Raw genomic sequence first — 55,896 nt, 5'->3', positions numbered from 1 at the left:
AGAGGGTGGCCGTCATACGCCGTTCTTCACGAACTACCGTCCGCAGTTCTATTTCCGCACGACGGACGTGACGGGCATCGTGACGCTTCCGGCAGGCACTGAAATGGTGATGCCCGGCGACAATGTGACGGTCGATGTTGAACTGATCGTGCCGGTCGCCATGGAAGAGAAGCTGCGCTTCGCCATCCGCGAAGGCGGCCGCACCGTCGGCGCAGGCGTCGTCGCTTCCATCATCGAGTAACGCTCGAAGCCAATATGATTTGAGAAAGGCGGCTCAAGGGCCGCCTTTCTTTTTGCCTGAATTTCGCAGAAGCGCTCTATCGCTTGTGGCTCGAAAGCTCTCCGAGCAGCTTTGCCATTTCTTCGTCGAGCGTGGATTTCGGCTTTGCCGGCTGCGGAGCCGGCTCGGTGATGTCGAGCGCGGTTTCGAGTTCCTTCAACAGGTCGGTGTCGAGTTCGTCCTTGGACCGTGCGGGCGGCGGAACCGCCACCGGCCTCTGAGGCTGCGCGGGGTGAGGCTGGCGAACGGGCCGCACGGCTGGCGCCTGCTGCGGGCGCGGAGCGGACGGCGGAGGCGGCAGGTGCTGGTGGGCAGATTGGGGCAGTGGCGCGTTTTCGGTGCGTGCAAGCTGCACCTTGTGCGGAACGGGCTGGGCCTCGATGGACTGCGGTGCATCGTTGACGATCAATTGGCGCTTCGGATGGCCATGCACGCTGATATCGCTCTCGACAACGATGTCGCTGTGGCCGCCAATCAGCAGCAGGTGCTCGACGTCATCGCGTCGAACCAGAACCAGCCTGCGGTGAGTGTCGATCGCCGTCGCGTCCATGATTGCCAGCCGCGCCTTGCGATTGCGGCCGCCGGCGACATAGGTGCCGGACCGCGCGCGTCTGTAGAGAAGATAGAGAAGGCAAAGAACGACAAAAACGCCGCACGCGACAGCCACGTAGAGTGCAGGCTGGGCATATTCGGCGCCGAAGATTTTCTCGAGCCACAGATTCATTTGCAAACCCCAACACAGAAACCCGCACGCCTTGAATTTGACACTAGAGCAAAGACGCCACGCCCCGCAAGTTAAGATGAGCGGTGGCGCACAGGCGAAAACCGGTAGAGAAGCGGAGAGAAAGAAAGGGCGAGATTTATTCGCCGAAGTTTTTCATATAGGCATGGAACGCCCACAACAATTTGTGATTCAATCCGATTTCAATGTGCCGCAGAGCCGAATGACGAGCGACAACCGCACCGATATCTATACCGCGCCGCTGATCGACAGGAGCGGGCGACCGAGCGCCATCACGCGGCTGATCATATTGATGATCGTGCTGACTGCGGCGGCGGTGTTTTTCTCGATGTATAGGCACCAGCTCGGCGATCCGTTCCTGCTCGGACTGCTCGGCGTTCTCGCGATGATCGGCGTGGGCTTCCTTTTCGCGGCGGCAATTGGCTTCGTTCATTTCCTGCCGCGCACGGCCAGCGACGACCTGTCCAAGGCTTTTCTTGATTCAATGGATCAGGGCATCGTTGTCACCGACCAGAAGGGTCGCATCATCTACGTGAACGGCGCCTATGCGGAGATGACCGGCGCGGCGTCTGCGTCCGAGGCCAAGACCATCGAAGGTTTGCTGATGGACATGCCGGAGGCATCCGCCACGATCATCCGGCTGGCAAACGGCTTGAGCGACGGCAAGCCCGGCGAGGGCGAAGTGCGCTTGTCGCAATCCGTACGGCCCGGAGCGGAGCAGGGCGCTCGCTGGTACAAGATTGGCGCGCGCAATCTCAAGGTTCCAGGCCAGCGTGCGCCGCTGGCGATCTGGGAGCTTGCGGATATTTCGCGCGAGCGCGAGGAGCAGGAGCGCTTTTTCCTCGACCTCCAGAAAGCCATCGACCATCTCGACCAGGCCCCGGCAGGCTTTTTCGCGACGGATCAGTCGGGCCGAATTTCCTATTTGAACGCGACGCTTGCGGGCTGGCTCGGAATTGACCTTGCAGGCTTCACGCCGGGGTCGATCCGCTTGCAGGACATCGTGGCGGGCGACGGCATGGCGCTCGTTCGCTCGGTGAAGGCCGATCCGGGCTCCACGCGCAATGCGGTGTTCGATCTCGACCTGCTTACGTCGAGCGGCAAGGCTCTGCCCGTGCGGTTCATGCACCGCATTTCCGCAAGCAAGGGCGGCGTCGGCGGTCCGTCCCGCACGATCGTGCTCAACCGTACGCAGGGCGAGGATGCGTCCGCCGAACTGCGCGCCGCCGAGGTGCGCTTCACGAGGTTCTTCAATTCCACGCCGATGGCGATTGCCGGGGTGGACCGCGAAGGAAGGATCCTGCGCACCAACGCGCCGTTCCTTTCCCTGTTTTCCTCGATCGTCGACAATGATGCGCTGGAGCGCCGCGTGCGCCTTGAAACCATCGTCCACGAGCGGGACCGGCCCGCGCTCGCCGACGCCCTGCGCAAGGCGCGGGAGCGTCAGGCGAAAATCGCGCCCATCGACACTGTTCTGCCGAACGACGAGGAAAGGCATATCCGCGTCTATGTAAACGCGATTGCCGACGAGGGATCGGGCGATGGCGCGGAAGAGGCGGCCATCGTCTATGCGGTAGATACGACCGAGCAGAAGGCGCTCGAAAACCAGATGGCCCAGACCCAGAAGATGCAGGCCGTCGGTCGGTTCGCGGGCGGCATCGCGCATGATTTCAACAATGTACTGACGGTCATCATGATGGCTTCGGACCAGCTTCTGATGAACCACAAGCCGTCCGATCCTTCTTTCCCCGACATCATGCAGATCAAGCAGAACGCCAACCGGGCCGCCTCGCTGGTGCGCCAGCTTCTTGCCTATTCGCGCAAGCAGACGCTGCGCGCCGAAGTGCTCAACCTGACGGACGTCCTTGCCGACCTGCGCATGTTGCTGACCCGCCTTGTGGGCAGCGAAGTGAAACTGTCGATGGATCACGGACGCGACCTTTGGCAGATCAACGCCGATATCGGCCAGCTTGAGCAGGTGATCGTCAATCTTTCCGCCAATGCGCGCGATGCCATGCCGGAGGGCGGAGAAATCCTTATCCGCACGCGCAACGTGCCGGCGGAGGAAGTTCCGGCCTTCGGCTATAGGGAGCTGCATCCGTCCGACTATGTGCTGATCGAATTTGAGGATACGGGGTCGGGTATCCCCGCCGATGTAAGGGAAAAGATTTTCGAGCCGTTCTTCACGACCAAGGACGTCGGGAAAGGCACGGGGCTGGGTCTTTCGACCGTGTACGGGATCATCAAGCAGTCGGGTGGATCGATCCACTGCGAATCCGAGGTGGGGAAAGGCACGATCTTCCGCATCTTCCTGCCGCGCCATGTGCCCAAGGCCGAACCGGCCATCGAGCAGGCAGCATCGTCCGAACCCGCGCAGCTTTCCCAGAAGGTGCCGGAGGCGCTGCAGGACCTTTCCGGTTCGGAAACCGTGCTGCTGGTCGAGGACGAGGATGGCGTGCGCATGAGCGGCGTGCGCCTGCTGACCTCGCGCGGCTACACCGTGCATGAAGCGTCGTCGGGCATCGAAGCGCTCGAAATATTCAAGGAATTGGGTAGTTCCGTCGACATTATCGTATCGGACGTTGTGATGCCCGAGATGGACGGCCCGACTCTTCTGGGCGAGGTGCGCAAGATCAGGCCCGACGTGAAGTTCATATTCGTGTCGGGCTATGCCGAGGACGCGTTTGCCAAGAACCTGCCCGAGGATGCGCAATTCGGCTTCCTGCCGAAGCCCTTTACGTTGAAGCAGCTTGCCACTGTGGTCAGGGAAACGCTGGACGGCGCACGCTGACTCGAGACTGCGCGTCAAGACGTCACAAATAAATTACCACAATCTAATTTAGACTGGCTTGCAATTAAACGCGACTCGTACAATCCTATTTTAGGATCAACTGATATGAATAGTGACGTTCTGGATGTTCGCAGACCCGGACCAGCCAAAGCCGCGATTGATTTCCAGGGTTGCGATTGCACAGGAAATCCTGAGGCTCACTGACGATGGCGTGCCGGTCGATGAATGGCTGGATGCGCTGACGCGCAGCTTCTATGTCGATCTCGACACATACAATGAGGTGATCGGCGTATATCCGCGCCGAGCCCGCCGCAGACGTTGAGCCCGCGCGGCGGGCCGGCGCGTTAAACCCGACCCCTTAGAGCGGAATGTTGTCGTGCTTCTTCCAGGGATTGCTCAGGTCCTTGTTGCGAAGCATACGGAGCGCGCGCGCGATGCGGCGGCGCGTCGAGTGAGGCATGATGACTTCATCGATATAGCCGCGCTCTGCGGCAACGAACGGCGAGAGGAACCGGTCCTCATACGCCTTCGTATGCGCCGCGATCTTGTCCGCATCGCCGATGTCCTTGCGATAGATAATCTCCACCGCCCCCTTCGCGCCCATCACGGCAATCTGCGCGGTAGGCCATGCATAGTTCACGTCGCCGCGCAGGTGCTTTGACGCCATGACGTCATATGCGCCGCCATAGGCCTTGCGGGTGATGACCGTGACTTTCGGCACCGTGGCCTCCGCATATGCGAACAGAAGCTTAGCCCCGTGCTTGATGAGCCCGCCATATTCCTGCGCGGTTCCGGGGAGGAAGCCGGGAACGTCGACAAATGTGACGACCGGGATGTTGAAGCAGTCGCAGAAGCGCACGAAGCGCGCCGCCTTGCGCGAGGCATCCGAATCCAGCACGCCCGCCAGCACCATGGGCTGGTTGGCCACAAACCCGACGGTGCGCCCCTCGATCCTGCCGAATCCGGTCACGATGTTCTTCGCGAAAGACTCCTGAATTTCGAAGAAGTCGCCTTCATCAATGGTTTTCTGAATGAGTTCCTTGATGTCGTAGGGCTTGTTGGCGTTGTCCGGCACCAGCCGGTCGAGCGACAGGTCGTTGTCGGTGACGGACTGGAAGCACTCCACCTCCGGCAGGTCGGCGGTATTGGACGCGGGCAGCAGGTCGATAAGCCGCCGCATCTGGAGCAGGGCCTCGACATCATTGTCATACGCTCCGTCTGCAATCGACGACTTGGTGGTGTGCACCTTGGCGCCGCCGAGTTCTTCGGCGGTCACGGTTTCGTTGGTCACGGTCTTGACGACATCGGGGCCGGTCACGAACATGTATGACGTATCGCGCACCATGAAGATGAAGTCCGTCATGGCGGGTGAATAGACGTCGCCGCCCGCGCAGGGACCCATGATGACGGAAATCTGCGGGATCACGCCCGAGGCAAGCACATTGCGCTGGAAGATTTCGGCATAGCCGCCAAGAGCGGCGACGCCTTCCTGTATGCGCGCGCCGCCCGCGTCGTAAATGCCGATGATGGGCGCGCGATTGCGCAACGCCATCTCCTGGATCTTCACGACCTTTTCCGCATGCGCCTCGGAAAGCGATCCGCCGAACACCGTGAAATCCTTGGCAAAAACAAAGACCGGCCTGCCGTTGACGGTGCCCCAGCCGGTCACCACGCCGTCGCCCGGCACCTTGGTGTTTTCCATGCCGAAGTCGGTGGAGCGATGCTCGACATACATGTCGAACTCTTCGAACGAATTCTCGTCGAGGAATATCTCGATGCGTTCGCGGGCGGTGAGCTTGCCTCGCTTGTGCTGCGCGTCGATGCGCTGCTGCCCACCGCCTGCCCATGCCTCGGCGCGGCGGCGTTCGAGTTCCTTGAGCACGTCCCTCATCGCATGTCTCCAGCGGCGTCAGATACTTGACCGGTCAGCGCTGAGCCCTATTCGGTGGCTGGCGGCTTGGCAATAATACCTTTCTACCAATTACCAGCTTCCGGTGTTCGCCATCGATGACCAGGGCTCTTCCGGCGAAAGCGCCGCGCCCTTTTGGAGCAATTCGATCGAAATGCCGTCCGGCGAACGGATGAACGCCATATAGCCGTCGCGCGGCGGCCTGTTGATCGTCACGCCCGCATCCATCAGCATGCGGCAGGTCGCGTAGATATTGTCGACCTCATACGCCAGATGCCCGAAATTGCGCCCACCCTTATATTCTTCAGGGTCCCAGTTGTAGGTGAGTTCGACAAGCGGGGCCTTCGACTGGCGTCCGCTGTCCTCATCTCCCGGCGCGGCCAGAAAAATGAGCGTATAGCGCCCTTTCTCGCTCTCGGTCCTGCGCACTTCCTTCAGCCCGAGCTTGCCGCAGTAAAAATCGAGGGATTGATCGATGTCGCTGACGCGAACCATGGTGTGCAGATAGCGCATAAGTACTCCTGTATATGTAGCCGGGCGAGTGGAACTGTTGCCGCAACGTCACGTTCGTTCGCCGCGTTAACCATGAGACCCCTGTCCGGTGTGTAAAACGACATGAACACACACCCCGGTACTTGCGCAAGCGGGGGTACGCTGCGTTAAATCGATGTTAAGAATCAGTCGCGCGTTTCGGAAAGGTGCTGCGAGATGGGGGACAAATCCTCGCCGCCGGGGCATGGTGAGTATGCACAAGATAGTGAATGGAAGAACGACGGCACCGACGTTGACCTCCAGGAGGTCTCCGGTGTCATAAAGTGGTTCGATGTCGCAAAGGGATATGGGTTCATCCTGCCGGATGAACGTATTCTGGGCGACATTCTTCTTCACGTGACCTGCCTGCGGCGTGACGGATTCCAGACAGCCCTTGAGGGTGCACGTGTTGTCTGCCTCGTAAAGCGCGGCGACCGCGGATTGCAGGCATTTCGCGTCGTTTCGATGGATAACTCCACAGCTTTGCACCCTGCGGAGCTGAGCGAGCCGCGAACGCATGTCTCGGTCACGCCGGAAAGCGGGCTGGAGCGCGCGCTGGTGAAATGGTTCAATCGAACGAAGGGCTTCGGCTTCCTGACGCGGGGCGAGGGCACCGAGGATATATTCGTTCATATGGAAACGCTCCGCCGCTATGGCGTTGCGGAGTTGCGGCCGGGGCAGGTGGTTCTGGTTCGCTACGGGCGCGGCGACAAGGGCCTTATGGCCGCCGAGATTCACCCCGATATAGGCACCTTGCCGGTTTCACATTGACCGGCAGGAGATTGCCGATGCAAGCCATGACGCTCTTCGCGCGCGTGTTCGCCATCCTCGCGGTGATTGCAGGCTGGGCGATTGCCCCTGCGGGCGCAGACGAGGCGATGATGCTGCCCGTCGATCCGACGCCGCTGGTGATAGATGCGGGCAGCGAGCAGGCCAGCTTCAAGGTCGAGGTCGCCGACGACAGTTCGGAGCGGTCGCGCGGCCTGATGTTCCGTCGGGAAATGGCGGCGGACCACGGAATGCTGTTCGTTTTCCAGAAGCAGCAACCGCTCGCCTTCTGGATGAAGAACACGATCCTTCCCCTTGATCTTGTTTTCATCGATCAAGAAGGCGTGGTGCAGGCTGTGCTTCCCGGCACGCCGTTTTCGGAAGCTCCCATCTCGCCGGGCGTACCCTCCAAATTCGTGCTGGAACTCAATCAGGGCACGGCTGCGCGGTTGGGCATAGGTCCGGGCGACGAGGTGGTCCATCCGTTCATTGCCGGGAAATCCGGCGGGCAGTGACGATGAAGCATTTCAGGCACGACGGTTTCGAACTGGCCTTCGTGGACCGGCATCCGGAGCGCGGACACGCCAAACCCGTGCTGTTGATTCACGGATTTGCGTCCAATCACTTCACCAACTGGGTTTCGCCGGGCTGGATGAAGACATTGGCGGATGCGGGATACCGTCCCATCGCCTTCGACAATCGCGGGCACGGCGAAAGCTCGAAAAGCTATGACCCGGCTGCCTACACGCCTGAAAAGATGGCGGGCGATGCGGTCGCGCTGCTCGACCATCTCGGCATCGAAACCGCGCATGTCATGGGCTATTCGATGGGCGCGCGCATTTCGGCGTTCGTGGCGCTTGCCGAGCCTCACCGCGTGTCGACGCTGGTGTTCGGGGGGCTTGGGATCGGCATGGTGGATGGCGTGGGCGACTGGGACCCGATTGCAGCGGCACTGCTGGAGGATGACCCGTCGCGGACCACGCATGCGCGCGGTCGCGCTTTCCGCTCCTTTGCCGATCAGACGAAGAGCGACCGGCGCGCTCTGGCGGCCTGCATCATGACCTCACGCGAATTGTTGAGCGAAAGCCAGATGGCGCGCATCACGCAGCCTACGCTGATCGCTGTTGGCACGAAGGATGACATCGGCGGCTCGCCGTCCGAACTGGCAGCAATCATGCCGAATGCCGTCGCTTTCGACATTGAGGGCAGGGACCATATGCTCGCGGTCGGGGACAAGTCCTTCAAGGCCAGGGTTCTGGATTTCCTCTCCGAACACCCTATTCTCCCGTGAAATTCGGCGTGCGCTTTTCCTTGAAGGCGCGCCGACCTTCCAGATAGTCCAAACTGAGGAAAGTCTTATCGCCGGCCTGCTGGGCACGCTGGTGCAGCGCCGCATCGCCGCGCAAGGCGGCGCGGATGGCGAGCCGCGACGCCCGGATCGAAAGCGGCGCGTTGGACGCGATCCGTTCCGCGATCTGGGCAACGCGCGTCTCCAGCGCGTCATTTTCGACGACATCGAGCAGGAGGCCGCAGCGAAACGCCTGCGCAGAATCCATGGTCGCGCCGGACATCGTGAGATACCGCGCCATCTGGGGGCCGCAACTGTCGACGATGTCGGTCATTGCCTCGACCGGATAGGCAAGCCCAAGCCGCGCGGCGGGAACTGCGAAGCGCGCATCGCGTGTCGCCACGCGCAGGTCCGCCGCTGCTGCCAGCCCGAAGCCGCCGCCGAAGCAGATGCCCCGTATGGCCGCAATGACGGGGACTTCCGCCTCCCTGACCGCCGCGAATGCGCGCGCATTGGCGTCCTCATAGTTGCGTGCACGCGTCGGGTCGCCGCGTTCTGTATCGAACTCGCCGATGTCGGCCCCGGCGGAAAAATCGTCGCCCGCCCCGGTCAGGACGATGACGCGCGCCGACGCGCTCAGTTCGCGAACGAGTTCCGGCAGGCTGCGCCACATGGCAAGCGTGATCGCGTTCTTGCGCGCGGGGCGGTCGAAGCGGATCGTCCCGACCGCTCCTTGAAGCGTTGCGCTCAAGCCATCGGCGTTCTGCATTTTTCTGATCCCGACAAGTTGCATTCGCTTAAGGCTGGATTCAGAAGAATTGTGTTCTATGTCCAGCGCGTCCGGCATATTGTGCGGCGGTGCGCGGAGCAATATATGTTGCGGGCCAAGCAGACAAACAGGATACGAAAATGACCAAACCTGCGGTCAGGGCGAGCAAGCTCCAACCTGTCGATCCCATCTGGCAGGCAATCCGGGACGAGGCGACCATCGCCGTTGACCGCGATCCCTTGCTCGCGGCATTCCTCTATTCGACGATTCTTAATCAGGATAGCCTGGAACAGGCTGTGGTTCATCGCGTCGCTCAGCGGCTCGACCACTCGGACCTCAGCGCCGATCTCATCTCGCAGGCCTACAACGAGATGATCCGCGCATGGCCGGAATGGAGCGAAATCGTTCGCGTGGACATTCAGGCCTATTACGACCGCGATCCGGCCTGCGACCGCTTCATCATGCCGGTGCTCTATTTCAAGGGGTTTCATGCGATCCAGACGCACCGTTTGGCGCATTGGCTCTGGACGGAAGGGCGTAGGGATTTCGCGCTTTATCTGCAAAGCCGGTCGTCATCGGTGTTCCAGACCGATATCAACCCGGCGGCGCGCGTCGGCAAGGGCATTTTCGTGGATCATGCGACCGGCCTGGTTGTCGGCGAGACGGCGGTGATCGAGGACAATGTGTCGATCCTGCACGGCGTGACGCTCGGCGGCACCGGAAAGGCCGGCGGCGACCGCCATCCGAAGATTCGCAACGGCGTTTTGATCGGGGCGGGCGCGAAGATCCTTGGTAATATCGAAGTGGGTCATTGCTCGAAGATCGCCGCCGGTTCTGTCGTGCTCGCCCCCGTGCCGCACAACAAGACGGTTGCAGGTGTTCCGGCGCGCATCGTCGGCGAATCCGGCTGCGAACAACCGTCGCGGCAGATGGACCAGACACTCCCGGCGCAGGTATTGGACTATCTGGTCACCTACGACATCTGACGGTTGCGTTTCAGGGCGCAGCGCCTCACATACGGCAAGTTTGGCCTTGCGCCTTTACTCGGGCGGAAACGCGTGCCAGAAGCAGCGTCCCGACACGAATCCGATCGGAGGATATCCTTGAAACCGGAAGAAATCAGGAAACTGGAAGCCTATTTCAAGCGCGTATTCCAGAATCCTCATTTGCAGGTCAAAGCGCGCCCACGCAAGGACGACTCCGCCGAAGTGTATGTCGGCGAGGAATTTCTCGGCCTCGTCTACAAGGACGAGGAAGAGGGGGACTACAATTTCTCGATGGCAATTCTGGACATAGACCTGAACTGAGCTATTGCCGCCCGCCGGTTCGCAACATCTGGCGGACCCGCTCGGTTATTGCGTCGTCCAGTGCGCGCCAGTTCGAAAGCAGCGATATCGGAAAACGGTAGGTCAGGCTCAAATCCTCGGAGAGGATGACGTCGCGCTGGCATTGCGCCAGCAATTGACGGGCCTGTTCGCCCTTGAGGCAACGCGCGACGAACGGCGTGTCGCCCTGCCTGCTTGCGACCGCCAGCTCCTCTTCCACATAGCCGGAATCGGATTTGAAGCGATAGAAGGTCACATCGCCCGGACCAGGCTTGCCGGGCTGTTCGATCAGCGTGCGATAGATCGGTTCGAAGCGGGCGCTCATGTCGCGCGACATCATGCGCGGCTCGAAGGTGAGGAATATGATGCTTCCATTCGCTTCGAGATTGTTGAACGCGGCGCTGGTTTCGGCCGAATAGCCGCCGAGGTCCGGCCAGTTCATGTAGAGTTCCAGCCGCTCGGCGATTCCGCTGCGGCGGTCCCTGGCATAGCGGATCATGTTCGCCGGCGCGGCGACCACATTGTTTCCGATAACGATTTCGTGGACCGTCTGGTCGTCCGTGTGACCGCCAAGCGCAATCGTGTGGCCGAGCCATCGGCCCGCGAGGCTGATGGCGATGGTCAGAGCAATCACGGCAATGCTGAACAGGATCGGCAAACTGAGCGGTGCCCAGGAGCGCCGCCTGCGTCGACCCAATGCGATTGCAAATGTCATTTGCTTCTCCGCGACCCGGTTGTCTCAAGACGAAACAGCTTGAACTGGCATGCCGCTTGCGATGTATCGCGCAAACAGTTGCGCTTTCATGGTAAATGGTTCGTAAAGATGCAGTCGCAGTCCGCATCCCCGGTCGCAAATCACGAGTCGCGTCCCGCGTCGCATCTGGGCAGGCTGCCTCTCGGGCGCGCCGTCGCCGCTGCCCGACGCCGTGTTCGCGGCTGCGACATGCGGGCGATTCCCGTCGGCGGCATGGTTGCCGGCCCATGTTCGCTTGCGCCCGAGGCGATGAAGGCCTGGGCGGATCGCAATATTTCGACTCGCTTCCTGATCGCCTGTGTGTTCACGGCATTGGTGTGGACATGCTCGCTTGCGATTGCCATGGTTCATATCGCGGCGCTTGCCGCGCGCCCTTGAAAGCGGAGGCAATATGACAGCGTATGTTTTGGGTGGCCGTGCGCCGGGTTTCGGCGATTCCGTCTGGATTGCGCCCGGCGCGAGCGTGATCGGCAGCGTTTCGCTGGGCGAAAATGTCGGCATATGGTTCGGCGCGGTGCTGCGCGGCGACAATGAACCCATCACCATCGGCGACGATTCAAATCTTCAGGAACACACCATGGTGCACACCGATCCGGGGTTTCCGGCTACGGTCGGGAAGGGCTGCACGATTGGCCATCGCGCCCTGCTTCACGGGTGCACGATCGGCAACAACACGCTGATCGGCATGGGCGCGATTGTGCTGAACGGTGCGCGCATCGGCAACAATTGCCTTGTGGGAGCGGGTGCGCTCGTCACCGAGGGGAAGAGCTTTCCCGACGGAACGCTGATCGTCGGCTCGCCTGCGAAAGTCGTGCGGGAGCTTGATGAAAAGACGATTGCGGGCCTTCGCTCGTCCGCCGCGAACTATGTCGCCAATGCGCGCCGCTTCCGAACCGAACTGAAAGCCGTCTGACGCGCTCCAGACAGGCCCGAAACGAGCGGAGCCGGCCCTGGGACATGGGCCGGCTCCTGTAGCCCGGTCGTTTGGGGGACGGGGAGGGTGGGGTTTCGACCGGGTTTCCTGTTGCGGCGTCAGCGAACGCTGGCGACCGCGTCCGCGCGACCATCCGTGATGGACAGCCACTGGCCTGAATTCTTTTCCGACTGCCGCTTGAGATAGGTGTATGCCGTCTCGTCCCAGCGATGGATGCCCGGTTCGAGATTGTCGAGGATGTAGTCCCCGGCAGTCGTGCGCACCGTCAGCACCGCATGGCCCTCGCCATTGGGCTGGCGCACTACCGTAATCAGTGCGTTGGACGGTGACAGTCCTGCGGAAATCAGAATGCGCCTCTTTTCGAGTACATAATCCTCGCAATCGCCCACGCCGTCGGGATACGACCAGACTTCGTCCTTGCCCCACACTTCCATGTCGGTTTTGGGCGACACTGCCGCGTTGACCGCATAGTTGACCGCGTTCAGCCGCTGCATCAGGTCACGGGTCATCCTCGCCGGCTGGGCGAGGTGCCCGTTCGGCCTGCATTCGCCCGGCAGGCGCTTACAGAATTCGTAGTGACCTATGGGCTGTGTCGTTCGCGCCCCGGTGCTCATCGATAGCTCAGCAGCCAGCGCGTTTTGTGAAATTCCCACAGCGACGTTCGTCAAGATGGCAAGCGCCATCCACCCGTATGTCCGCATTGCGTCGTCTCCCCAATGCGAGAGACGATGACACGATTAAATTTACCCGCCGCAAAATATATCGAAGCAATTTTAAACGTATATCGTGAAGCACCAAGAACAGAGTAGATGAAATATAGATAAGTTGTCGCCAAGTTTTATAATGAATTTAAGACAAATTTATCCATGCGACAAGCCGCCGCCGCATGTGCATGCGCGACACTGCCTTTTATCTGTTTCTGAAAGTCAGGCCGCCGGCTTTTCCGTTTCGGAAAACTGCTGGTCGAATATCTCCGGTTCCTGCACCGTTGCGAACTCGATTGCGATGCCTTCTTCGAAATGGCGCACGACCGTTCCGCGCATGGTTCCAAGCACGACCTGGCTTCCGAGCGCCGGACGAACGTCGATCTCGATTCCTGCGCCAGAAAGGGAAAGGTCGATGATGCGGCATTCATAGCTGCGGCCATCGTCCATATGCAGCGCGCTGAAGGGATTGCGCGGCGCAACGCGTTCGTGGCGCCGGTCTTCAGGCAGCCCGAGGTCTTCGCGGTTTGCGAGCCAGGTCAACTGTGCCGCCAGTTTCTCGCGCTTGCGTTCGCTGGCCATGACGGTCATTGCGAACCCGTCCTCGAAGGTGCGAGTCACCACGCCTTCGATGCGTCCGACATGATCGAGATAGGCGATGACCCTTTCGCCCGGTTCGCCGATGCGATCCGCAAGGAGGGAAATATTGCCCGGCGACATGTCGTAGACATGGCAGACATGTTCGGAACGATCCTCCAGCATGAAGCGACCGTGCAGCTTCACCCGCACGCGCTCAAAAGCGCGGCGTTCATATGGGGCATACGTTCCCAATGACGTCGAAGACATACCAACCTGCCAGCGCGTCGCATAACCCGCCCGGTTTCTATCGCGTACGCCCCATCACAGTAGGGTTAAATACGTTAATAACGTGTAATCTCAACCCATACAGCTTGGCTTAATGCCTGATTTTACTTCGAGCGCCCGCCATCGAGCACGAGGAGGTGCCGCACCCGCTTGCTGATCGCTTGTTTGGCGCTGGTGTCGAAGCCCATCTGGAGTGTGTCCGGTGAGGGTTGGAGCCGGTCGTTGATGCGAATTTCCGGTTGCGTTTTCAGCGTCAGCGGTTCCCGCGATGGATCGAAAATCTGGGCCGAAATCACGTTCGCGTCGACGATCGGATCGGCGCCCAGCCAATAGGCTCGCTCGCAGGCCGTAATCAGTCCAAGGCCCCGCGCGCTTTCGTTGCTGCTGTCGAGCGGAAGGATGACCAGTTCGAACGCCAATGAGCGGTTGGCGGCGCTGATGCCGTCGAACGACACAACCACCACTGTATTCTCGGTAAAGATCGTTTCCAGCATGCGCTTCAGCAGGCGCTGGTCGCGGGCACGCCAAAGCGAGGTGAAGGAGAAGCCCTTGAGCTCGCGCCCGTAGGCCGCGCAAAGGCGCGTGCCGGCAAGCCTGAATACGGCCTCACCCCTGGTATCCTTCTCCAGGATGAACGTATCAGCCAAAAGGCTTTTTATTTCGGCGGGCTCGACCTCCGTGCGTTTCGGCGCGGGGCGGCCATCGCGCAAGCGGTTCCAATAGTGAAACAGCTCTACTGATGCGTCTTGTTTCATTTCGTCACACTCCGCCGCGCATTTGCTGCAATTGTCCCAGAATCAGCGGTTCGTGCTCCTTTCTACCTTCCCGGAGCATGTGGCGTGCCAGCACCGGGCAGTCTTGTTCACCGCAACGGATCGTTAGGGTTAACAGATGGTTTATGTTGCGCTTGAAAGTGCAATCGGCATGATGGCGGCAACTGAATTGTGATGCAGCTTTCCAGTCATTTTATCGGGTATTTCTCGAAGGCCGTTCAAGGGTAAACCTGGACGGCCTGATTTTTTGCCTGCGGCCTTGATCGCGCCGTGCGCGGCCAGCAAAGTGCACGTGATTCCAAAGGGATTCGCGGAAAGGGCAGGGCATGAGCGATGAACCGGCGCGGCGCGGCCCGCGCCAGGCACCGACAAACAGGGAGCCCTTGCTGAATATCCCCTCCGTTGTGCTGGCGCTGATCGCCGTGTGTGTGGCGGTGCAGCTCGTGCAATCCTATGTCCTGACGCCCAACCAGAACATTGCGTTCATCATCCGCGCCGCCTTCATCCCGGTGCGCTATTCGGGCGAATACATCATCGATGTCTATGCGTTCACCACGCCCGTCACATATGCCTTCCTGCATGGCGGTTTTGTGCATCTGGGCGTCAACATGGCGTGGCTCGCCGCCGTGGGCACGCCGCTGGCCAACCGCATCGGCGTGTTGCGCTTTCTGCTGTTCTGGATCGCCTGCGGCGCCGCGGCGGCCGGCCTGCACTATCTGGTGCATCCAACCGACGATGTCCCGCTGGTCGGCGCTTCGGGCGCCATTTCGGGCATGATGGCCGCTGCGCCGAGATATCTGTTCCATGTGGACCGGCATTCTCGCACCCCGGCCTATGCGGGGCCGCTGCTGCCTCTGTCCGTCACTCTGCGTTCGCGGCAGGTGCTGGTGTTCCTGGCCGTATGGATGGGCGGCAATTTGCTGATCGGGCTGCTCGGCGCGCCGGGCGTTTCCGACAGCATCGCATGGGAAGCGCATATTGGCGGCTTCCTGGCGGGCCTCCTTCTGCTCGGGCTGTTTGATCGACCTGTTGCAGATCCGTTTCCAACCACTTGAAAACCCGCAATTCCCGGCGCACCATGTGAATATCGGGCGATCGTCCCGCCCGAGTACCGGACAGGGAGGAAGGGATGACGGTCAAGTCGATTCTGGAGGAAAAGGGGCACGATGTCCTGACGCTTGGTCCCAATGCCAAGCTCTCCGAGGCAGTGCGCGTGCTTGCGGAAAATCGTGTGGGCGCTCTGGTCATTACCAATGGCGACAGGAAGATCGTCGGCATTCTCTCCGAGCGTGACATCGTCAGGTCGCTTGCACGATTCGGCGTCGAGGCAATGGACCATCCAATCCGCGATGCCATGACCCCGAAGGTCAACATCTGCAATGAGAGCCACACCATCAATGAAGTCATGGAAATCATGACGCGCGGACGTTTCCGCCATCTGCCCGTCGAGAAGAATGGACTGCTCGACGGCATCGTGTCCATTGGCGACGTGGTGAAGCGCCGCATCGAGGATGTCGAGCGCGAGGCGGAGGAAATCCGCAACTACATAGCAACGGCATAGGTTGCAAGCGGCGCACGATTGCTCTAGCGAATTCCGGGAATTGCCTCCCGAAAGATATTCGCGAACTGGACTGACATGAGCATCGTCGACACACGCACGCCCGACCCGAAGCGGTTGATTCCCGGCGCCACGGGCGACTGGGAAGTCATCATCGGCCTGGAGGTGCATGCGCAGGTCACGTCCAACTCGAAGCTGTTCTCGGGCGCGTCGACCTCGTTCGGCGCGGCGCCGAACAACAATGTCAGCCTCGTCGACGCCGCAATGCCGGGCATGCTGCCTGTCATCAACGAAGAATGCGTCCGTCAGGCCATCCGCACGGGACTCGGCCTGCGCGCGCAGATAAACCTGAAATCAGTTTTCGACCGCAAGAACTACTTCTATCCCGATCTCCCGCAGGGCTACCAGATTTCCCAGTACAAGCAGCCGATCGTCGGGGAAGGCACGGTCACCGTTTCGGTCGGCCCGGATTCGAAAGGCAATTTCGAGGACATCGAAGTCGGCATCGAAAGGCTGCATCTGGAACAGGATGCGGGCAAGTCGATGCACGACCAGCACCCCACAATGTCCTTTGTCGATTTGAACAGGTCGGGCGTGGCCCTGATGGAAATCGTGTCGAAGCCGGACATGCGCTCGTCGGACGAGGCCAAGGCCTATCTCACCAAGCTGCGCACCATCGTCCGCTACCTCGGGACCTGCGACGGTAATATGGACGAAGGTTCGATGCGCGCCGACGTGAACGTTTCGGTTCGCAAGCCCGGCGGGGAATTCGGCACCCGCTGTGAGATCAAGAACGTCAACTCCATTCGGTTTGTCGGGCAGGCCATCGAATACGAGGCCCGCAGGCAGATCGGCATTCTGGAGGACGGCGGCGCGATCGATCAGGAAACGCGTCTGTTTGATCCGAACAAGGGCGAGACGCGCTCCATGCGTACCAAGGAAGAGGCGCATGATTATCGCTACTTCCCGGACCCGGACCTGTTGCCGCTGGAGTTCGATCAGGCCTATGTGGATGCGCTGGCGAAGGATTTGCCCGAACTGCCGGACGACAAAAAAGCGCGATTGGTCAGCAATCTCGGCCTGTCCGCCTATGATGCGTCGGTCCTCGTGTCGGAAAAGGCGATTGCCGACTATTTCGAGAAGGTCGCCGTCGGGCGGGACGGCAAGCTGGCGGCCAACTGGGTCATCAACGATTTGATGGGCGGCTTGAACAAGGCCGGAGAATCCATTGAAAATTCACCCGTTTCTCCTGACCAGCTCGGCGCTATCGTCGACCTTATCAAGGAAGGCACCATTTCGGGCAAGATCGCCAAGGACTTGTTCGAGATCGTCTGGAACGAGGGCGGCGATCCGAGGGAACTGGTCGAATCACGCGGAATGAAGCAGGTCACCGACACCGGGGCGATTGAAAAAGCCGTGGACGAAGTGATCGCCGCGAACCCCGACAAGGTGGAACAGGCGCGCGCCAAGCCGACGCTTGCCGGCTGGTTCGTCGGTCAGGTGATGAAGGCAACCGGAGGCAAGGCAAACCCGCAGGCCGTCAACGATCTGGTGAAGGCCAAGCTCGGACTGGAATAGGCTCGGGGCTATCGCGCCAGCACAAGCGCCCAGTAGCGCCGCTTGCCATCGCCCGCAGGCGCGGATGCGAGCCCGTAGCGCGTGAAAGCGGGGTTCAGAATGTTGCGCCGGTGCGGCGGTGAGTTCATCCATCGCACGAACAGTTCATCGGTTCCGAACGCGCCATAGGCGATGTTTTCCGCGGCACCTCCGCGTGTGTCGACCTTCTTCATGCGCGCTGCGAAGGAACCTCCGTTCGCTGTCGTGTGGTTCATCGACCCCGCCCGCGCCATGCTTGCGGCCTGCATCGCCGCCGCGCTGGTGAGTTCTGCGTCACTGGTCAACGGCAGCAATCCGTTTTCCGCCCGGATTTCGGGTAGCGAGGTCGCGCCGTCATAGCCTTTCCCGGCCGGACCGGCCACGCAGCCCGCCAGTGCGACAAAGGCGACCACAGCGAACAGGTTGAAGCATTTCAGAAGGAAGCGGTTATATTGAAGCATGCTGTGCGGTTTCATGCCAAAGATGGCTTTTTGCAGGTCATGGGCACACTCTAACCGCTTGCAAGATGGGCTTGGCAAAGCCATAAGGCGAAAGGCCGGTTGAGAGCCGAGGAAAGCGATGAAAACCTTCTTCACCCAGTTCTTTACGTGGTGGAACGGGCAGACCCTGAACACCCGCTTCCACACCTGGCGCTTTGGCACCAGGGTTGGCGAAGACGAACAGGGCAATGTCTATTACGAAGGCGGCAAGGACTCCGAAGGGCGCACGCGCCGCTGGGTCATCTATAACGGCACGTCTGAAGCTTCGCGCATTCCACCCGGTTGGCATGGCTGGATGCATCATCGGGTGGACACGCCGCCGGTTGCCGAGAACTACAAGCCGCGTGATTGGCAAAAGCCGCACGAGCCGAACCTGACCGGCACGGCGCAAGCCTATCATCCGAAGGGATCGATACTCGGTACGGGCCACCGTCCGCAGGTCACCGGCGATTATGATGCCTGGACGCCGGGCGGGTGACGCATTTGCGCGCCATGCGTTTTCCGCCACAATTTCCGGCTACGCATGGTTCGAACAGACGCTTGGGACGAGCGCGACCGCATGATTTCAACTAGACGCAATCGCGCCCTGATCCGCGCCGCAGCCTTTATCGGCGCGGCCTGCTTTGCGGCTTCGCTGGCGCATGCGCAGGATGCCGTGGACGAGCTTCCTCCCATCGACACGTTTCCGCCCGTCGAATCGCAGGAGCTCGACCCGCCGCGGCCCCCGCTCGAATTGCCGTTGCCGGGTGAGGAAACAGCGCCGGCCCAGGCCGAGCCCGATTGGCTGAACCCCGACCCGCAGGCGCAGCCCCAACAGGCGCAGCCATTACCGCCGCCGGATCAACCCGGCCAGCAATTGCCGCCGCCGCAGCCCCAGACGGGCGAGTCGGTCGAGGAGATCGTTCCGGAAAAGGAAAAGAAGGTCGAACGGGTGACCAATCCCGTGGCCGAATTTGCAGGGCTGGACAAGATCACCGGGCGCATCACCAGTTTCGATGTCTATATCAACGAAACGGTCCAGTTCGGCGCGCTGCAGGTCACGCCGAAGGTCTGCTACTCTCGGCCCGATGCCGAGGAACCAAAGACCGATTCCTTCGTGGAGGTGGATGAAATCACGCTGGACCGCAAGATCCGGCGCATATTCACCGGCTGGATGTTTGCAGAAAGCCCGGGCATCAGCGCCGTGGAGCATGCGGTCTACGATGTATGGCTGAAAGCCTGCAAGCAAAAGTCCGATATTCCGCCGCCGGAACAGGCCAAGACGAACTAGTTCAAAAATCGTCCTCGCGGTCGGACGGCTGCTGCGGCTCGAAGCGCGCCGAGCGGCCAAACGTATAGCCTGTCTCCACTGCCTTCTTGCCGAATTTCTCGCACAGCGTGTCGATTGCCTGCTCCGCCTTCGCACGTCGCGTCGCGCGCGTGTCGATCAGGTCCGGCGGGTCGGCCTTGTCCGGCGCTTCAAGGTCGTGGACGCCGACACCCAGCAGCCGGAAGCGGGTGCCGTCCAGCTCCTTTTCCAGAAGCGGCATGGCGGTTTCGAATATCCGGTCGGCGAGCTGCGTAGGGGCCGTCAGTTGCCGATTGCGGGTGCGTATCCTGAAATCGGATGTCTTGAGCTTGAGCACCACGGTGCGCCCCGCAATTCCGGATTTCTTCAATCGCGCGGAGACTTTTTCTGAAAGCGCGCGCAGGATCGGCGCAAGCTCGGCCCGCGACGACAGGTCGGAATTGAATGTGGTTTCAGCCGACACGTTCTTGGCGGCGTGCTCTGGGTGGACCGAGCGCTCATCCACTCCCCGCGCGAGGTGGTAAAGCCTGCTGCCCATCGTTCCATACCGACGCAGCAGATCGTTCAGCTCCATGTTCTGGATCTGGCCGATTGTTTTGATGCCGTCCTGCTCCAGCGTGGCGGCAAAGACCTTGCCGACGCCCCATATCAGCGAAACGGGCTGTTCCTTGAGGAATTCCACCGCCTCGCTTTCGCCGATGACCGAGAAGCCGCGCGGCTTGTGGAAGTCCGAAGCCACCTTGGCGAGAAACTTGCAGTAGGAAAGGCCGGCGGACACCGAGACGCCTACTTCACGTTCGACCGCGAGCGCGAACCGGGCGAGCACGAGGGCGGGCGGCTCTCCATGCAATTTCTCCGTTCCCGAAAGATCGAGGAACGCCTCATCGATGGATATCGGCTCGACCAACGGCGTCAGGGCTTGCATCATAGAGCGGATTTCACGCCCCACCCGCACATATTTTTCCATGTCCGGCTTGAGCACGATGGCATCCGGACAGGCTTCAAGCGCCTTGAACATCGGCATCGCGGAGCGCACACCCCGGATGCGCGCGATGTAGCATGCGGTCGAAACCACACCGCGTTTGCCGCCGCCGACAATGACCGGCTTGTCCTTGAGTTCGGGCCGGTCGCGTTTTTCGACGGCGGCGTAGAATGCGTCGCAATCGATATGCGCGATGCGCAGGGAATAGAGTTCCGGGTGCCGCAGGATGCGTGGACTACCGCAATGAAAACAACGCATTGCGTGCCGCTGTTGCCGCTTCAGGCAATCCCGGCAAAAGCCGCTTTCCGGATCGGCGGTGGTGGCAGGCATATCGACCTTGCTCGCGTCGGGCAGACAATATTCCAGCGCAAGCCAACCAACAACAGGCGGATGTCAGGTGGAGCGTTCGTGCGCGTCCTCGCCAAGCGGCAGAGCGCGCATCGCCTTGAGCACGTCGCCGGGCGGGATCGACCGTGCATCCGCGAACGCGAGCAGGGTCGGTTCGTGTGCCGCAATGAAATGCAGCACGCCGGCCAGAAATCCGGGCTGCGCGGCGGCCTGCCTTATCGATGCCGCCTCTATGCCCGTCAGCGCGAGGAACCGGCTCATCAGCGTGGGGTCTCCCGCAATGTAGGCCAGCGCCTCGATTGCGAGTTGCTCGGCGGCTTCGGTGCTTTCACGCGTCGCGGACATCTGGAATCCTGAATCGGAAGTTACACTTCATTGCGTATATCACCAGTTTTCACGGGGTAATTACCTATTCGTCAATGTTCTCAAGTTAGCGTCGGGGCGGGTTGTGCCGCGGGATCGGACATTTATGCTTTGAAGGATTCCCGCAAAAGGCAATGGGCGAAACTGCAATGCCAAAGAAGGTGATGATCGTCGAGGATAATGAGCTGAATATGAAGCTCTTCCGCGACCTGATCGAAGCGAGCGGCTATGAGACGGTGCGGACCCGCAACGGGTTGGACGCGCTCGATCTGGCACGGCGGCACAGTCCAGACCTGATCCTCATGGATATCCAGCTTCCAGAGGTCTCCGGGCTGGATGTCATCCGCTGGCTTAAGGAAGACGAAAACCTGCTGCATATACCCATCATCGCGGTCACGGCTTTCGCCATGAAGGGCGATGAGGAGCGTATCAGGCAGGGAGGTTGCGAGGCCTATATCTCCAAACCCATCTCGGTTCCGCGCTTCATCGAAACAATCAAATCCTATCTTGGCGATGCCTGATGACAGCACGCATTCTTGTCGTTGACGACGTTCCCGCGAATGTGAAGCTGCTCGAAGCGCGCCTGACCGCGGAATATTTCGATGTCGTGACGGCAGCGGATGGCTTCGAAGCGCTGGAAATCTGCGACCGGGATGCCATCGACATCGTGCTGCTGGACGTGATGATGCCCGGCATGGACGGCTTTGAAGTCTGCCGCCGCCTCAAGGGCGATCCGGGCACGTCTCATATCCCGATCATCATGGTGACCGCGCTCGACCGGGCATCGGACCGCGTTGCGGGCCTCGAAGCCGGCGCAGATGATTTCCTGACGAAGCCCGTGAAGGACCTGCAACTCCTTTCGCGCGTGCGGAGTCTCGTGCGGCTGAAATCGCTCACCGACGAACTGCGCCTGCGCGCCTCGACGACGCGAAGCATCGGCATCCAGGAAATGCTGGGCCGCAGGCTGCCTGAACTGACCAATTCGCCAAATGTGTTGCTGATCGACGAAAATGCGGATTCGGCGCAGCGCACGGCGGAGATATTGAGCCGGTTCTGCGAGGTCGACATCGCCAACGGCGCCAATGAGGGCGTGTTTCTCGCCGTTGACCGGGCGCCCGACTGCATCCTCGTATCGACGCGAGCTTCGCAGTTCGATCCGTTGCGGCTCTGCTCACAGCTCCAATCGTTCGACCGCACGCGCTATGTCCCGGTTATTCTCATCGCGGATGAGGGCGAGGAAGCGCGCGTCATGCGCGCGTTCGAGCTTGGCGTACACGACTATGTGACGCGCCCGGTAGACCGGCAGGAACTTACGGCGCGCATCCGCACACAGGTGCGGCGCAAGATGTACAATGACCAGCTTCGGCTAAGCGTGGCCGAAACGATCGAGATGGCAGTCATCGACGGCCTCACCGGGCTTCACAACCGCAGATATCTCGACAGCCACATGGAAACACTGTTCGAGCGCGCGGTGACGCGCCGCAGGCCGCTGTCCATCATGATAACCGACCTCGACAGGTTCAAGGACATCAACGACACCTATGGGCACGACGGAGGCGACCAGGTGCTCAAGGAATTTGCTCGGCGCATTCGCGCGAATGTGCGCGGCATAGACCTCGTTTGCAGGTTCGGCGGCGAGGAATTCGTGGTCATCATGCCTGACACGGAACCTTCGCTCGCGGAGCGCGTGGCCGAACGTGTGCGTCACGACATCGAGAAGGAAGAGTTTCTCATATCCGGCAAGGCCGTGCATGTCACGGTCAGCATTGGAGTGGCTTCCATCGGATATGGAGCGGACAGCGTTTCGGCGCTCATGCGGCGTGCGGACAGCGCTCTCTATCAGGCCAAAAACACCGGACGAAATCGCGTGGTCGCGACTGCGGCATGACGGCAAGTAACTTTACTTGTTTACGTTAACGTCAAATGCCTCGCCAGTTTGGTTAAGAAATCGTTGATTTCTAATAGGAATTAACCGACGATAATTTTTACAAGCCAAGTGTGAGTTAACTTCATGGCTTGTACCCCATGGCTCAGGTCCGCCGCATCTCCTGACAAATGGGGTTCGCCGACCGGCGCTGACGTATAGTGGCCTCCTCGTTCCGCTGTCAGTTCCGGTCGGCACCCACTCTCAGCCAATCGTGACGACAGGCTTGCGTTCCGCCTCGGGCTTGCTGTGGTTTTCAGCGATTGCGCGATAGAGCCGCTCAAGGTCGGACGTGAACCTTGCCGTGTCGAACAGCGGTGACATGAGACGCGCGTCGCTGATACGGGCGCGCAGGGCGGCACGTTGGTCGGAATTCGTCGCAAGCCTGTGAGCGATTTCGAAATAATCGGTTTCGTTCTCGGCGATCAATTCCGGAAAGCCATGCGCGGCAAGCAAGCTCGCCGCGACCCTGCCGGCGAATGTCTCTCCCTTGAAGGTGACGAGCGGCACGCCGGCCCATAGCGCATCGCTTGCGGTCGTGTGCGAGTTGCAGGGAAAGGTGTCCAGCGCGATGTCGGCAAGGCCGAGGCGCGCCAGATGCTTTGTCTGGGGCGAGAACGGCGCAAACACGATCCGGTCAGAATTCACGCCAAGCGCGTTCATTTCGCGAATGAGGTTGTCTGGCGCGACGGACTGCTTCGGCTTCAACAGCCAGAGAACGCCGTTTGGAACGGAAAGAAGTAAGCGGCTCCATATATCGAAGGTCGGCGGGTTGAGCTTCACGAATTGGTTGAAGCTGCAAAACACAAGGGCGTCCTCGGGCAGCCCGACGGCGGATCGCGAGGGTGCGCTTGGCAATGGCCGCCGCCTGTCGTTCGGCTGGTAGCAATGCGGCATCAACGCCAGCCGTTCGCTGTAGAATTCAGCGTGTTCGGGAGGTGTAACGGTAGGGTCGCCGATGATGTAGTCCGCAAGCCTTGGGTGGCCGAGCGTGCCCGGATAACCGAGCCAGTTGACGATGACCGGGGCAGGGCGCAGCGCCGTGATACCGAGCCGCGCGCCGGAGGTATAGCCTTTCAGGTCGACCAGAATGTCGATCCGGTCATCATTGATCCGGCTCGCCGCAACTTGATTCGAGAGATCGAGAAGATCGGTGACGGGCAAGGCCGTATTCTCCAGCCGTTGGGTGAAGCCGTCCTCGCGTCGCGGCGAATAAGAATAAATCCTGATGTCGAGAGCCTCGCGATCATGGTTTTCGAGGACGCCAGCGAACAGGTGCATGGTTGCGTGGTTGAAGAAATCCGAGGACAGATAGCCAATTCTCAGCCGCTCGCCTGCATCCGGCTTGCGGCTGCCTGTAAAGATTGGCGGGGCCAGCAGTTCCGGGATTTCCTTTACGGCAAAGTTGAAAGCCGTCCGGCGCAGAAGCTCCGCACTGACGCCTGGCATCTGCATCGGTTCCCATGGCGGGCATGCTGGCGGGTTATCGCCGTTCAACTGGGCGAGGAAACCCTCGTCTATGCTTTCAAGCCCGCTCCAGTCGCCAATGTTGCGCTTGGCGAATTGCAGATGCCGCCAGTCCTGCACAGATCGGTAGACCTCGAATGCGTCATCGAAACGTTCCGTGTGGACAAGCAGGTTGGCAAGCTTCTGCCTGCACTCGGTAAAGGATGGGTCGAGTTCGATAGCACGCCTCAGTGCTGCCTCCGCCTCGTCGTAGCGCTTCAATCGCAGCAGGCAGGTGCCGAGGTTCTTGTAGCCGATGGCATAGTTCGGCTGCATGGCGAGCGCTTTCCGGTAAAGCTCAACGGCCTCATCCAGCCTGTTTCGGCCCAACTGGATGTTGGCAAGGTTGTTGCAGGCTTTCGGCGATTGCGGATTCAGGCGAAGCGCAGCCTCATAGACTTCCGCGGCGCCATCGGCGTTGCCGAGCTGCTGCAGGATCATGCCGAGGTTCTGGTAGAAATCGGAATGCTTGGTGATTGAGAGCGCACGCCGGACATGTCGCTCCGCCGCAATGAGTTCACCCCTTAGATAGCAGCAGAGGCCGAGCAGGTGATGCGCCTCCGCAAAGCGCGGCCTACGTGCTACAAGCGGCTGGAGCAATTTTGCAGCCTGCGCATAGTCGCGCTGGCTATAGGCCCGCAACGCGGATTGGTAGGCTTGCGCCTCGGCATTGTTGACGTTCGGAACGACCATCGCGCTGGAACCTGAAATTCTCAGCGCTGGATAGCTCAAATTTCTTGATTAGCGAACACTAAAAAAAATTATTGGAAAGACCGCGGGACATAACGCAAAAACCGCACCCGTTGCGGGGCGCGGCGAACACTCTTCGAAGCACGATCGTCCGACGGACGAAACCCGATCTTACTTGATCTTGGTTTCCTTGAACTCGACGTGCTTGCGCGCAATCGGGTCATACTTCTTGAACGAGAACTTCTCGGTCTTGGTGCGGCTGTTCTTGCTCGTCACATAGAAATAGCCGGTGTCGGCGGTGGAGAGCAGCTTGATCTTTATGTTCGCGGCTTTGGCCATGATCGATACCCGTCAGCAAAATGATTTGATGTCCGCGTCAGCGTTCAAGGTCGGCCAAATGCGGAAAGTTGGCGCGACACATACTCAAGCAATCGGGAAAGTCAAGGCTTCCCCGGCATATCGCGCATTCAGGCGCTTGCTCCACAGGAGGAATCGCCGCCCGACCAGCGCGCGACATCAGCGTTGATTCGTGCCGCGACCGGTTCGTTCATCAGCGGGCCGAACACCTCGACTCGGCTCGAAGAGCCGCGCGCCTGCACGACGAGCGCGGGCAGGCCGCCATAATTCTTGGCCGGAACCAGAAGGAAACGCGGCTGGCCGCTCATGGAGTTGAGTTCGTTCGCGAAGCGATAGGCGCGGAAAGCGGGGTCCTTGCTGGCAAACCAGCATTTATGCGCCGCAGTCGCCACCTGCTCCATCGCGCGCAACGACGCGCTTTTTCCGCCGCCTTGCGTGGTCGACCTCGGTGCCTGCTGGCAACCCGCGAGCAATGCAAGCGCCGCAAGGGCCGCGACAGGAAGGCGGCTTGGCTGCATCAGGCGGCCTTTCCGAGCACGCTTTCAAACAATGCGCGACCGTCGATTCCGCCATGCGCGGCTTCGATCAGGTTTTCGGGATGAGGCATCAGACCAAGCACATTGCCGTTTTCATTGATGATCCCGGCGATGTCGTTCACCGATCCGTTGGGGTTGGTTCCTTCCGCGTATCGGAAGACCACCTGGCCTTCGCCTTCCAGCCGCTTCAACGTATCGGCGTCGGCGAAATAATTGCCGTCATGATGTGCGACAGGGCAGCGGATGATCTGACCGGGCTGGTAGTTGCGCGTGAAGGCGGTGTTGGCGTTGGCCACTTCCAGCTTGATCTCGCGGCACACGAATTTGAGCGACTGGTTGCGCATCAGGGCACCGGGCAGCAGACCTGCCTCGAGCAGGATCTGGAATCCGTTGCAGACGCCCATGACCATGACGCCCTTTGCCGCCTTTTCCGCAACGGCGCGCATCACCGGCATTCGCGCGGCGATGGCGCCACAGCGCAGATAGTCCCCATAGGAAAAACCGCCGGGAATAACGATCAGGTCGACGTCGGGAACCGTGCGGTCGCTCTCCCAGACAGTGACAGGCGCAGTCCCGGAAATCTTGGTCAGCGCCGCAATCATGTCCCGGTCGCGATTGAGCCCCGGCAGCAGCACGACCGCGGCGCGCATCAGGCGATCTCCACGGCGTAGTTCTCGATCACGGTGTTTGCCAGCAGCTTGTCGCACATCGACTTGATCTCGGCTTCCGCCTTCGCCCTGTCGGTGGACTGCAATTCGAGGTCGAACACCTTGCCCTGCCGAACGGCACCAACGCCGTCGAAGCCGAGTGCGCCGAGCGCGTGTTCGATGGCCTTGCCTTGCGGGTCGAGCACGCCGTTTTTGAGCGTCACGGTAATGCGGGCTTTTATCACGCGTCCAGTCCTGTCGAAATCAATGCTTGGTGCCTTTCGGCTCCTCGTTGGTGGCCACGAGGACGGGGCCGGTCGGACGAGCCGATTCGTTTTCGTTCATGATGCCCAGCCTGCGCGCGACCTCCTGGTAGGCCTCCACGAGGCCGCCCATGTCGCGGCGGAACCGATCCTTGTCCAGCTTGTCCTGCGTGTTCACGTCCCACAGGCGGCAACTGTCGGGAGAAATCTCGTCGGCCACGACGATTCGCATCATATCGCCCTCGAACAGGCGGCCGCATTCCATCTTGAAATCGACAAGCTGGATGCCGACGCCGAGGAAAAGGCCGGAGAGGAAATCATTGACGCGGATCGCCAGCGCCATGATGTCGTCGATTTCCTGCGGGCTTGCCCACCCGAAGGCGGTGATGTGCTCCTCGGAGACCATCGGGTCGTCCAGCGCATCAGCCTTGTAATAGAACTCGATGATCGAACGCGGAAGCACGGTGCCTTCCTCGATGCCGAGGCGCTTGGCAAGCGAACCGGCGGCGATGTTGCGCACCACGACTTCGAGCGGAATGATCTCGACTTCCTTGATGAGCTGTTCGCGCATGTTGAGGCGGCGAATGAAGTGGGTCGGGATGCCCATCCGGTTCAGATGCACGAAGATATGCTCGGATATGCGGTTATTGAGCACACCCTTGCCGTCAACGATCTCGTGCTTCTTTTTATTGAAGGCGGTGGCGTCATCCTTGAAAAACTGGATGAGCGTACCCGGCTCCGGGCCTTCATAGAGAATTTTGGCCTTGCCTTCGTAGATGCGGCGGCGTGATTTCATCGCGGAAAATCTCTGGTTGAAAGGGATTGTGCCAATACGGCTCCCTGAAAGGCGGTTTAACGAACCCGTTTCAGGCTCTAGCCCAATCCGCGGCGCGTCTCAATTGTCAATTGCGCCAATCAACCGGAATGACGCATGCGATTTTGCATTGCAGCACACCTCGCGAGAGCTTGACCGGGGAGCCACCTTTTGATTTGTGCGTTTCACGCTTACATCTATGTGCAGCATCGGGAAACATCCAGAGGGAATGAACATGAGCAGCATGAAGGACCGCGAAGAGGGGTTTGAGCGCAAGTTCGCCATCGATGAGGAGATTCGTTTCCGGGCCAGCGCGCGGCGCAACAAGGCGCTCGGCCTTTGGGCGGCGGAAAAGCTCGGCAAGACCGGGGCGGATGCCGAGGCATATGCTAAGGAAGTCGTGCTGTCCGATATTCAGGAGGCGGGCGACCATGACGTGCTGCGCAAGGTCAAGGCCGATTTCGAGGCCGCCGGCGTCGACCAGTCGGAGCACCAGATCCGCAGGACCATGGACGAGCTGATGGCCAAGGCCGTCGAGGACGTGCGCAACAGCTAGCACTCCTCATTGGACCACATCGAACCGCCCGCCTGCCGGGCGGTTTTTCTTTGCCTTTTTGGCGCCATGCGGGAATCATCGCCCCGTACAGCAGGGAAGAGTGTTGATGAGCCTCGCAGAACGCCTCGCCGCCGATGAAGTCACGATAACAGCCTGGTCCGGCGTGCCGGACGCTCTGACGGTGGAATTGCTCGCCGGACAGCCGTTCGACGCGGTCACGCTCGATATGCAGCATGGCGGTCATCACGAGGACAGTGTGCTGCGATCCATCGTGCCGGTCCAGAAGGCGGGCAAGCCGGTGTTGGTGCGCATACCGGTCGGCCGGTTCGACATGGCAAGCCGCGCGCTGGATTTCGGGGCCGATGCCGTCATTGCCCCGATGATCAATTCGGTCGAGGATGCGACGAAGTTTGCCGCGTCGATGAAATATCCGCCCGTGGGTGAACGTTCATGGGGCCCGACCTTCGGCGCGCCCCGCTATGGCAAGGTCAACCCGCAGGAATGGCTGCAAAAGAGCAACGACCGCATATTGGCGTTTGCCATGGTCGAGACGCGTGCGGCGTTCGATGCGCTGGACGGCATTCTCGGCGTGCCCGGAATCGACGGCATTTTCGTCGGGCCTTCAGATTTTTCCATCGCGTGGAGCAAGGGCGCGGTCGTGGATTCGACCCTCGAGGAGATGATGGGGACGGTTGCGGAGATTGCGAAACGCACCCGCGAAGCCGGAAAATATGCCGCCATATATGTCGTCGATCCGAAGATCGCGGGCAGGGTCGTCAAGATGGGGTTCCGCCTGCTTGCGGCCGGGTCCGAAGGCCAGCTGTTCAATCTCGGTGCAACCGCGCTGCTCGACGCAGTCAGCCAGTCCATCAAGAGCTAGGCTCAAAGCCGTGAGAGAAACTGCGCGAAAACCATCGAGCCTTCCGGCCAAGGGCCGAACCCGGCATCGCTGTTGATGTGGCCCGCTTCTCCAGCGTCGATGAAGAGCGAACCCCAGGCGGCGGCAATGTCCTCCGCGACCTCATAGGTGCAGAACGGATCGTTTCTGCTGCCGATCACAATTGAGGGGAACGGCAGCGGATCGCGCGGATAGGGACCGAACGTCATCAGATGCTTCGGCCTGATGGCGGGGTTTGCCACATCCGGGGGCGCGACGAAAAACGCGCCCGCCACTTTTTTCTCGAACTGGGGAATGGCGTTGACCGCGGTCGGCACGCCGAGCGAATGCGCCACCAGCACGACCGGGCGATCCGATTCGTTGACCGCTTTCGCGACTTCCCCGATCCAATCCTCGCGCACTGGCTTCGACCATGCGGCCTGTTCGACACGGCGCGCCGTTGAGAGCTTTTCTTCCCAGCGCGTCTGCCAATGTTCCGGGCCGGAATTGGTGTATCCGGGAATGATGAGGATATCTGCGTCTTTGACTTTCATGGCGGGCATGTAGCGTTGGCGAAATCGGGCTGCAAGGCTGGTCCGTTCTCAATTAATGAACGCGGTGTTCGGAATATCGTGGCTTGTATGAACGATCCGGTTGGCCGACATATCGTGCAACAGAAAATGACGGATTGTGCAATGCGCATTTCTAGACGTAGCGTTTTGGCGGCAGGCGCAATGATCGCCGCTGCAAGTTCCGCGCGCAGCGAAACGGAGACAGACATGAATGCTTTACCCTTTGCCGCGAACGCACCGATCAGTGTTTCGCGTGTCGGACTGAAGGCGCGCGATGCCGCAAGACTGGCTGATTACTATCGGGACGTGGTGGGGCTCCACGAGCTTTCGCGCGACGGCGAGACCATAGTGCTCGGCGCGGGCGACAAGCCGCTGCTGGTTATCGAGGGCGACGCCGGGCTGAAGCAGGAAGATCCGCGCAGCGCAGGTCTATTCCACACAGCCTTTCTCCTGCCGTCACGGGCTGATCTCGGTCGGTGGATCAACCACGCCATTGCGAAGCAGATTCCCGTTGACGGCGCATCCGACCATCTGGTCAGCGAAGCGCTTTACCTTACCGATCCCGAAGGCAACGGCATCGAGATCTATGCAGATCGCCCCGCCGGCGAGTGGAAATGGAACGGGCGGCAGGTGGAAATGGCCACCCATCGCATGAATGTCGATGCGGTTCGCGGTTCGGTTCCTGCCGGAAGCACGGAATGGAACGGGTTTCCCGACAATTCGATCGTGGGGCATGTGCATCTGCGCGTCGGCGATCCGCAGGTTGCCGAGCAATGGTGGAATGGCGAAATGGGTTTCGACACGGTCGCGCACTACGGGCGCGACGCCGTTTTCCTATCGACCGGACAGTATCACCATCATATTGGTGCAAATGCCTGGCAGAGCAGGGGCGCCGGTCCCCGCCAGCCTGGAATCACAGGCCTGAGCTGGGTGGAACTTCGCGCCAAGGACCCGGCAGCCACAAAGCAGGCTACCGACCCGTGGGGCAATTCAATTCGGGTTGTCGCGTAGGCTTGTCGCGCGCTGAGCCGATTTGTCAGCTCGCCATTGCCTTTTGCGGCAGCGAATCAATATGCAACAGCGAGCGCATATTGGAGCGGTCGCGCGCCATATCCGCGATGGAATGCTTCATCAGCACGTCCATGAAGGCGTTCAGCGCCTCCCGAAGGGCCGCATTGAGATTGCAACTGTCGACCAACGGGCAGTCCGTCGCGTCATTTTCGAAGCACTCCGCCATGGCGAAGCTCTCTTCGGTCACGCGCACCACATCGAACAGCGAGATTTGCTCGGCGGGTCTGCCGAGGCGCACGCCGCCGTTGCGGCCACGCACAGTTTCGACAAGCCGCGCCTCGACAAGCGGCTGTAAAATCTTGAAAAGAAACAGCTCCGATACCGAATATGCAGCCGCGATTTCCGGGATACGGCTCAGTTGCCCATCATTGGCGGCGCAATACATGAGTATGCGGATCGCATAGTTCGTCTGACGCGTAAGTCGCATATTCTGCTCCTTGGCGCATCTGGGTGCGCCTGTGGGCTACACCTATACTCTTGCGGCTCCCGATACAAGGAATCTGGTTCGCACCGGCATTTTTGCAGGACTGGCTTGCATATCGGAATAGATCTGAGGCGGTTCCAAGACTTGATAATTATGCTGCAATGCACAATATTGCGCTCGACGGGAGTCGTAACTTGGGGAGGGCCCAGGGGTGTTCGTGATGCGAACCTATAACGGCAACCTGAAGACCAAAATCTTTGAGGTGCGCCAGTTGCGTCCTTCGGAAAAGCTGCTTTTCCGGGACCATCTGCTTCGGCTCGACAAGGAAAGCCGTGCGGACCGCTTCAATGGCGGCACCAAGGATGAATTTCTCATCGCCTATGCGGACAGGTCGTTCGCGGACGGCACGAGCGTCATCGGCGTCGTGGAAGAGGGGCAGGTGATCGGCGCTGCGGAACTGCACGAGAATCCCGATCCCGGCGAACCCACGGCGGAAATCGCCTTCAGCGTCGAAAAGCCTTGGCAGCATCGCGGCCTGGGTGGCCTGCTGTTCGAGCGACTCATCCAGACCGCGATGGGCCTCGGCTACCGGCGGCTGCGCGTCACCACCCACGCCCAGAATGCGGCCATGAAGGCGCTTGCCCGGCGCTTCGGGGCGAAGTTGACCTTCGAGGCCGGTGAGACCGTCGGCCTGATCGAACTTGAAGACACTGTGCACATGGCGCTTCCCGTGACGGCCCGCGCGGAGTATTGGCGGGACCGGCAGGCGCATTGACGGTCGCGCTGTCGTCTCTATTCTAGGTTGAATGGGAGAGACGCGGCCGCCAACCTTCGCCGAACTCAAGACGATGACGGGGCAGGATTTGTCCGTATCCGACTGGGTTGTGATCGATCAGCAGCGCATCGAGCAGTTCGCACGGGCAACCGGCGATACGCAGTGGGTCCATCTGGACGCCGAACGGGCGCGACGTGAAAGTCCGTTTCGAAAGCCGATTGCACATGGCCATTTGACGCTGGCGCTTGTCGCCGCGCTCGGGCAGGAGATTGGCGTGATTCCCGAAGCCACGCAGGCCGCACTCAACTACGGCATAGAGCATGTGCGCTTTCTGTCGCCGGTCATCGTCGGCTCGCGCGTGCGGCTGCACAGCAAATTGCTTGCCGTGGACGATGCGGGACCGGGGCAATATCTCATTCGCGTGCTCAACCGCATCGAGATCGAGGGTCAGGAAACCCCTGCGTTGACCTGCGAGACGCTGACCATGTTCTATGAACGCCGCGAACGGCGCGGTGCATAGAAGAGAAACGATTTCCGCCTGTTACAAGGTGATCCTGAACTGGTCAGTCCACACGCGCGACAATTGAAACGCTGATTTCGCCGACGCCTTCGACCCCGGCTCGAACGTCATCACCGGCTGTGAGCGGTCCCACTCCGGCGGGTGTGCCGGTATAGATCAAATCGCCGGGCATAAGCTCCATGGCGGAGCTGCACAGCGAGATCACGTCCGCCACGGGCCAAATCAATTCCGACAGATCGCCTTCCTGCCGCGTTTCACCGTTGACGGTCAGCCATATGCGCCCGGTCGACGGATGCCCGATGTCGGATGCCTTCGCCAGCGGGCCGCAGGGCGCCGATTGATCGAAAGCCTTGGCCCAGTCCCAGGGACGCGCAAGACTCTTGGCGACATCCTGGACATCACGCCGCGTCAGGTCGATTCCGACAGCATATCCCCATATATGAGACAGGGCGTCTTCGGCCGGAATGCGCACGCCGCCTTTGCCGATCGCCACCACGAGTTCGACTTCGTGATGCAGGTTTTCGGTCAGCAGTGGATAGGGGATTCTTGTTCCCGAATCGACCACCGCATCTGCGGGCTTTGAGAAAAAGAAGGGCGGCTCGCGATCGGGGTCCTTTCCCATTTCGCGCGCATGGGCCGCATAGTTCCTGCCAACGCAGAAAATGCGCCGGACGGGGAACCGGGCCGCGCTTCCGGCGACTGCAACCGACGGTTGCGCCGGGGGATCGATGACGAATGCGGTCACGCTCGCTTCCTTTGCTTCATGCGGGCCGCACGAGAACGTGCTTCTTCTTGCCGAAGGAGAGCTTGAGCACGCCGTCGCCGGTCAGCCGGTCATCGCCGATCTGCATGCGCTCGTCCGTGACCGGCTGGTCGTTGAGCCGCAAAGCGCCACCCTGGAGCGCGCGCCGCGCCTCACCGTTGGAGGCCGCAAGCCCCGCCTGCACGAACAGCGCAAGCACGCCGACGCCCGCGCTCAGCTCCGCCGCCGGAAGCGTAATGGTCGGAAGGCTGTCTGCGAGAGCGCCCTCCTCGAATGTCTTGCGGGCCGTTTCCGCCGCTTCTTGCGCCGCCTCCCGTCCGTGCACGATGGCCGTGGCCTCCGTTGCGAGCACCTTCTTGGCCTCGTTGATTTCATTGCCGCCAAGCGCTGCAAGGCGCGCAATCTCGTCAAGCGGCAGCCGCGTGAAGATTTTCAGGAAGCGGCCGACATCGGCATCTTCGGTGTTGCGCCAGTACTGCCAGAAATCATAGGGCGAGAAGAGTTCGCCGTTCAGCCACACGGCGCCCTTCGCGGATTTGCCCATCTTCGCGCCGGAAGATGTGGTCAGCAGCGGCGTCGTCAGCGCGAAAAGCTGCGGTGTGTCCATCCGGTGGCCAAGGTCTATGCCGTTCACGATATTGCCCCACTGGTCGGAGCCGCCCATCTGCAAGCGGCAATCGTAGCGCTTGGAAAGCTCCACGAAATCATAGCCTTGCAGGATCATGTAGTTGAATTCGAGGAAGGACAGCGACTGTTCGCGGTCGAGCCGCAGCTTGACGCTGTCGAAGGTGAGCATGCGGTTGACCGAAAAGTGACGCCCGACCTCCCGAAGGAACTCGACATAGTTCAGTTTGAGCAACCAGTCGGCATTGTTGACCATGATGGCGTCGGACGCGCCTTCACCGAAGCGCAGGATGCGCCCGAAAATCTTCTTTATACCCTGTATGTTTTCCTCGATCGTTTCGGGCGTCAGCAGCTTGCGCTGGTCGTCCCGAAAGGACGGATCGCCGATCATCGACGTTCCGCCGCCCATCAGCGCGATGGGGCGATGGCCGGTCTCCTGGAACCAGTAAAGCATGGTTGCGGAAATGAGGTTTCCGATATGAAGGCTGGTGGCCGTGGCGTCATATCCGACATAGGCCGTCACGCGCTGCTTCGTGAGAAGGTCGTCAAGGCCGCATTCATCCGAAATCTGGTGGATGAAGCCGCGCTCCTGCATGACGTTCAGGAAATCGGATTTGAAGCCTGCCATGATCTGTCTCTATGTGGGATTGGCCGTGAAAGGGCCTTTGAAAGGGCCGGATTTATCAGCTTTGCGCCAAGAATCACGTAAAAAGTGACTTTCACAGGAAAGTTCGGATGCGTTTGACCTCAGCAATCGGCCTGATGAGCGGAACTTCGATGGACGGAATCGACATAGCGTCGATCCGCACCGATGGCATCGATCGGATCGAGTTCGGTCCAGCAGCCTTCGTTTCCTACGACCCGGCCTTTCGCCGACGCCTCGAAACGGCGCTCGAAACGGCAAAATCGATCGAAAAGCGTGAGGAAAGGCCCGGAAACCTTGCCGCAATGGAGCGCGAAATCACGCAGCGGCACGCCGATGCCGTCAACGACTTCATTCGCTCCCATGGCGAAAAACCGGAAGTCGTCGGCTTTCACGGCCAGACAGTGCTGCACCGCCCGGGCGACGCGCTGACGGTGCAACTCGGCGACGGGGCTCAACTCGCGCGACTCGTCGGCGCGCCGGTGGTCTACGACATGCGCGCCAACGACATGGTCCATGGCGGTCAGGGTGCGCCGCTCGTTCCCGCCTATCACGCGGCGCTTGCGCGCTCGAAGGCGGCCGAGTGGCATGACCGGTTTCCGATCGCGTTCGTCAATATCGGCGGCATTTCCAACATCACATTCGTGCCGGCGTCTGGCGATCCCATCGCGTTCGACACCGGCCCCGGCAATGCGCTGATCGATCAATGGGTCGCGCGCGAGGGCGGTGTGCCGTTTGACGATGGCGGTCGAATCGCGAGCGAGGGCGAGATCGATCAAGCGGCGCTCGCGCGCTATCTCGACAATCCGTTTTTCAAGAAATCCGGCCCGAAATCGCTGGACCGGCTTGATTTTACCCTCGATGCGCTCGGCGACATGGACCTTTCCGACGGCGCGCGCACCCTGGCGCGCGTGTCGGCGGATGCGATCCTGAAATCCGTCGAGCATCTGCCCGAACGACCGCGCCTTTGGGTGGTCTGCGGCGGAGGCCGGAAAAACCCGGCCATCGTGGGCGATCTGGTGGCGGGTGCCGATGCCGGGGGCGCGAAAGTCATCATTGCAGAGGATGCGGGCTGGAACGGCGATTTCACCGAGGCCGAGGCATGGGCCTATCTGGCCGTGCGCGCGACGCAGGGGCTGCCGCTGACTTGGCCTTCGACCACCGGATGTACATTGCCCGTCAGCGGCGGCGTGATCGCGCAGCCTTAGCCTTTGTCAAGGAAGCGCGCGGGCGTGCCCTTCAACGCATCTGTAAGCAGCGCTTCATAGGTCTTGCGCGGCACATCGACGGCGCCGAAGCGGACGAGATGTTCGGTTGTGAACTGCGTATCGAGCAGGACAAAGCCTTGCCGTTTCAGATGACCGACGAGAAAGGCGAGGCACACCTTCGATGCGTCGCGCTCGAAGGAAAACATGCTCTCGCCGAAGAAGGCGCGACCAAGCGTGACGCCGTAGAGACCGCCGACAAGTCGTCCGTCCCGCCACGCCTCGACAGTGTGGCAATGGCCACGGGCGTAGAGTTCGGCATAGGCTTCCCGTATCGGCTGGTTGATCCATGTCGATGGGCGGTCGGTGCGAGCGGACGCGCAACCGGCAATCACGCCTTCGAAATCGTGGTCGAGCCGGATTTCGAAGCGTCCGCTGCGGATTGTTTTCGCAAGGCTGCGCGGAACGTGGAACCCGTCCAGCGGGATGACGCCGCGCAATTCGGGCTGCACCCAGAAAACCTCCGGGTCATCGGCGCTTTCCGCCATCGGAAAAACGCCAGACGCATATGCGCGCAGCAAGAGATCGACGGGGATGCGATGGCCGGGTGCGAAGGGCCGGACCATGGGCCGTTCCCTATGACTCCGACTGGGCCAGATGCTTTTCCAGCCAATGGATGTCGTAGTCGCCGTTCGCGATATCGGGATTGTTCACGAGGTCCTGGAAGAGCGGCAGGGTGGTCTTGATCCCGTCCACGACGAATTCATTCAGCGCGCGACGCAGCCGCATCATACATTCGACGCGATTGCGCCCGTGCACGATCAGCTTGCCGATCAGGCTGTCGTAGTAAGGCGGGATGCGGTAGCCGGAATAGACGCCGGAATCGACGCGGATGCCGAGGCCGCCCGGCGTGTGGAAATGCGTGATCGTTCCCGGAGACGGCGTGAAGGTGCGCGGGTCCTCCGCATTGATGCGGCATTCAATGGCGTGACCCTGAAAACGGATGTCCTCCTGCGACACCGAAAGCCCGCCGCCGGAAGCGACGCGAATCTGCTCATGCACGAGGTCGATGCCGGTGATGGCTTCCGTGACCGGATGTTCCACCTGAAGGCGCGTGTTCATCTCGATGAAATAGAACTCGCCATTCTCGTAGAGGAACTCGATGGTTCCCGCCCCGGAATAGCCGAGATCGGCAATGGCTTTGGCGCAGATGCCGCCGATGCGGCTGCGTTCTGCCTCGTTCAGGGCAGGGGAATTCGCCTCCTCCCAGACCTTCTGGTGACGGCGTTGCAGTGAGCAATCGCGCTCGCCCAGATGCACACCTTCTCCCGCACCGTCGCCAAACACCTGAATTTCGATGTGGCGGGGCTTTTCGAGGTATTTTTCGATGTAGACGGCGTCGTCGCCGAATGCTGCGCCGGCTTCCGACCGTGCCGTGGCAAGAGCGATTTCAAGATCGGCTTCGTCACGCGCGACCTTCATGCCTCTCCCGCCGCCGCCGGCGGAAGCCTTGATGATGACCGGATAGCCGATCTCGGCTGCGACGCGCCTGGCTTCCGCCGGATCGGAAATAGCGCCGTCAGACCCTGGCACGACCGGGATGCCGAGACGCTTGGCGGTGCGTTTGGCCTCGATCTTGTCGCCCATCATGCGGATATGGTCGCCGGAGGGGCCGATGAAAGTGATGTTGTGCGCCGCGAGGATGTCCGCGAATTTTGCGTTTTCGGACAGGAAACCATAGCCCGGATGAACGGCATCCGCGCCGGTGATCTCGCACGCGGCGACGATCTGGTGAATGTTGAGATAGCTGTCGCGCGAGGGCGGCGGGCCGATGCACACGCTTTCATCCGCGAGGCGCACATGCATCGCGTCGGCGTCCGCCGTGGAATGCACGACGACCGTCTGGATGCCGAGTTCCTTGGCCGCGCGGAGCACGCGGAGTGCGATCTCGCCACGGTTGGCTATGAGGATCTTCTGGAACATCTGCTTATTCGATCACCACGAGCGGCTCGCCGAACTCAACCGGCTGCGCGTCCTCGAACATGATCGCGGTGACGGTGCCGGAGCGCGGCGCGGGTATCTGGTTCATGGTCTTCATCGCTTCGATGATGAGCAGTGTCTGGCCTTCCTTGACCTGCTGGCCGACCTCGACAAAAACCTTCGCGCCGGGCGAGGGGGCGGCATAGGCCGTTCCCACCATCGGCGACAGCACCGCATTGCGGGACGGCTCGGCGCTCGGCGCCGCCGCCGCTTGCGCGGGCGCAGCAGGGGCAGGTCCGGGTGCTGGTGCGTAAGCCGGCGCGGCATAAGCCTGCACGGCAGTGCCGCCGCGCGACACCCGCACCTTCAGGTCGCCAAGTTCCACCTCGATCTCGGTCAAATTGGTATCGTTGAGGATGCCAGCGAGATCGCGGATAAGCTGCTGGTCCACTGCGGACTTCTTGATCGACATTTCTATGCCTTCCGTTTGTGCCGGACCTAGCCGGCCAGCGCGTGTAGCGCCAGAATGTAGCTGTTGGGCCCGAAACCGCAGATCACACCGGCAGCCACCGGGGCTATGTACGATTTGTGCCTGAAAGTTTCGCGCGCATGTATGTTTGAAAGGTGAACTTCCACCACTTTCAGCGGCGCATTCGCCCGGATCGCGTCGTGCAGCGCAATCGACGTGTGCGTATAGGCCCCGGCATTCAACACTACACCCGCGGCCTTGGCTCCCGCCTCGTGAATCCAGTCGACAAGCTCGCCCTCGTGATTGGTCTGGCGGAAATCGATCTCGAACCCAAGGGTCTTCGCGGCCGCGCGGCAGTCGTCGCCGATGGCGGCGAGCGTCTTTCCGCCGTAGATCCCCGGCTCGCGCGTTCCGAGCGCGTTCAGGTTCGGTCCGTTCAGGACAAAGATCGGTTTCGACATGCAAGCCTTCCCGCTTTCCGGCAAATGCCGTGCGCGGACCTCTATAGTTGGCTTAGAGCGAGCGGAAAAGACCGCAAGTGCGTTGTTTTTCTTTCCACAACTGCGTGGGTCCGCGCCTGTGCGTCCGCCGGGGTAATCAGCATGCCGCCGTCTGGCACTGCGCGCGGGCGCTTGCAATCTTGTCGGTCAGCACCTGCTGGCCGAGCGCGCCGAAGATGACCTCGTCGCCGATCACATAGGAAGGCGTTCCGGTGATCTGCAGTCGGTCGGCCAGCTCGAAGTTCTTTTGCAGGGCTTCGATGACTTCGGGCTTTTTCATTTCCGCGCGCAACGCCGCCTCGTCCACGCCAAGGCTGGTGGCGACGAGGATCGCGCTCGCTTCGGTCGCCCGGCCGCCGCTGCCGCCGAGCAGGCGATTGTGGAACTCGGCGTATTTTTCCGGCATGAGGCGATGAAACGCCTGCGAGACGATATGCGCCTTCTGCGAATCCGGTCCCAGGATCGGTAGTTCCTTCAGGACGAAACGCAGGTCCGGATCGGCGCTGGTCAGTGCCCGCATGTCGTCGATGGCGCGGCGGCAGAATCCGCAATTATAGTCATAGAACTCGACGATGGTTGTCTTTCCCTGCGGGTTGCCGACCACCGCGTCGGTCGGCGCGTTGAAGATGGCGACGCTGGCATTCTTGATCGTGTCGAGGGAGGCAAGCCGCTGCTCCTCGCGCTGCTTGTCCTCCAGCGCGGTCTGCATTTCCGCAATCAATTCAGGGTTTTGCATGAGATAGTTGCGAATGGATTCGCCAAGTTCAGGCGAGATGGCCGCCGTGGCCGCAGCAGCAGGTGCACCGTCTCGCGCCACCGCACCGAGCTGGTATCCACCCACAAGAGACGCAATTGCGACCACCGCGCCTGCGATGCCGTAGGGAAGGATTTTCTGCATTTCGAATTGTCCGTTCTATGCGGTCAGCCGCGTGGTTTTCGGTAATTGATGATGTCCTGCGCGCGCTGCCATTCAGCCGAGCCGGGCTTGAGTTTGCGCTGGGCGCGCGCCGCGAAGATCTTCGCTTCCTGGAAATTGCCGCTGTAGTAATGACCGTCGGCGGCAGCCAGTTCGGCCTCTCCAACCTGCCCGAGCTGGCCATAGGCCTGCGCGAGATAGCGATAGGAGGAGGTGTTTTCCGGGTCTGCCGCGATACTGCGTTGAAGCGCCTGCACGGCCTTCTTCGCGGCCTTGGCGTTGCCCTGAGCGAGCAGCGCCTGCCCGTAAGAGGCTTGAAGCACGCCCGAGCGCGCCGGGTCCAGCTTGATCGCCGTCGCATAGGCATCGGCGGCTTCGGCAGGCCGATTGGCCTTCATCAGCGTGTCGCCGCGCAGTTCATAATGATAGGGGTTTCGCGGCTCCGCCTTGATCAGCGCATCGACTTTCGCAAGCGCGGCGCGCGGATTGCCATGCAAATAGCCTTCGATGGCCTCGCCATATTGCTTGGCTTCCTGGTCGTTATTCTGGCGGAAAAGCTGTGCCGTGGAGCCGCGGCCATTGGTGAAGGCGGCGATCTTGGCCCTGATTCGGTCGTGGCGGCGTTGAAGCTCCGGCGGGTCGCGCGTTTCGAAGTAAGGGCTCTTGCGCGCCAGCACTTCCAGGTTCGCAATGCGGTCGCGAGGTGTCGGGTGGCTGATCTGGTAAGGATCGACGCGCGTGCCGGAAAGCGCCAGCGCGCTCTGGAAACGCTTGAAGGTTTTCAGCATGCCACGCGCCGACTGGTGGGTGGCCTCAAGATAAGTCAACGCGGAACGGTCGGCGGCGGTTTCCTCGGTACGCTGATAGGCCAGCAGGCTGCGGCGCGCGGCTTCTGTCGAGCCGGTCGCCATGCCCATGCCGACCCCTCCCAAACCTTCGGTCTTGGTGGCAGCACCTGCGGCTACCGTCCCCATGCCCAGCAGCATTCCGACCAACGCAAGCGTCTTGGCGCGATCCACCTGCATGCGCAGGCGCTCCTGATGGCCGCCCGCGAGGTGGCCGATCTCATGGGCCAGCACGCCGATGACTTCGTTCGGCGTTTCCGCCGTCAGCAGCGTGCCCGTATTCATGAAGATGCGGCGGCCCGAAACGAAGGCGTTGAAGCCGGGGTCGTTGACGAGCACGATCTCGATGTTCTTGCGGCCAAGTCCGGCCGCGGCGAGCAGCGGCTTTGCATAGTCGCGCACCAGCGCCTCGATTTCGGCGTCCCGCACGATGGGCACGTTCTGCGCGACCGACACGGCGACATTGCTGATTGCGAGCGCGCCACCGACCGCAAACGCAAGGATGCGTCGGCCAAGTGCGCGACGTGCCGCGGGCGCGATTCGAGCGAAAAGCATAGCCATCAAGACCTAAATGACGCGCGGCCCGTTGAAAAGTGGGCCGCATGACGATCATGAACTTGTGAAACCCATATCATTCGGGCATTTGTGCGGCACCGAGCCGTTCCCCCAATGCGTGGAGTCATCATGGCGATCGCGATTTCGCGCCGCAGCAACGTCGAGCCGTTTCACGCGATGGACATTCTTGCCGAAGCCAACCGGCTGCGCGGCGAGGGGCGCTCCATCGTGTCCATGGCCGTCGGCCAGCCCTCGGACCCGGCTCCGGCGGCGGTGCGCGAAGCGGCGAGGCGGGCGCTGGAAGACGGGCGCATCGGCTACACGGATTCGCTCGGCTTACGCGGCTTGCGGCAGGCGATCGCGGAGCACTATGCGGATCATTACGGCATAGCCGTACCGTGGCAGCGGGTGGCGGTCACCACCGGCTCGTCGGCGGCTTTCAACCTGGCATTCATGGCGATGTTCGATCCCGGCGACCGCGTCGGCATCGCGGCACCCGGCTACCCGGCCTATCGCAACATCATGGCCGCGCTCGGCCTCGAAGTTGTCGAGATCCGGCTGGACAGCGCGCCCTATCTCAACGCGGACATGATCGAGGCCGAGCATCGCCGCGCGCCTTTGAAGGGTATCCTGTTCGCAAGCCCCGCCAATCCGACCGGCGCGAGCATTCCGGGCGGCGAACTGGCAAGGCTCGTACAGACGGCGGAGTCGCTCGGTATCGCTGTCATCTCGGACGAAATCTATCATCGCCTGAACTTCACAGGTCCCGACCAGACCGCGCTTGCCTGCGGTGACAATGTGACGGTCATCAATTCCTTCTCGAAATACTACTGCATGACCGGCTGGCGCATCGGCTGGATGGTTCTGCCCGAACCGCTTGTGCGACCTGTCGAGCGTATCCAGCAGAGCCTCTATATTTCTGCGCCCGAACTGTCGCAGATCGCGGCCATCTCGGCCTTTTCCGCGACGCAGGAACTGGAACGGGTGAAGGAGCGCTATGCCGCCAATCGGCAGATACTGGCCGGGCGCCTGCCTGCGATGGGCTTTCCGCTGGCCGCCCCGATGGATGGTGCGTTCTACGCCTATTGCGATGTCTCGCGCCTGACCAACGACAGCATGCAATTCGCGCAGCGCATGCTGGCGGAAGCAGGCGTCGCGGCCACGCCGGGGCGCGATTTCGACCCGGAACTCGGGCACAGGTTCATGCGCTTTTCCTATGCCGGCAGCGCGGACGACATGATGCAGGCCACGGATCGCATCGCCGCCTGGCTTAAATAGAAAAACCGCCCGGTTGTGGCCGGGCGATTTTGTCAGGAAAGATCGGAGCAGGCCGGTTTGCCTATCCGAAGAAGCCCTTGCGCTGCCACCAGCCCTTTTTCGGCTCTGTCGGCTCGCCGCCTTCCGCGCCTGATCCCGCTGAAGTCACTGAAGGCGTGGCTGCTTCGGTGGAAGTTGTCGCCGGGGAATCCTTGCGGCGGGTCGAGCGGCGCGGCTTCGCGGCGCTTGTCGTTTCTGCTTCTTCGGCGCCGTTGGCAGGCGATGAACCGGCCTTTTCCGAAGCCGCGGTGTCGATCGCTTCGGCGGCAATCGTCTCCTCGGGCGTTGCCTTGGCGGCCCGGCGCGTGCGCGTGGCGCGCTTCTTGACCGGCTCGGCCTTCACGACGATTTCCTCTGCGGGCGCCGCCACGGCGGCAGGCGCTTCGGCTTCTTCGGTCGGCTCCTCCGCCTTTTCGGCTTCGGCGGTGACGATTTCATCGGCATCCGAGGCGGACGCTTCTGCCGATTCGGCGCGGCTGCGCTTGCCACCGCGCTTGCCCCGGCGGCGCTTCTTGCCTTCCGCCTTTTCGGATTGGTCCTGCTCGGGCGCATCGTCCTGCTCGACGGCTTCCACCGCAGCGACGTCTTCCGCCTCCTCAGGTTGGTCGTCATCCGAAGCGGGCGCGTCGTCCTGCTCATCCGTCGCCGAAGCGCCGGCTTCCTGCTGGTCGCGGTCGCGTCCGCCACGACGGCGACGCCTGCGCTTGCGTTTGCGCTTCTGGTCGTCCGAGGCCTGCCGTTCGGAATCGGTCTCGGCGGCAGCCACGTCGGCGACCTCCTCGTCCACAATCTCGATGTCGTCCTCTTCCTCGACGACAGGCTGCTGCGGCAGTTCGCTCACAACGACCGGATGCTCGACGGGCGCGCCGCGCGCGATGGCGTAATGCTGTGACCCGACCGAATCATCCGATTCGATTGTGATGGTCAGTCCGAAGCGCCGCTCCATGTCCACAAGCGTGCTGCGTTTGTGGTTGAGCACGTAGAGTGCCGTCGCGGACGGCGTGCGCACCGTGATGTGGTGGCGGTTGTCCTTGAGCAGATGCTCCTCGATTGCGCGCACCACGAGCAGGGCGACCGACGAATCGGAACGAACATGGCCCGTGCCGCCGCAATGCGGGCAGGTTTTCATCGTGCTTTCCAGAACGCTTGCGCGAATGCGCTGGCGCGACATTTCCAGCAGGCCGAAATGCGATATGCGGCCCACCTGGATACGGGCGCGATCGTTCTTGAGGCAATCCTTGAGCTTCTTCTCGACGGCGCGGTTGTTCCGCGATTCCTCCATGTCGATGAAGTCGATCACGATCAGGCCCGCAAGGTCGCGCAGCCTCAACTGGCGGGCGATTTCCTCGGCGGCCTCGAGATTCGTCTGGACCGCCGTGTCCTCGATCGAATGCTCGCGCGTCGAACGGCCGGAGTTCACGTCGATTGAAACCAGCGCTTCGGTCTGGTTGATGATGATATAGCCACCCGACCTGAGCGTGACCTGCGGCTGCACCATGCGGTCGAGCTGCGCCTCGATGCCGCTGCGCGCAAAGATCGGCGTCGTGTCGCGATAGGGCTGCACCATCTTGGCATGGCTCGGCATGAGCATGCGCATAAAGTCCTTCGCCTCGCGATAGCCGTCATCGCCGGCCACGAGAATCTCGTCGATGTCCTTGTTGTAGAGGTCGCGCACCGAGCGCTTGATGAGGCTTCCTTCCTCATAGACCAAGGTGGGCGCGGTCGACTTGAGCGTCAGGTTACGAACGTTTTCCCACATCCGCATCAGATATTCATAGTCGCGCTTGATCTCGGCCTTGGTGCGGTTCTCGCCCGCCGTGCGCAGGATCACGCCCATGCCCTGCGGGACTTCCAGTTCCTTGACGACATCCTTGAGGCGCTTGCGGTCCTGCGCGCTGGTGATCTTGCGCGAAATACCGCCGCCCCGCGCCGTGTTGGGCATGAGAACGGAATAGCGCCCGGCGAGCGACAGATAGGTAGTCAGCGCCGCGCCCTTGTTGCCGCGCTCTTCCTTGACCACCTGCACCAGCAGAATCTGCCGCCGCTTGATGACTTCCTGGATCTTGTAGTGGCGGCGCATCGGGCGCCTGCGGTCGCGCGCCTCGTCCAGCGCATCGCCTGCGCCGACCGATTCGATGTCGCGCTCGTCGGCCGCCCCGGAGGAAACCTCCTCGATCCCGCCCGAACCTTCGCCAGCCTGTTCCACCGGCTCCGAAACGACATCGGCGGACGCCTCTGCGGCCATTGTCCTTGCTTCGTCGCTGTCCTGGCCTTCTGTTTCCTCGGCTTGCGCCTGCGCGGCGGATTCATCATCCGCGCCGCTCTGATCGTCCGCGGCTGCTTGCGCGCCTTCGCCGTTGCGGTTGCGGTTCTTGCCGCGCCTGCGGCGGCGACCGCCACGGTCGCGTTCCTGCTTGGGCTCGTTGTTTTCCTCGTCTTCCTCGTGGGCGGCAGCTTCGGCTTCCGCCTTCAAGAGCGCCTGCCGGTCGGCGACGGGGATCTGGTAGTAGTCGGGATGGATTTCGCTGAAGGCGAGGAAACCGTGCCGGTTTCCGCCATATTCGACGAAGGCTGCCTGCAGCGACGGCTCTACCCGCGTTACGCGTGCGAGATAGATGTTGCCGCGAAGCTGCTTCTTGTCCTGTGATTCGAAATCGAATTCCTCGATCCGGTTGCCGCGTGTAACGACGACCCGCGTCTCCTCTGGATGGGACGCGTCGATGAGCATTTTGTTTGCCATAAGAAATCTCCCCGGCGGGGGCTGCGCGAGGCGCGCGGATGGGGCCGCATAAGCGCCTCCTCGGCACAACACTGCCGCCGGACTGTATTGATGTTCGCTTCGAAGTGCGTGCGGGCCGCGACAGAAGCCACCGGCTGCGTTTCGCGCCGGGTCTCGGTTCTGTGATTTGCGGTGCCTGTCGTCATCGCCTCGTTCAGCGAAAGGGTTTAACCATGATCCGGTCCATCCGGATCGGCTTCTTCGCTCGTCAGGAGCCGGCGCGGAACTGATGCTCCGGGCCGTTTATCACCGGGTCCCGCGCAAGGCGGCCTTCCCGGAAAATCTCATATGACTGGGGCAGGGCTCTGCGCCGGGGCGGCTTACCGAAAGAACCGTTTGTGATCCGTCCCTAGGCCGCTGCGGCTTGCAATCGTGCCACAATCAACTTCGCTTGTATGGTGAAGCGCGCTGTCTGGCAACCCCGAATTATATCTGCGGGCCAGAGAGGGCAAACTGCAAAAAGAGCAGTGAAAAGGCTTGGTTAACCTTCTTTGCATACCAGTCGTTAATCGGCCGATGCGTCCGCGCGCATTGACCGGCTCTTGCATGGAGTTTCGACGGAAATATGGGAATGCCAGCTTCGTCCTGCAACATTTTCGGGCGGTTCTCCGGTTTGCTGGCCGTGCTCGTTGTCCTTGTGCTGTTTGCTTCGCCGGCTCAACCCGCGGCGAAAGCAACGGCTTTCGAGCTTTCCGGAAATCTTGATCGCACGGAAGCAAGCATCGCACTCGACCAGGACGCGGAGGTGAGCTGGTTTTTGTTGCAGGCTCCACACAGGCTCGTGATCGAGCTTCCGGAAACGGCTTTTGCATTCGATCCCAGGCAGCTCAAGCCTTTCGGGCTGGTCAACGGCGTGCGTTATGGCAAGGCAGCGGAAGGCCGCTCGCGCATCATCCTGACCAGCACCCATCCGTTTTCGGTGGAAAGGCTGGACGTCGAGCCGGATGCCGCGCGTGGCGGCTATTCCCTTGGTGTGACGCTGCTGAAATCCACCGATGCCGCATTTCGGGACGCCATGTCCGACCAGTTGAGCCACACGGGCGCGATCGCCGGCGGCAAAGATGAGGCACGTGCGGCCGGACATCCCTTCGTCATCGTGCTCGATCCTGGCCATGGCGGCTTCGACGGCGGTGCGGAAGGCGTCAGCGGCACCAATGAAAAAGACATCACGCTGGCCTTTGCGAAGGAGTTGAGGGAGCGACTCGCGGGGCAGGCGAACTACAAGATCGTGATGACCCGCGAATCGGACATGTTCCTGCGCCTCGACGAACGCGTGAAAATCGCCCAGCAGAATGCAGCGGACCTGTTCATCTCGATTCACGCCGACACGATTCGCTACAAGGGATTGCGCGGGGCGACAGTGTACACGGGCTCCGACCGGGCGTCCGATGCCGAATCCGAAGCACTGGCCGACCGTGAAAACCTGTCCGACCGGCTTGCCGGCGTTCCTACGGAAGACGAGAAGCACGAGGTTGCCGACATTCTCTTCGAGTTCGTGCGGCGCGAGACTCAGGACTATTCGGTCAGCCTCGCAAAGGATCTGGTGGGCGAATTGTCCCGCTCTGTCGGCGTCATCAACAATCCGCATCGCCATGCGCGGTTCAGGGTCCTGCGCGCGCCGGATGTGCCTTCGGTATTGATCGAACTCGGCTATCTTTCCAATATCGAGGACGAGACGAGCCTGCGTGATCCGCAATGGCGCGCGAAGGCCGTGGACAGCATCAGCGCGGCGGTCGAGAAATTCGCCGCGCGCAAGGGGGTTGCCGAGGCGCAGGCGCAGCGCTAAACGCACGCCAACACAAGTTGTTGCACGACAACAAGGTGGGCTTTTCTGGTCCTCCTGTGTGGTTTACGATTGCTTCGCCGTATTTTGCACACATCCCCATCGCAGGAGGTGACGGGTTTGTTTCGTGACAGCAGCTTGCGGCGAAGTGCGGATTCGAACCCTCGGTTCGATGTGGAGCGGGAATGATTCGGCTTCTCGGATATTTTTTTGGCATAGCCATCATGCTGGGCCTGCTTGCGGCTGCCGGCGTGGCTATGTTCGTGGGACATCTGGCAAAGGATTTGCCGGACTATGAGGTGCTTGCGAGCTACGAGCCGCCCGTCACCACGCGCATTCACGCTTCCGATGGCGCGCTCATGGGCGAGTTTGCGCGCGAGCGCCGACTGTACCTGCCGATCCAGGCCGTTCCCGACCGCGTGAAGGCCGCGTTCCTGTCGGCTGAGGACAAGAATTTCTACAAACATCCGGGCGTCGATATTTCGGGGCTATTCCGCGCTGTCGTGACCAATTTCCGCAACGCCGGGTCTGGACGCCGCCCGGTGGGTGCGTCGACCATCACGCAGCAGGTTGCGAAGAACTTCCTGCTGACCTCGGACCAGACCTACGAGCGCAAGATCAAGGAGATGTTGCTCTCCTTCCGCATCGAGCAGGCCTATTCCAAGGACCGCATCCTCGAACTCTATGTGAACGAGATATTCTTCGGTCTCGGCGCCTATGGCGTGGCGGGTGCCGCGCTCACCTATTTCGACAAGTCCGTCAACGAACTGACGCTCTCGGAAGCCGCCTATCTGGCGGCGCTGCCCAAGGGTCCGTCCAACTATCATCCCTTCCGCTACACCGATCGCGCGATCGAGCGCCGCAACTGGGTCATCGACCAGATGGTGGAGAACGGCTACGCGACGCATGAGGAAGGCGCGCGCGCCAAGGCCGAGCCGCTCGGGGTCAAGCTGCGCCGCCGCGGCAACTACCTGTTTGCCGGGGAATATTTCACCGAGGAAGTGCGCCGCGAGATCATCGCACGCTACGGACAGGACGCGCTCTATGAAGGCGGGCTTTCGGTGCGCACCACGCTCGATCCGCGCATGCAGGTGATCGCGCGCAAGGCGATGCAGCGCGGTCTCATCCGCTACGACACGCTGCGCGGCTATCGCGGCCCCAAGACGCAGATCGATATTTCGGACGACTGGGGCAAGGCGCTGGGTGATGTGAAGGGGCTCGATGACGTGCCGGAATGGCGGCTCGCCGTGGTGCTCGAAAGCTCCAAGGAAGGCGTGTCGGTCGGCTTGCAGCCGGACCGCGAAAGCTCGGGCGAGATTTCCGCCGAACGCGACCGTGGCTTCATAGCGGTCGAGGATATGCGCTGGGCGCTGCGCCACGTCGTCAACGGCGAGCGCGTAAAGGCCAATTCTCCCGCCGAAGTGCTGAACGCAGGCGACGTGATCTATGTCGAAAAGAAGGAGGACGGCGACGGCTACCTGTTGCGGCAGCCTCCGGGCGTGTCCGGCGGCATGGTAGCGATGGACCCGCATACCGGCCGCGTGCTGGCCATGGTCGGCGGCTTCTCCTACACGCAATCGGAATTCAACCGCGCCACGCAGGCGATGCGGCAGCCGGGTTCGTCCTTCAAGCCCATCGTCTATGCGGCGGCGCTGGACAATGGCTATACGCCCGCATCCGTCATCATGGACGGCCCGATCACCATCACCATCGGCAACCAGGTCTGGACGCCGAAGAACTATGACGGCAAGTCCGCCGGTCCCGCAACGCTGCGCAGCGGTATCGAGCGCTCCCGCAACCTGATGACCGTGCGGCTGGCCAACGACATGGGCATGAACATCGTCTCGGAATATGCCGAGCGCTTCGGTGTTTACGACAAGCTGCCGCCGCACATCGCCATGTCGCTCGGTTCCGGCGAAACGACGGTCATGCGCATGGTCTCGGCCTATTCGGTGATGGCGAACGGCGGACGCCAGATAAAGCCCTCGCTGATCGACCGCATCCAGGACCGCTACGGCAAGACGGTGTTCCGCCACGATGAGCGCGGCTGCGAAGGCTGCGCCGCGCAGGATTGGGAGAACCAGCCGGAGCCGGATCTGGTGGACAACGCCGAGCAGGTGCTCGATCCCATGACGGCGTATCAGATCACCTCCATGATGGAGGGTGTCGTACAGCGCGGTACCGCGACGATATTGAGGGATCTGAATCGTCCAATCGCCGGCAAGACCGGCACGACAAACGACGAGAAAGACGCGTGGTTCATCGGCTTCACGCCGAACCTCGTCGCGGGCCTCTATATTGGCTTCGATCAGCCGCAGCCCCTCGGCAAGGGCACGACCGGCGGCGGTCTTGCCGCGCCGATTTTCAAGGAGTTTGTCGCTGACGCGCTCAAGGATGCGCCGGTTGTCGATTTTCAGGTCCCGGCGGGCATGAAGCTCATTCCCATCGACCGCAAGACCGGCATGCAGGCATCGAAGGGCGGCGCGAACACGATTGTCGAAGCCTTCAAGCCCGGCACCGGGCCTGCCGACAGCTATTGGGTCATCGGCATGGATTCCGGCATCCAGCCGACCGGCGGGGCGCTATCGCCGGCAGCCAAGCAGGTGATCGACGGCGGCGGCGGCGGCCTCTACTGACCGCAAACCAAGTCATCAGTCGTGGTTTCTCGCGTTCCCGACGCCGTGACTCCGTGCCCGCAAATGACCTTACTTCTGTGTCATAACGGAGCATATGCATAGATTGGGCATCCTTCGGCGCAATTTCGGCGGAAAATGCGCAATTTTGCATAGCTCGACGGGCCACATTTTGGCCAATCGGACTTGACATTTTGAGAGGGCCCACAAACAATGTTGCAATGCACAATCGTATGACGCAAGTGCGAGACGCACTCCCGGTCGTATCAGGCGAGCTACAGGTCCTGTACTTCGTGCACGACTTGTCGGATTCAGCCGTGCGCCGCCGCGTCGCGATGTTCCGCGCAGGCGGAGCGAATGTGAAGATTGCAGGATTTCGGCGCGGGGCAGAACCGGCCGCCGACATCGATGGCGCCCCGGCAATCGATCTGGGCCACACGGAAAACGCACAGTTCATGCAGCGGATCGGGGCCGTGGCCCGCGCGGGCGTGAAGATCAGATCGGCCTTGGCCGGAATTTCAAAGCCGGATGTCATCGTCGCCCGCAATCTGGAAATGCTGGCGCTCGCGCGCCGCGCCAAGTCGGCCTTCGGATGGAAGGCCACGCCTGTTGTCTATGAGTGCCTGGACATCCACAGGCTGGTGCTGCGCAAGGACCCGGTCGGCATCGCGCTTCGCGCAGCCGAACGATCGTTCGGGCGAGGCGTCAGCCTGCTCATCACAAGCTCGCCCGCATTCTCTGCAAACTATTTCCAGCCCTTTCGACAGATTTCCGCGCCGTTGCAACTGGTCGAGAATCGTCATCTGGAACTGAACGAGCCCGATGACGCGCTTGATTCTCCCGCATGCGCGCCGCCCTGGCGGATCGGCTGGTTCGGCGCATTGCGCTGCCGAAAATCGCTGGAGATATTGTCGGCTTTCACGCGCAGCCAGCATGGACGCTATCACGCGGTCCTGCGCGGGCGTCCGGCGCTCAATGAAATGCCGAATTTCGAGGAGTTCGTCGCCAACGAACCTTACATGACGTTCGAGGGGCCGTACCGGAATCCGGAAGACCTCGGCGCGATCTACAATTCCGTCCATTTCTCATGGGCAATCGACTTTTTCGAGCAGGGGCAGAATTCGCAATGGCTGCTTCCGAACCGCATCTATGAGGGAAGCCGCTTCGGCGCGGTGCCCATCGTCATGAGCGGCACCGAAACCGCCCGCTTTGCCCGCAGGCGCGGCATGGGCGTGGAGCTTGCCGCGGACACGGTCGACGCCGTGAAGTCCGCTTTGCTTCCCATCGACTCTGAAAGTTATCTCGACCTGCGCGGCGCGGTGCTCGGGCAGGCGAAGTCATTCGTTTACGGACCGGCAGACTGCCGGCGCCTCGTGTCGAGGCTCGCCGGACTGCTGCAATCGCCAGAATCAAGTGAGGTGAGTGTCGTAGCCGCGACGCCATAGACAAACGCCAAAGACAAGGAGACCGCGCTTTGCGCCCCACAAAGCCGTTGCCTTCCGTTCTGATTGTCATTCCCTGCCTCAACGAGGCCGCCCACATTGGCGGCCTGTTGGATCAATTGTGCAGGGACACCGCTGGCCTCGATGCCAGGATTGTCGTCAGCGATGGCGGCAGTGCGGACATGACCGTCGCCATTGCCCGGCAGTCGGCGGCGAACGATCCGCGAATCGTCGTCATGGACAATCCAGGCCGCCTGCAAAGCTGCGCGGTCAACGGCGCGGTCCGCGCTTTCGGCGATGCCTGCGAGTTTGTTCTGCGGATCGACGTGCATGGCCGCTATCCGGCGGATTACTGCATCCGGCTGCTTCAAGAGGCGGTCGAGACCGGGGCGGACTCGGTCGTCGTGCCGATGCTGACCGAAGGCCGCGACCTGATTTCGGAGGCTGCCGCCGCCGCGCAGAATTCGCGCCTCGGAACCGGCGGCTCCAAGCATCGTCATGCCTCGGAAGGCCACTGGGTCGACCACGGCCATCATGCACTGATGCGCCGTTCCGCTTTCGTGGCTGTCGGCGGCTATGACGAATCCTTCAGCCACAACGAGGATGCGGAACTCGATTTCCGGCTGCGCGCTGCGGGCTTCCGCATCTGGCTGAGCGGCACTACCCACATGACCTACTATCCGCGCAATTCCTTTTCCGGCCTGTTCAAGCAATATCTTTCCTATGGGCGCGGGCGCGCCCGCAACCTCATGAAGCATCGCAGGCTGCCGAAGGTGAGGCAGGCGCTGCCGGTTTTCATCATGCCGGTGGCCGCCATGGGCTCGCTGTGGTTCCTGCACTGGCTCGCCGCGCTGCCGCTGCTGTTGTGGCTTGGTGCCTGCTTCCTCTACGCGTCGGCGCTGGCGCAGCGGCGGCGCAATCCGCGCCTCGTGCTTGCCGGCGTGTCGGCGGCCATCATGCACCTGGCATGGTCTGCGGGCTTCTGGCTTGAATTTGCCAACCACCGATACCGAGCGGAGACGGCATGAGCGACGAACGCCTGACGATAGACGTTTGTATCTGCACCTACCGGCGGCCTGAACTGGCCGCCGCCGTTCGCTCGGTTGCCGAGGCGAGCATGCCGGAGGGCGCGGACGTCACCATCATCATCGCCGACAATGACGAGACGCCGAGTGCGGCACCTTTGGCGGCAAAGCTCGCCGCCGAGATCGCGCTGCCTGTCCGCTACCTGCACGCCCCGGCGCGCAACATCTCGCTTGCCCGCAACTCATGCCTCGAGGCCTCGCAGGCGCAGTTTATTGCCTTTCTGGATGACGATGAGACCGCCAGCGGCGATTGGCTGGTGTCGCTGGTCAATGCAATGGAGTTCCGTCACGCCGACGTCGTTCTCGGCCCCGTGCGCGCTGTCTACGCGCCGGATGCGCCCGACTGGCTGCGCAAGGGCGATTTTCATTCCACCCGGCCCGTATGGGTCGATGGCAAGATCTGCACCGGATACACCTGCAACGTCATGATGCGCATGACATCGCCTTTCGTGCAGGGAAAGCGCTTCGACCTTGGTCGTGGCCAGAGCGGGGGCGAGGACACCGAGTTTTTCGACCGTGTTCACCGCAGCGGCGGGCGCATCGCATTTGCGCCTGAAGCCTGGGTTGACGAAGCGGTACCGCAGGAAAGGGCCAGCGTCTCCTGGCTGGTGCGGCGGCGCTTCAGGTCCGGCCAGACGCACGGCAAATTGCTGCGGGCGAGGCATAGCGCGCGCGCCCTGCCGAAGCTGGTCGCCACCGCGTTTGCGAAGGCGGCGTATTGCGCGGCCTTTGCGCTGCTCAACGTCGGAAATGAAAGCCGCCGCAACGGATATTTCCTGCGCGGCACACTGCATGTGGGGGCGATAGCCGGCCTGATGGGAGCCCGCGAACTCAAACAATACGGATTGGTCGGTTCAGACCAGCACGCAGGTTGATTTCACGCGACGAGATTCAGGGCGCATGACAGGATTGGACTTCCGATGAACTATGCCAACTTTCCCTATGACGGGAAAAGAGCGCGGCCCGCCGAGGAACCGCGCGACAGCGAGTTGATCGACATCGAACAACTTCTGCGCATGGCGCAACGGCAGGCCAAGATCGTCGCGATCTGCGCTGCCATCGGCCTCATGCTCGGTTTTCTCTATCTGAAGACCACGCCGCCGACCTACACAGCATCGGCGCGTGCTCTCATCGATGAAGGGTTGAGCCGCATCGGCGATGACCAGACGGAGATTCCGTTCACGCTGCAAACCGATTCCGCAGTGCTCAGCCAGGTGGAAATTCTCTATTCCGCGCGGCTGGCGGGAGCGGTGGTCGACAAGCTGAACCTGACGGAAGACGAGCGCTTCATGAACCCGCCGAGTTCGCTGGCGGGGCGCATCATCGGATTCGCCCGCAATGTGGTTGGCGCTTTGAGAGGCGCAGACGCCCCGTCGTCCGGGGAGGATGAGGCAAGCGGCAAGCGCCAATACGCCATCGAAACATTGCAGAAGAAGCTGGTTGCTCAGCGCGTCGGGCAAACCTTTGCCGTGTCCATCGGCTTTGAGGCAACCGACCCCCAACTCGCAGCCGCGATAGCGAACGCCTATGCCGACGCCTACCTGTCGCATGAGTTGAACGCCAGCTTCGACGCATCCGAGCGAGCCACGATCTGGATGCGCGACCGGATTGAGAATCTGCGCGTCAATTCTGTGAACGCGGCGCGGGAAGTCGAGGACTATCGCGCAAAGCACGGGCTGGCGGCATCGCAGGGGCAGCTTCTGGCCGAAAAGAAGGTCGCAGACCTGACCACCCAATTGATCGAGGCGCAGGCGGACACGGCGAAGGCGGAAGCGATCTACAACCAGTTCAGGGAGATCGTCGACAGCGGATCCAACCAGGCCGTCGCCAATCCCGCGATCACGTCGGGGCAGCTTCCTACGTCCGACATATCGGTCCTCAAGACGCGTTATCTCAACGTATCGCGGCGCGAGCAGGAGATATCCAGCAATTTCGGTCCGGAGCATGAACAGGCCGTCGCCTTGCGGCGCGAGCAGGCGGAACTGACGCGGTCGATCTTCGCAGAAGTGCAGCGGATGACCGACAGCTACCGAAATGACTTCGAGGTAGCCAAATCGCGCGAGGATGTTCTCCGCAAAGCGATTGACGATGCCCGTGGCTCCAATGCCGAAGCCGGGAAGGCGCAGGTGGAGTTGCGCGAGCTTGAGCAGCAGGCGTCCGCCCTGCGCACGCTCTACACGACCTTCCTCGAACGATACGAGGACACGCAGCAGAAGCAGACATTTCCCATCGGAAAGGTTCGCCTGATTTCAGAAGCGGTGGTCCCGCGCGCCGCGAGCGGCCCGCGCTCGTCCATCGTGCTCGGCATCGCTCTTGTGCTTGGCAGCATGATCGGCTGCGGTCTCGGCGCGCTCAACGAATTCAACGAGCGCTTCTTCCGCACCGGTGAAGATGTCCGCGAAAGGCTGGGCGTCAAGTTCCTTGGCTACATGCCGCTGGTCATGGAGCCCGAGAAGCCGAAAATGGGCCAAAAACCTCCCGAGGAAGCCGAGGCGGCAAGGCAAAGGGCAGCCAGCCGCCGGGCGCGAATGCGCATGGCGGTCACCGCGCCTGCTTCGATGCTTGCGGAAACGCTGCGCAACGCCAAGCTGGCGGGTGATGTCGTCTTGCAGGACACGCCGAGCAAAGTCATCGGCGTCATCTCCATGCTTCCGGGAGAAGGCAAATCCACGGTTGCGTCCAACTTCGCGCAACTGCTTGCGACATCTCAGGCCAAAACTCTGCTGATCGACTGCGATCTCAGGAACCCCGGCCTCACGCGCCAGCTAGCGTTCAAGGCGTCTGCCGGGGTAGTCGAAACGGTTGTGAAATCAAGGGACTGGCACACACTTCTCAAACACGACCGGCAGACCGGGCTGATGATGCTTCCCGCCATCGTCAAGCGTCAGCTTTCGCATACCAGCGAGCTTCTGGCTTCGCGCGGCATGCGCTCCCTGATCGAGCAGGCGCGCAAGGAGTTCGACTATATCATCGTCGACCTGCCTCCGCTCGGGCCGGTGATCGATGCAAAGGCGTTCGAGCCGCTGGCCGACGCATTCCTCATGGTCATCGAGTGGGGGGCGACACCGCGCGCGGTGGTGCGAAATGAACTGGCCACCGAGCCGCAGATCGCTGGCAAGCTTCTGGGTGTGATCCTCAACAAGGTTAAGGTCGAGGCGCTTGGCCGCTACGGCCGCTTTGGCGGCGTGGAACAGGTCATGCACACCTATTCCAAGTACTATACGAGCGATGACGAGCAGCGCATGGCGGAAGTCTCGTGACGATGCCCGGCGCGCCCCTGATTTCGGTGATTGTCGCCAACTACAATGGCGAAAGGTTCCTCCGTCGCTCCATCGCATCGATCCTGTCGCAAACCCACCGCAATCTCGAAGTGATCGTGTCCGATGACGGCTCGACGGATGGCAGTTTGACGGTGCTGGAGGAACTGGCGCGCGACGACCCGCGCGTCCGGTTTCTGGCGGACGGCACCAATGGCGGTCCCTCGCGCGCCCGCAACAGGGCGCTCGATGCCGCGCGGGGCGAATGGGTTGCGGTCGTCGATTCGGACGACCTCCTGCACCCTGAACGGTTCGAGCGCATGCTGGCGGTGGCGACCAGCCACAGTGCCGATGCGGTGGCGGACAATCTGCTTCACTTTCAGGACGACAGGACCGCCCCCGCGACGCTTCTGTTCAGCGACGAGCAGTTCGACCGCATGTTCCAGCTTACGGCGGAACTCGCCGTCCGTGCCGACACCGAAGGAAGCGGGCTTCCCAATT

Annotated in this window: 58 protein-coding genes and 1 pseudogene (2 of these 59 only partly in view); 31 read left to right on the top strand and 28 right to left on the bottom strand. The window is 61.4% G+C overall.

What is annotated here, in order from left to right:
- On the top strand, positions 1-241 hold the 3' portion of the coding sequence (gene tuf / locus M9924_16605; GenBank protein MCO5066017.1) for an elongation factor Tu. It extends 935 nt beyond the left edge of the window; 241 of the gene's 1,176 nt are visible here — the last part of the coding sequence; its start codon lies beyond the left edge, outside the window; its stop codon occupies positions 239-241.
- Positions 242-317: 76 nt separating this feature from the next.
- Here the strand turns inward: tuf and M9924_16600 are convergent, their stop codons facing one another.
- Positions 318-1,004, bottom strand: coding sequence for a flagellar biosynthetic protein FliO (locus M9924_16600; protein ID MCO5066016.1), 687 nt, complete (start codon positions 1,002-1,004; stop codon positions 318-320).
- 220 nt (positions 1,005-1,224) lie between these two features.
- On the opposite strand from M9924_16600, the gene M9924_16595 reads away from it, so the two are divergent.
- Positions 1,225-3,813, top strand: coding sequence for an ATP-binding protein (locus M9924_16595; protein ID MCO5066015.1), 2,589 nt, complete (start codon positions 1,225-1,227; stop codon positions 3,811-3,813).
- A gap of 112 nt (positions 3,814-3,925) precedes the next feature.
- On the top strand, positions 3,926-4,135 hold the full coding sequence (locus tag M9924_16590) for a hypothetical protein (GenBank protein MCO5066014.1): 210 nt from the start codon (positions 3,926-3,928) through the stop codon (positions 4,133-4,135).
- Positions 4,136-4,171: 36 nt separating this feature from the next.
- Here the strand turns inward: M9924_16590 and M9924_16585 are convergent, their stop codons facing one another.
- Both M9924_16585 and M9924_16580 read right to left on the bottom strand, forming a co-directional pair.
- Positions 4,172-5,704 (bottom strand): acyl-CoA carboxylase subunit beta, encoded by a 1,533-nt coding sequence (locus M9924_16585; GenBank protein ID MCO5066013.1) that lies wholly within the window; start codon positions 5,702-5,704, stop codon positions 4,172-4,174.
- Positions 5,705-5,794: 90 nt separating this feature from the next.
- Entirely contained in the window at positions 5,795-6,235 is a 441-nt protein-coding gene (locus M9924_16580; protein MCO5066012.1) for a VOC family protein, read from the bottom strand.
- Between the two features lie 195 nt (positions 6,236-6,430).
- Here M9924_16580 and M9924_16575 point away from each other — a divergent pair, with 195 nt between their 5' ends.
- From M9924_16575 to M9924_16565, 3 genes are read left to right on the top strand one after another with little or no spacing between them, the layout of a single operon-like run.
- Positions 6,431-7,024 (top strand): CspA family cold shock protein, encoded by a 594-nt coding sequence (locus M9924_16575; protein MCO5066011.1) that lies wholly within the window; start codon positions 6,431-6,433, stop codon positions 7,022-7,024.
- A gap of 17 nt (positions 7,025-7,041) precedes the next feature.
- On the top strand, positions 7,042-7,536 hold the full coding sequence (locus M9924_16570) for a DUF192 domain-containing protein (protein ID MCO5066010.1): 495 nt from the start codon (positions 7,042-7,044) through the stop codon (positions 7,534-7,536).
- A gap of 2 nt (positions 7,537-7,538) precedes the next feature.
- Positions 7,539-8,312, top strand: coding sequence for an alpha/beta hydrolase (locus M9924_16565; protein ID MCO5066009.1), 774 nt, complete (start codon positions 7,539-7,541; stop codon positions 8,310-8,312).
- On the opposite strand, the gene M9924_16560 is transcribed toward M9924_16565, so the two are convergent.
- Positions 8,299-9,078 (bottom strand): enoyl-CoA hydratase-related protein, encoded by a 780-nt coding sequence (locus M9924_16560; protein MCO5066008.1) that lies wholly within the window; start codon positions 9,076-9,078, stop codon positions 8,299-8,301. The genes M9924_16565 and M9924_16560 overlap by 14 nt on opposite strands.
- 140 nt (positions 9,079-9,218) lie before the next feature.
- Here M9924_16560 and cysE point away from each other — a divergent pair, with 140 nt between their 5' ends.
- Positions 9,219-10,064 (top strand): serine O-acetyltransferase, encoded by an 846-nt coding sequence (cysE, locus tag M9924_16555; protein ID MCO5066007.1) that lies wholly within the window; start codon positions 9,219-9,221, stop codon positions 10,062-10,064.
- Between the two features lie 117 nt (positions 10,065-10,181).
- Positions 10,182-10,385 (top strand): DUF3126 family protein, encoded by a 204-nt coding sequence (locus M9924_16550; GenBank protein ID MCO5066006.1) that lies wholly within the window; start codon positions 10,182-10,184, stop codon positions 10,383-10,385.
- 1 nt (position 10,386) lies between these two features.
- On the opposite strand, the gene M9924_16545 is transcribed toward M9924_16550, so the two are convergent.
- Positions 10,387-11,118, bottom strand: a complete 732-nt coding sequence (locus M9924_16545; protein ID MCO5066005.1) for a hypothetical protein — start codon at positions 11,116-11,118, stop codon at positions 10,387-10,389.
- Between the two features lie 108 nt (positions 11,119-11,226).
- Here M9924_16545 and M9924_16540 point away from each other — a divergent pair, with 108 nt between their 5' ends.
- Both M9924_16540 and M9924_16535 read left to right on the top strand, forming a co-directional pair.
- Complete coding sequence (locus M9924_16540) at positions 11,227-11,535, top strand: hypothetical protein (protein MCO5066004.1); 309 nt, start codon at positions 11,227-11,229, stop codon at positions 11,533-11,535.
- Between the two features lie 13 nt (positions 11,536-11,548).
- A complete protein-coding gene (locus M9924_16535; GenBank protein ID MCO5066003.1) occupies positions 11,549-12,070 on the top strand; it encodes a gamma carbonic anhydrase family protein in 522 nt (173 codons plus the stop codon).
- A 119-nt stretch (positions 12,071-12,189) separates the two neighbouring features.
- Here M9924_16535 and M9924_16530 read toward each other — a convergent pair whose 3' ends face one another.
- The 3 genes from M9924_16530 to M9924_16520 all read right to left on the bottom strand — a co-directional run bounded on the left by M9924_16530 (position 12,190) and on the right by M9924_16520 (position 14,414).
- Positions 12,190-12,705: a transglutaminase-like cysteine peptidase gene (locus tag M9924_16530; GenBank protein MCO5066002.1), complete on the bottom strand. Its 516-nt coding sequence runs from the start codon at positions 12,703-12,705 to the stop codon at positions 12,190-12,192.
- Positions 12,706-13,017: 312 nt separating this feature from the next.
- On the bottom strand, positions 13,018-13,641 hold the full coding sequence (locus M9924_16525) for a PilZ domain-containing protein (protein MCO5066001.1): 624 nt from the start codon (positions 13,639-13,641) through the stop codon (positions 13,018-13,020).
- Positions 13,642-13,763: 122 nt separating this feature from the next.
- Positions 13,764-14,414: a PAS domain-containing protein gene (locus tag M9924_16520; protein MCO5066000.1), complete on the bottom strand. Its 651-nt coding sequence runs from the start codon at positions 14,412-14,414 to the stop codon at positions 13,764-13,766.
- 344 nt (positions 14,415-14,758) lie between these two features.
- On the opposite strand from M9924_16520, the gene M9924_16515 reads away from it, so the two are divergent.
- From M9924_16515 to gatB, 3 genes are all read left to right on the top strand, one after another.
- On the top strand, positions 14,759-15,487 hold the full coding sequence (locus M9924_16515; GenBank protein ID MCO5065999.1) for a rhomboid family intramembrane serine protease: 729 nt from the start codon (positions 14,759-14,761) through the stop codon (positions 15,485-15,487).
- A 74-nt stretch (positions 15,488-15,561) separates the two neighbouring features.
- Positions 15,562-15,993 carry a CBS domain-containing protein gene (locus tag M9924_16510; protein MCO5065998.1) on the top strand — a complete coding sequence of 144 codons (432 nt, stop codon included), beginning with the start codon at positions 15,562-15,564 and terminating at the stop codon, positions 15,991-15,993.
- A 75-nt stretch (positions 15,994-16,068) separates the two neighbouring features.
- Entirely contained in the window at positions 16,069-17,568 is a 1,500-nt protein-coding gene (gatB, locus tag M9924_16505) for an Asp-tRNA(Asn)/Glu-tRNA(Gln) amidotransferase subunit GatB (protein ID MCO5065997.1), read from the top strand.
- Between the two features lie 8 nt (positions 17,569-17,576).
- Here the strand turns inward: gatB and M9924_16500 are convergent, their stop codons facing one another.
- Positions 17,577-18,047: a CAP domain-containing protein gene (locus M9924_16500; protein ID MCO5065996.1), complete on the bottom strand. Its 471-nt coding sequence runs from the start codon at positions 18,045-18,047 to the stop codon at positions 17,577-17,579.
- A gap of 118 nt (positions 18,048-18,165) precedes the next feature.
- On the opposite strand from M9924_16500, the gene M9924_16495 reads away from it, so the two are divergent.
- Together M9924_16495 and M9924_16490 are read left to right on the top strand one after the other, a co-directional pair.
- Positions 18,166-18,564 carry an NADH:ubiquinone oxidoreductase subunit NDUFA12 gene (locus M9924_16495; protein ID MCO5065995.1) on the top strand — a complete coding sequence of 133 codons (399 nt, stop codon included), beginning with the start codon at positions 18,166-18,168 and terminating at the stop codon, positions 18,562-18,564.
- A 447-nt stretch (positions 18,565-19,011) separates the two neighbouring features.
- Positions 19,012-19,356 (top strand): annotated as a pseudogene (locus tag M9924_16490) (DUF2155 domain-containing protein).
- 1 nt (position 19,357) lies between these two features.
- Here the strand turns inward: M9924_16490 and M9924_16485 are convergent.
- Both M9924_16485 and M9924_16480 read right to left on the bottom strand, forming a co-directional pair.
- On the bottom strand, positions 19,358-20,686 hold the full coding sequence (locus M9924_16485; protein ID MCO5065994.1) for a DNA polymerase IV: 1,329 nt from the start codon (positions 20,684-20,686) through the stop codon (positions 19,358-19,360).
- A gap of 63 nt (positions 20,687-20,749) precedes the next feature.
- A complete protein-coding gene (locus tag M9924_16480; GenBank protein MCO5065993.1) occupies positions 20,750-21,049 on the bottom strand; it encodes a DUF3572 domain-containing protein in 300 nt (99 codons plus the stop codon).
- A gap of 167 nt (positions 21,050-21,216) precedes the next feature.
- On the opposite strand from M9924_16480, the gene M9924_16475 reads away from it, so the two are divergent.
- Together M9924_16475 and M9924_16470 are read left to right on the top strand one after the other, a co-directional pair.
- A complete protein-coding gene (locus M9924_16475) occupies positions 21,217-21,588 on the top strand; it encodes a response regulator (protein MCO5065992.1) in 372 nt (123 codons plus the stop codon).
- Entirely contained in the window at positions 21,588-22,955 is a 1,368-nt protein-coding gene (locus tag M9924_16470; GenBank protein MCO5065991.1) for a PleD family two-component system response regulator, read from the top strand. Before M9924_16475 ends, M9924_16470 begins: the two co-directional genes overlap by 1 nt.
- A gap of 240 nt (positions 22,956-23,195) precedes the next feature.
- On the opposite strand, the gene M9924_16465 is transcribed toward M9924_16470, so the two are convergent.
- The 6 genes from M9924_16465 to M9924_16440 all read right to left on the bottom strand — a co-directional run bounded on the left by M9924_16465 (position 23,196) and on the right by M9924_16440 (position 27,786).
- Positions 23,196-25,190 (bottom strand): tetratricopeptide repeat protein, encoded by a 1,995-nt coding sequence (locus M9924_16465; GenBank protein MCO5065990.1) that lies wholly within the window; start codon positions 25,188-25,190, stop codon positions 23,196-23,198.
- Between the two features lie 168 nt (positions 25,191-25,358).
- Positions 25,359-25,526 carry a 50S ribosomal protein L33 gene (gene rpmG, locus M9924_16460; GenBank protein MCO5065989.1) on the bottom strand — a complete coding sequence of 56 codons (168 nt, stop codon included), beginning with the start codon at positions 25,524-25,526 and terminating at the stop codon, positions 25,359-25,361.
- A 128-nt stretch (positions 25,527-25,654) separates the two neighbouring features.
- Complete coding sequence (locus tag M9924_16455; protein ID MCO5065988.1) at positions 25,655-26,062, bottom strand: hypothetical protein; 408 nt, start codon at positions 26,060-26,062, stop codon at positions 25,655-25,657.
- On the bottom strand, positions 26,062-26,730 hold the full coding sequence (gene purQ, locus M9924_16450; GenBank protein ID MCO5065987.1) for a phosphoribosylformylglycinamidine synthase subunit PurQ: 669 nt from the start codon (positions 26,728-26,730) through the stop codon (positions 26,062-26,064). The genes M9924_16455 and purQ overlap by 1 nt, the downstream gene beginning before the upstream one ends.
- Positions 26,730-26,972, bottom strand: a complete 243-nt coding sequence (purS, locus tag M9924_16445; protein MCO5065986.1) for a phosphoribosylformylglycinamidine synthase subunit PurS — start codon at positions 26,970-26,972, stop codon at positions 26,730-26,732. The genes purQ and purS overlap by 1 nt, the downstream gene beginning before the upstream one ends.
- 19 nt (positions 26,973-26,991) lie before the next feature.
- A complete protein-coding gene (locus M9924_16440) occupies positions 26,992-27,786 on the bottom strand; it encodes a phosphoribosylaminoimidazolesuccinocarboxamide synthase (GenBank protein MCO5065985.1) in 795 nt (264 codons plus the stop codon).
- 253 nt (positions 27,787-28,039) lie between these two features.
- Between M9924_16440 and M9924_16435 the strand changes: the two genes are divergently transcribed.
- Both M9924_16435 and M9924_16430 read left to right on the top strand, forming a co-directional pair.
- Complete coding sequence (locus M9924_16435; GenBank protein ID MCO5065984.1) at positions 28,040-28,360, top strand: DUF1476 domain-containing protein; 321 nt, start codon at positions 28,040-28,042, stop codon at positions 28,358-28,360.
- Positions 28,361-28,466: 106 nt separating this feature from the next.
- Positions 28,467-29,240, top strand: coding sequence for an HpcH/HpaI aldolase/citrate lyase family protein (locus tag M9924_16430; GenBank protein ID MCO5065983.1), 774 nt, complete (start codon positions 28,467-28,469; stop codon positions 29,238-29,240).
- Between the two features lie 2 nt (positions 29,241-29,242).
- Here the strand turns inward: M9924_16430 and M9924_16425 are convergent, their stop codons facing one another.
- Positions 29,243-29,791, bottom strand: coding sequence for an alpha/beta hydrolase (locus M9924_16425; protein ID MCO5065982.1), 549 nt, complete (start codon positions 29,789-29,791; stop codon positions 29,243-29,245).
- A 225-nt stretch (positions 29,792-30,016) separates the two neighbouring features.
- On the opposite strand from M9924_16425, the gene M9924_16420 reads away from it, so the two are divergent.
- Positions 30,017-30,820: a VOC family protein gene (locus M9924_16420; GenBank protein ID MCO5065981.1), complete on the top strand. Its 804-nt coding sequence runs from the start codon at positions 30,017-30,019 to the stop codon at positions 30,818-30,820.
- 25 nt (positions 30,821-30,845) lie between these two features.
- On the opposite strand, the gene rirA is transcribed toward M9924_16420, so the two are convergent.
- The gene (rirA, locus tag M9924_16415; protein ID MCO5065980.1) at positions 30,846-31,307 is read right to left on the bottom strand and encodes an iron-responsive transcriptional regulator RirA; all 462 of its coding nucleotides are present in this window, start codon (positions 31,305-31,307) and stop codon (positions 30,846-30,848) included.
- Positions 31,308-31,524: 217 nt separating this feature from the next.
- On the opposite strand from rirA, the gene M9924_16410 reads away from it, so the two are divergent.
- Together M9924_16410 and M9924_16405 are read left to right on the top strand one after the other, a co-directional pair.
- Positions 31,525-32,079 carry a GNAT family N-acetyltransferase gene (locus tag M9924_16410; protein ID MCO5065979.1) on the top strand — a complete coding sequence of 185 codons (555 nt, stop codon included), beginning with the start codon at positions 31,525-31,527 and terminating at the stop codon, positions 32,077-32,079.
- 31 nt (positions 32,080-32,110) lie between these two features.
- Entirely contained in the window at positions 32,111-32,599 is a 489-nt protein-coding gene (locus M9924_16405) for a MaoC family dehydratase (protein ID MCO5065978.1), read from the top strand.
- A gap of 43 nt (positions 32,600-32,642) precedes the next feature.
- Here M9924_16405 and M9924_16400 read toward each other — a convergent pair whose 3' ends face one another.
- Both M9924_16400 and tyrS read right to left on the bottom strand, forming a co-directional pair.
- On the bottom strand, positions 32,643-33,344 hold the full coding sequence (locus tag M9924_16400) for a fumarylacetoacetate hydrolase family protein (protein MCO5065977.1): 702 nt from the start codon (positions 33,342-33,344) through the stop codon (positions 32,643-32,645).
- A gap of 16 nt (positions 33,345-33,360) precedes the next feature.
- On the bottom strand, positions 33,361-34,614 hold the full coding sequence (gene tyrS / locus M9924_16395; GenBank protein MCO5065976.1) for a tyrosine--tRNA ligase: 1,254 nt from the start codon (positions 34,612-34,614) through the stop codon (positions 33,361-33,363).
- A 107-nt stretch (positions 34,615-34,721) separates the two neighbouring features.
- Here tyrS and M9924_16390 point away from each other — a divergent pair, with 107 nt between their 5' ends.
- A complete protein-coding gene (locus M9924_16390; GenBank protein MCO5065975.1) occupies positions 34,722-35,837 on the top strand; it encodes an anhydro-N-acetylmuramic acid kinase in 1,116 nt (371 codons plus the stop codon).
- Here M9924_16390 and aat read toward each other — a convergent pair.
- From aat to M9924_16360, 6 genes are all read right to left on the bottom strand, one after another.
- Positions 35,834-36,460, bottom strand: coding sequence for a leucyl/phenylalanyl-tRNA--protein transferase (aat, locus tag M9924_16385; GenBank protein ID MCO5065974.1), 627 nt, complete (start codon positions 36,458-36,460; stop codon positions 35,834-35,836). The genes M9924_16390 and aat overlap by 4 nt on opposite strands.
- 10 nt (positions 36,461-36,470) lie before the next feature.
- Positions 36,471-37,817 (bottom strand): acetyl-CoA carboxylase biotin carboxylase subunit, encoded by a 1,347-nt coding sequence (accC, locus tag M9924_16380; protein ID MCO5065973.1) that lies wholly within the window; start codon positions 37,815-37,817, stop codon positions 36,471-36,473.
- Positions 37,818-37,821: 4 nt separating this feature from the next.
- Positions 37,822-38,286, bottom strand: a complete 465-nt coding sequence (gene accB, locus M9924_16375) for an acetyl-CoA carboxylase biotin carboxyl carrier protein (GenBank protein MCO5065972.1) — start codon at positions 38,284-38,286, stop codon at positions 37,822-37,824.
- 26 nt (positions 38,287-38,312) lie between these two features.
- The gene (gene aroQ, locus M9924_16370) at positions 38,313-38,744 is read right to left on the bottom strand and encodes a type II 3-dehydroquinate dehydratase (protein MCO5065971.1); all 432 of its coding nucleotides are present in this window, start codon (positions 38,742-38,744) and stop codon (positions 38,313-38,315) included.
- Between the two features lie 136 nt (positions 38,745-38,880).
- Positions 38,881-39,681 carry a DsbA family protein gene (locus M9924_16365; GenBank protein ID MCO5065970.1) on the bottom strand — a complete coding sequence of 267 codons (801 nt, stop codon included), beginning with the start codon at positions 39,679-39,681 and terminating at the stop codon, positions 38,881-38,883.
- Positions 39,682-39,704: 23 nt separating this feature from the next.
- Positions 39,705-41,099, bottom strand: coding sequence for a M48 family metalloprotease (locus tag M9924_16360; protein MCO5065969.1), 1,395 nt, complete (start codon positions 41,097-41,099; stop codon positions 39,705-39,707).
- A 129-nt stretch (positions 41,100-41,228) separates the two neighbouring features.
- On the opposite strand from M9924_16360, the gene M9924_16355 reads away from it, so the two are divergent.
- Positions 41,229-42,377 carry an aminotransferase class I/II-fold pyridoxal phosphate-dependent enzyme gene (locus M9924_16355; protein ID MCO5065968.1) on the top strand — a complete coding sequence of 383 codons (1,149 nt, stop codon included), beginning with the start codon at positions 41,229-41,231 and terminating at the stop codon, positions 42,375-42,377.
- Between the two features lie 61 nt (positions 42,378-42,438).
- Here M9924_16355 and M9924_16350 read toward each other — a convergent pair whose 3' ends face one another.
- Positions 42,439-45,156 (bottom strand): Rne/Rng family ribonuclease, encoded by a 2,718-nt coding sequence (locus tag M9924_16350; protein ID MCO5065967.1) that lies wholly within the window; start codon positions 45,154-45,156, stop codon positions 42,439-42,441.
- Positions 45,157-45,766: 610 nt separating this feature from the next.
- On the opposite strand from M9924_16350, the gene M9924_16345 reads away from it, so the two are divergent.
- The 7 genes from M9924_16345 to M9924_16315 all read left to right on the top strand — a co-directional run.
- Positions 45,767-46,981 (top strand): N-acetylmuramoyl-L-alanine amidase, encoded by a 1,215-nt coding sequence (locus M9924_16345; GenBank protein ID MCO5065966.1) that lies wholly within the window; start codon positions 45,767-45,769, stop codon positions 46,979-46,981.
- A 182-nt stretch (positions 46,982-47,163) separates the two neighbouring features.
- A complete protein-coding gene (locus M9924_16340; protein MCO5065965.1) occupies positions 47,164-49,614 on the top strand; it encodes a penicillin-binding protein 1A in 2,451 nt (816 codons plus the stop codon).
- A gap of 230 nt (positions 49,615-49,844) precedes the next feature.
- A complete protein-coding gene (locus tag M9924_16335; protein MCO5065964.1) occupies positions 49,845-51,056 on the top strand; it encodes a glycosyl transferase family 1 in 1,212 nt (403 codons plus the stop codon).
- Between the two features lie 29 nt (positions 51,057-51,085).
- Positions 51,086-52,081, top strand: a complete 996-nt coding sequence (locus tag M9924_16330; protein ID MCO5065963.1) for a glycosyltransferase family 2 protein — start codon at positions 51,086-51,088, stop codon at positions 52,079-52,081.
- Complete coding sequence (locus tag M9924_16325; protein ID MCO5065962.1) at positions 52,078-53,013, top strand: glycosyltransferase; 936 nt, start codon at positions 52,078-52,080, stop codon at positions 53,011-53,013. The genes M9924_16330 and M9924_16325 overlap by 4 nt, the downstream gene beginning before the upstream one ends.
- A 45-nt stretch (positions 53,014-53,058) precedes the next feature.
- Positions 53,059-55,398, top strand: a complete 2,340-nt coding sequence (locus tag M9924_16320; GenBank protein ID MCO5065961.1) for a polysaccharide biosynthesis tyrosine autokinase — start codon at positions 53,059-53,061, stop codon at positions 55,396-55,398.
- A gap of 2 nt (positions 55,399-55,400) precedes the next feature.
- Positions 55,401-55,896, top strand: partial view of a glycosyltransferase family 2 protein gene (locus M9924_16315; GenBank protein MCO5065960.1) — the start only. Its footprint extends 746 nt past the window's final position; only the first 496 of its 1,242 coding nucleotides appear in the window; its start codon is at positions 55,401-55,403; the stop codon falls past the right edge of the window.

Source organism: Rhizobiaceae bacterium (assembly GCA_023953835.1).
Taxonomy (GTDB): Bacteria; Pseudomonadota; Alphaproteobacteria; order Rhizobiales; family Rhizobiaceae; genus Mesorhizobium_G.
This window is presented reverse-complemented; position numbering and strand designations above follow the sequence as displayed.

Bases quoted from the DNA above. Each gene is read 5' to 3' on its own strand.
- M9924_16390 (MCO5065975.1), top strand. From the start codon at position 34,722: ATGCGTTTGACCTCAGCAATCGGCCTGATGAGCGGAACTTCGATGGAC.
- M9924_16480 (MCO5065993.1), bottom strand. From the start codon at position 21,049: ATGTCCGCGACGCGTGAAAGCACCGAAGCCGCCGAGCAACTCGCAATC.
- M9924_16520 (MCO5066000.1), bottom strand. From the start codon at position 14,414: ATGAAACAAGACGCATCAGTAGAGCTGTTTCACTATTGGAACCGCTTG.
- M9924_16540 (MCO5066004.1), top strand. From the start codon at position 11,227: ATGCAGTCGCAGTCCGCATCCCCGGTCGCAAATCACGAGTCGCGTCCC.
- M9924_16405 (MCO5065978.1), top strand. From the start codon at position 32,111: ATGGGAGAGACGCGGCCGCCAACCTTCGCCGAACTCAAGACGATGACG.
- M9924_16495 (MCO5065995.1), top strand. From the start codon at position 18,166: ATGAAAACCTTCTTCACCCAGTTCTTTACGTGGTGGAACGGGCAGACC.
- M9924_16345 (MCO5065966.1), top strand. From the start codon at position 45,767: ATGCCAGCTTCGTCCTGCAACATTTTCGGGCGGTTCTCCGGTTTGCTG.
- M9924_16335 (MCO5065964.1), top strand. From the start codon at position 49,845: ATGACGCAAGTGCGAGACGCACTCCCGGTCGTATCAGGCGAGCTACAG.
- M9924_16535 (MCO5066003.1), top strand. From the start codon at position 11,549: ATGACAGCGTATGTTTTGGGTGGCCGTGCGCCGGGTTTCGGCGATTCC.
- aroQ (MCO5065971.1), bottom strand. From the start codon at position 38,744: ATGTCGAAACCGATCTTTGTCCTGAACGGACCGAACCTGAACGCGCTC.
- M9924_16420 (MCO5065981.1), top strand. From the start codon at position 30,017: ATGAATGCTTTACCCTTTGCCGCGAACGCACCGATCAGTGTTTCGCGT.
- M9924_16350 (MCO5065967.1), bottom strand. From the start codon at position 45,156: ATGGCAAACAAAATGCTCATCGACGCGTCCCATCCAGAGGAGACGCGG.
- aat (MCO5065974.1), bottom strand. From the start codon at position 36,460: ATGGTCCGGCCCTTCGCACCCGGCCATCGCATCCCCGTCGATCTCTTG.
- M9924_16455 (MCO5065988.1), bottom strand. From the start codon at position 26,062: ATGCAGCCAAGCCGCCTTCCTGTCGCGGCCCTTGCGGCGCTTGCATTG.
- cysE (MCO5066007.1), top strand. From the start codon at position 9,219: ATGACCAAACCTGCGGTCAGGGCGAGCAAGCTCCAACCTGTCGATCCC.
- M9924_16565 (MCO5066009.1), top strand. From the start codon at position 7,539: ATGAAGCATTTCAGGCACGACGGTTTCGAACTGGCCTTCGTGGACCGG.
- gatB (MCO5065997.1), top strand. From the start codon at position 16,069: ATGAGCATCGTCGACACACGCACGCCCGACCCGAAGCGGTTGATTCCC.
- M9924_16435 (MCO5065984.1), top strand. From the start codon at position 28,040: ATGAGCAGCATGAAGGACCGCGAAGAGGGGTTTGAGCGCAAGTTCGCC.
- M9924_16410 (MCO5065979.1), top strand. From the start codon at position 31,525: ATGCGAACCTATAACGGCAACCTGAAGACCAAAATCTTTGAGGTGCGC.
- rpmG (MCO5065989.1), bottom strand. From the start codon at position 25,526: ATGGCCAAAGCCGCGAACATAAAGATCAAGCTGCTCTCCACCGCCGAC.
- tyrS (MCO5065976.1), bottom strand. From the start codon at position 34,614: ATGGCAGGCTTCAAATCCGATTTCCTGAACGTCATGCAGGAGCGCGGC.
- M9924_16545 (MCO5066005.1), bottom strand. From the start codon at position 11,118: ATGACATTTGCAATCGCATTGGGTCGACGCAGGCGGCGCTCCTGGGCA.
- M9924_16365 (MCO5065970.1), bottom strand. From the start codon at position 39,681: ATGCAGAAAATCCTTCCCTACGGCATCGCAGGCGCGGTGGTCGCAATT.
- M9924_16525 (MCO5066001.1), bottom strand. From the start codon at position 13,641: ATGTCTTCGACGTCATTGGGAACGTATGCCCCATATGAACGCCGCGCT.
- M9924_16585 (MCO5066013.1), bottom strand. From the start codon at position 5,704: ATGAGGGACGTGCTCAAGGAACTCGAACGCCGCCGCGCCGAGGCATGG.
- M9924_16360 (MCO5065969.1), bottom strand. From the start codon at position 41,099: ATGCTTTTCGCTCGAATCGCGCCCGCGGCACGTCGCGCACTTGGCCGA.
- M9924_16355 (MCO5065968.1), top strand. From the start codon at position 41,229: ATGGCGATCGCGATTTCGCGCCGCAGCAACGTCGAGCCGTTTCACGCG.
- M9924_16465 (MCO5065990.1), bottom strand. From the start codon at position 25,190: ATGGTCGTTCCGAACGTCAACAATGCCGAGGCGCAAGCCTACCAATCC.
- M9924_16425 (MCO5065982.1), bottom strand. From the start codon at position 29,791: ATGAAAGTCAAAGACGCAGATATCCTCATCATTCCCGGATACACCAAT.
- M9924_16430 (MCO5065983.1), top strand. From the start codon at position 28,467: ATGAGCCTCGCAGAACGCCTCGCCGCCGATGAAGTCACGATAACAGCC.
- M9924_16580 (MCO5066012.1), bottom strand. From the start codon at position 6,235: ATGCGCTATCTGCACACCATGGTTCGCGTCAGCGACATCGATCAATCC.
- M9924_16575 (MCO5066011.1), top strand. From the start codon at position 6,431: ATGGGGGACAAATCCTCGCCGCCGGGGCATGGTGAGTATGCACAAGAT.
- M9924_16475 (MCO5065992.1), top strand. From the start codon at position 21,217: ATGCCAAAGAAGGTGATGATCGTCGAGGATAATGAGCTGAATATGAAG.
- M9924_16325 (MCO5065962.1), top strand. From the start codon at position 52,078: ATGAGCGACGAACGCCTGACGATAGACGTTTGTATCTGCACCTACCGG.
- M9924_16485 (MCO5065994.1), bottom strand. From the start codon at position 20,686: ATGCCTGCCACCACCGCCGATCCGGAAAGCGGCTTTTGCCGGGATTGC.
- accB (MCO5065972.1), bottom strand. From the start codon at position 38,286: ATGTCGATCAAGAAGTCCGCAGTGGACCAGCAGCTTATCCGCGATCTC.
- rirA (MCO5065980.1), bottom strand. From the start codon at position 31,307: ATGCGACTTACGCGTCAGACGAACTATGCGATCCGCATACTCATGTAT.
- M9924_16340 (MCO5065965.1), top strand. From the start codon at position 47,164: ATGATTCGGCTTCTCGGATATTTTTTTGGCATAGCCATCATGCTGGGC.
- M9924_16440 (MCO5065985.1), bottom strand. From the start codon at position 27,786: ATGAAATCACGCCGCCGCATCTACGAAGGCAAGGCCAAAATTCTCTAT.
- M9924_16320 (MCO5065961.1), top strand. From the start codon at position 53,059: ATGAACTATGCCAACTTTCCCTATGACGGGAAAAGAGCGCGGCCCGCC.
- M9924_16595 (MCO5066015.1), top strand. From the start codon at position 1,225: ATGACGAGCGACAACCGCACCGATATCTATACCGCGCCGCTGATCGAC.
- M9924_16500 (MCO5065996.1), bottom strand. From the start codon at position 18,047: ATGCTTCAATATAACCGCTTCCTTCTGAAATGCTTCAACCTGTTCGCT.
- M9924_16600 (MCO5066016.1), bottom strand. From the start codon at position 1,004: ATGAATCTGTGGCTCGAGAAAATCTTCGGCGCCGAATATGCCCAGCCT.
- purQ (MCO5065987.1), bottom strand. From the start codon at position 26,730: ATGCGCGCCGCGGTCGTGCTGCTGCCGGGGCTCAATCGCGACCGGGAC.
- M9924_16530 (MCO5066002.1), bottom strand. From the start codon at position 12,705: ATGAGCACCGGGGCGCGAACGACACAGCCCATAGGTCACTACGAATTC.
- M9924_16470 (MCO5065991.1), top strand. From the start codon at position 21,588: ATGACAGCACGCATTCTTGTCGTTGACGACGTTCCCGCGAATGTGAAG.
- M9924_16570 (MCO5066010.1), top strand. From the start codon at position 7,042: ATGCAAGCCATGACGCTCTTCGCGCGCGTGTTCGCCATCCTCGCGGTG.
- M9924_16515 (MCO5065999.1), top strand. From the start codon at position 14,759: ATGAGCGATGAACCGGCGCGGCGCGGCCCGCGCCAGGCACCGACAAAC.
- accC (MCO5065973.1), bottom strand. From the start codon at position 37,817: ATGTTCCAGAAGATCCTCATAGCCAACCGTGGCGAGATCGCACTCCGC.
- M9924_16560 (MCO5066008.1), bottom strand. From the start codon at position 9,078: ATGCAGAACGCCGATGGCTTGAGCGCAACGCTTCAAGGAGCGGTCGGG.
- M9924_16510 (MCO5065998.1), top strand. From the start codon at position 15,562: ATGACGGTCAAGTCGATTCTGGAGGAAAAGGGGCACGATGTCCTGACG.